Raw genomic sequence first — 47,372 nt, forward strand, 5'->3', positions numbered from 1 at the left:
CAATCGTATGATCAAACAGATCCAGCGAACGGCTTTTGGTTTTCGTAACTATCACCATTTAGTTTCACGGATCAAACTACAACAAATGCGCACCAAACCAAATAAAAAAACAGCATTAGAAGTTGCCTAACTTCTAACGCTGTAAAATTGGCTATCAACAGGATTTGACAGAGAGCCAAAAAAGTCAAACTACCAAATCGCTTTTGCGACAACGTAGTTTGACTTTTTTGTAACCTTTTATTGAAATTGATCCAAGTTAATGAAGTAATCCTGGTACCAAACTAAGAATGTATAAATGACCCAAACTTCACGTCGGCCATTTAGCTCACCAGAATGTGTTTTGTCCAAGATATTCAAAATTTTATCTTGCTCAAAAAATTCTTGAACAAAATCCTGGGTGAATAAATCCCGAACCTTCTGGTAATACTTATCCTCAGCTAACCACTGCTTAATTGGAACCGGGAAGCCCAACTTGGGTCGATCAGCCCAACTCTTCGGTAAATGCATTTCAGAGGCCTTGCGGAATGCATACTTAGTATCCTTGTTATTCAGCAGGTACTTAGTGGGAATGCTGTTGGCTAATTGAGCAACCTTAACGTCTAAAAATGGTACCCGTAATTCCAAACTGTGTGCCATCGATATTTTATCAGCCTTTTGTAAAATATCGTTATACATAAAGTGATGCAGATCAATGTACTGCATTTGTTTCACTTCATCAATATTAGCAACTTTTTTAAAGTCGTGGGTATAATTTCCTCTAATATCAAGCGTATTACGGTATTTTTCAGTCACCAAACCATTGGCCTGCTTGGCCGTAAAAATAGTTGGTTGTTCAAAATTATAAATGACCGATTGACCCACGTAATATTCGCTTGGTTTTGCCAAAGTAGTATACAAATGAACCTTGCCACGGAAGTTACTACCCTTCTTAATTCGTTGTGCCAAATGGTAACGGGTATTGCGGGGTAATTTTTTTAGACCAGAAGCAAAGACCTTAATAACCTCATTATGCGTGTGCATTCCGTAGTTCACATAACCGGCAAACATTTCGTCGGCACCTTCACCAGATAGCACAACAGTAACATCTTTGGCGGCTAATTCACATAAAAACCACAGTGGAATCAAGCTTGGATTGCCATCGGGATCATCCATGTGATATTGCATCAGCGGAAACTTATCAAAGGCTTCCTCGGCCGTTACAGTGGTTTGCTTGAATTCTAACCCTAGTTTATCGGATAACTCTTTGGCTCGGCCAGCTTCGTTGTAAGCCTCGTCAAAACCAACACTAAACACCTTTTGTGGTTTAAGGATACTGGTAACGTAGCTACTATCAACCCCTTCAGATAAGAAACTACCTACCGGAACATCAGCAATATTATGGTATTTAACTGATTCCTCAACCGACTTATTAATTTCCTTAACTGTATCTTCAAAACTTAGGTTGTTTTGCGTATAGTCCGCATCCCAGTATTGTTCAACGTCCACCTTACCGTCTTTCCAAATAAAATAATGGCCCGCAGGAAATTTAAAGACGCCCTTAAAGAAGGTTTCATCTAGGTCATTATACTGATTCATCAAGTACGGTTTTAACGCCTCTTTGTTTAATTGCTTCTTAAACTTAGGGTGCTTCATAAATGTTTTTAACTCAGATGAAAACATAAAAGTACCATCATCTAGATAAGTATAATAAAGTGGTTTAATTCCGAAAAAGTCCCGGGCGCCAAATAGTTCTTTCTTAACCGTGTCCCAAATAAAGAAAGTAAACATTCCCCGGACCTTCTTTAACACATCAGGACCCCACGCTTCATAGCCGTGAAGAAGGCTTTCAGTGTCAGTGTGCGTTTTGAAAACGTAGCCTAGACCTTCTAATTCATCACGAACTTCCTGATAGTTATAAATTTCACCGTTAAAAACAATTAATTTCGAATTATCGGCATTATAGATTGGTTGTTTACCATTAGTTAAATCAATAATTGATAGGCGCCGAAAACCTAGCGCAACATCGTCATCAACAAAAGAGCCCTTGTCGTTAGGGCCTCGATGTTTAATAACTTCTACCTGTTTATCAAGGATTGTTTGCTTATCCTCAAGATTTAAAGCGCCGCCTGCAAAGCCGATGATGCCACACATGTGCATACCCTCCATTTTTAAATCAAAAGTAGTGCTTTGACTACCTTATTCCGAGTCATAGTTATAAAAAATACGGCTAGTTAGTTCTTAATCTGTTACTAAATAAGACCAGCCGCACAATTCATCATGTTTGCTATTTTAACATAAAATGAACTAATTTTTCCAAACTTCGCTCAACTCTTAGCGTAAGTTTAAGCCTTTGGAAAATTAAGTAGCGACGGTAGCGCTTTTATTTTTAGTAACATGAAGAAATTTTAATTGACTTTTCACTTTTCCTTTTCTTTAATAGACTTAACGTGGTTTCCACGTCAATGAAATAAGGGAAGTGGCACAATGCAATTTTTGACAGGTACACAAGGTACAGATGTTCACGAACATCTTTTAAATAGCGACGGACAACGAATTGGGCACCGCATCATCGCAAAGGGACAAATTACCGGTAATGATAAGCTTCACCCGGCACCAGCCCACGGGGTTGTTATTCCGGTTAAGGGCCGAATTGAATTCAAAACGGATGGGTACAGCGAAGAGATCTACCCTGGCAAAGTCGTCGTAATGGAAAAAGGTGAGCTCCACTGTATGCGCGGCATTGAAGACAGCGAAATAATTGTCGTTTTAGATTTGCTCCGTTAGCAGCTACTTAAAAGTACTTATTAAATACTTACAGGTTTAATGAAAAAACGTTTCTTGTTAGTACGGTGAGAACGAGTTATTATCTAGCCGCTAACCGAAACGTTTTTTTATTTTCCCGCCTAATTTCCGTCTCAAGGCGTATGGTACTGCCTGCTAAATGTGGTAGGCTTTGAAGTAAGTAAAAAACTTGAGAGGAGCTTATCTATGTCAAATTCATTTAAAAAAAATCGCGTACTGCAAACGCTATTGGCCATTGTCGCCGGTATTGCTTTAATTATCTGGCCTCACCCAATCTTTAAAATTGTCATTTATCTAATTGCCCTTTATCTAATCTACCTTGGGGTTATTGCCTTATGGGCCGCGCATAAAGAATTTAAACAAGGTGGTCGTTACGGAAACCAGCGTACTTCTGGAATTGTCCTTTGCTTGGCCGCACTGTTCGTTCTAATCTTTGCACCGGGCCTGGTGAGCATGTTGCCTTTCCTATTGGGAATTATCATTCTAATTTATGGAATTAGCCACTTAGTCGGCGTGCTTAATCACCGTCATTTTGTAAACGTTAGTCGTTTTCCCGAAATTATTTACAGCACAATTATCATCATTGTCGGTGGCTTCTTACTCTTTAATCCTTTCCGTAGTGTACTCTTCGGTCTACAATCTTCGGCGTTAGCCTCGTCGTTATTGGCTGCCGTGAGTTAGTCGAAACCATTCGTAATCGCTAATTAAACAGCCATAGTACAAAAGCTAATTCAATTGATTAATTAAAATAGGAGTAAGTGGGACAAAACCATCTTTTGTCCCACTTACTCCTATTTATATTTATCGCTATTACAGCTGGAAAATTTGCAAAAATTAAACCTTTTCCTACTTTTAAATTTGACCACCGTGAATTTCGGTAATTGGCGTTGTGAAGATAAAGGCCGTCGAATCTACTGCGTGAATCTGGTTAATGACGTCCTGATAATCTTGATTTTCAACCACTAACATTAACATTTCCCGTTCAACCCCGGTATAACCACCCGTTACAGCAAAAACGGTCAGTCCCTTTTCCAGCCGTTGTAACAAACGAATTTTAATCTCTGCTAAATCCTCATTGCTCATAATGTAAACTGCTCGTTTACGATCTAAACCAGTCTCAATATAGTTCATCAGTATCGAAGTAATCACTGATGAAAACAAAGCCAGAATAAACGCTTCTGTCCCAGAAACAAAGATATTAAAGAAACAAACAATGCCATCAATTACTAAAAGACTAATCGAAGGTTTAATTTGGAAATATTTTTTTATAATAAGTGGTGGCACCGACGTTCCGCCGCTAGAGGCGTCAATCCGGTAGAGGATCGACAGGCCAATCGCAAAAATCGCGCCACCCACAATTACGGCTAGCAATCGATCATTAACCACTTTAACCTGCGGCGTTAGTGCCAAGAAAACTGGCAGCAAAAAACTTCCGGCCATAATTCTTAAGGTCGTCCCTTTGCCCAAGAATAAGTAAGAAAGAACCAGCATCACTAGATTAATAACTAAAACGACTAGCGAAACGTTCCAATTGAAGGCCGCTTCCAATAGGATAGCGATCCCAGTTGCACCACCAGCAGCAACCTGATGCGGTGCGTAAAATAAATTGATACTAATTGCGATAATTTCTAGGGCAACCAACATTAATAAAGCTTGACGAATATTTTTCATGGTAATTCTCTTCATTATTTCAACTCACTTTAATTTTGTTTGTCCACTTCCAGTATGTCAAAAATTAATTTCATTTGCAGCTAATATGGAACAGCAAAACTATTTTTGTGAATTTTGCAAAAAATGGTTCAAGCACATCTAAAAATACTGTTGCTAGACCCTACTCATATTATTTGTACAAGTACCTAAAATCTAGTTATTAGGCGAACCTGAAAGACCTAAATTACAATTGTTTACAGTATAAAAAGCTATCTGCACTTTTGTGACTAATTGCAGCGCAGAACCGGCATATTTTTTGGATACGCCCTGGTTAAATACAATTGTCTGAGGTTTCTTGAGTGACCTTGCCTAATTCAGGTTGAATCGTGACGTGATTAATAGCAAATTTGGTCATTAATTCTTGATTTAAGTTTTCTAACAATTCATTATTATTAGCTAATTCAGTTCGAACAATGTGGACAGTTAGAGCCGTATCAGTGGTTCCGATTGCCCAAATGTGTAAATCATGGATTGCCTTCACTTCAGGATGCGCCTCGATGGCCTGCCTCACTTCAGCAAGATTGATCACTGCCGGGACTGCCGCCAAAGCCAAATTGAGTGCATCCCGTAATAGGCCCCAAGTCCCAAAAAGAATTAGCAACGCAATCAGTAAACTAATTAACGGATCAAGCCACGTCCAGCCTGTAAATAACATCAGAAATCCAGCAATAACAACGCCAATTGAAACCCCAGCGTCGGCCGCCATGTGCAAGAAGGCTCCTTTAATGTTTAAATCCTTTTTTCGCCCGGACATAAATAACAACGCAGTAAACCCATTAATTAATACACCAATCGCTGCAACAATAATAACCGGCCAACCAGCAACTGCCGCTGGCTGATTAAAACGTTGAATGGCTTCCGTTGCTATCCCACCAACTGCAATTAAAAGAAAAATTGCGTTTAGTAAGGCCGCAAGAATGGATGAACTTTTATAGCCATAGGTGTAACGCTGATTAGAATTTTTACCACTTAACCAAACAGCAATCCACGAAACGGCAAGACCAAGGACGTCACTAAGATTATGCCCAGCATCAGCAATTAACGCCAACGAATTACTAGTAACGCCGTAGCCAACCTCAATAATAATAAAAAGTAAATTTAAAAAAACACCGATTTTAAATGCTTTACTGTACGTCATTTGGCCCGTTTGCATGTTTTTACACCTCAGTCATATTTATATATGTTCAATTGTTCATATATTAAATTTAGCATATTGGCTGTTACTTAGTCAACTCTTTTTCTAGAGAATAGCTCAAGGTTTTGGCGCTTAACAGCGCGTACAAAGAAGGTGTTCAGATTTCCACGGGACACTAAATAAACCCGGAAAATACTAGTAAAAGTGTTACCCAGGCACAACTTAGCAAAAAATGCTGCTCTGCCTTAAGTATTTTTTGGTCCATTGTTCTAACGCTTAAAGGCCGCCATTAATGCCGGGACAATCTGTTTTTTTCGTGACACTACATTTGGTAATTGCATTCGATTTTGCCGCAACTTTTTATTAAACGCCGTTTCAACTATCTTTATTTGGTTTCCAATCACTAATAATTCAACTTGACCAAGCAAAATATTCGTCACCATTAATATAACTAAATCATAACCAGTATCCGCCTCTCGTTGCATTGCCTGTTCAAACACGGCCTGCCGTTTAAAAATGTCCGCCTCCGCCACAACGTTAACGTTCGCGATTTTTACTGCGTGGTCCACCATTATAAAATCTTTGGCGTCGGCACCTAATAGTTGCTGAACCGATTTCGTGTCCACTTGTGTTCCAGCACGTAACATTTTTGGTCCATAAAAGGCCGGATCAACTTGAGCAATTGTGGCCAAATTGGCTAATGCTCGTCGATCAAACAAAGTTGTTGTTGGTGATTTTAATAGTAAAGTATCCGAAATGATGGCAGATAGTAATAGTCCGGCCAATTTGACGGGAATAGCAATGTTTAATTCGTTAAACAATTCCCATAAAATAGTACTGGTACACCCTACTGGCTCAGCACGATAATACAGCGGCCGATCAGTTGTGAAATTAGCAAGACAATGATGATCAACTACTACGGATATCTTAAGTTGCTCAATATCAGCAATACTTTGTTGCCGTTCATTATGATCAACCAACATTACCGTTGACACTTCACTTGCCGCCTTAGTAATTACTCGCGGCATTGTTTCACCAAAATAATCCAGAACAAAGCGCGTTTCAGCGGTTGGATCACCTAAAGCAACTGCCTCTGTATTCCTGCCTAACTGATTTTCTAAATAACTGAGTCCAATTGCAGCAACAATCGCATCGGTATCAGGGCTTTTATGTCCAAAAACAAGTTGCTTTTCCAAAAAAGTTCTTCCCCTCATTATTATTGATTACTTCATCGGTTGACTTTTGCCAAGTATAGTTAGCATTCGCCGAATGTGTGCCCGCTGATTATGATCCGTCAATACGATTAACGTATCTCCGGAATGAATACTTGTATCACCCCGCGGTATTATTTCCCGTTCACCGCGGCGAATTGCCATCAATAAAGTATTATCCGGCCACTTAATATCCCGAACTTGTTGCTCCGCAAAATGACTGTCCGTAAAAATAGGAATCTCTACTCGGTCATTTTTCCCGCTTAAAACGGTTAATTTTTTACCTAAATTCATCCGTTCTAACAGTGAGGCGTAAATCGGTGCACCCCCTAATAGGTCGACAACAACGTACGCCGTTAACGAAACAACTGCCAGCGGCATCAAATGCTGCAAGGTTCCAACCATTTCCGTAATTAATAGAATGGCCGTAAATGGCGCCTTTCCAATGCCGGCAAAATAACCTGCCATTGAAAAGATTAGTAAATTCAAAATATCATCTTTAGGCAACAAACCTAGGTGGAACATAATTGTTCCGTAAAGTGCGCCAATAATTGCCCCTAACGTTAGAATGGGTAAGAAAATCCCCCCTGGTAATCCAGAGCCATACGAAATCATCGAAAAAACGAACCGAAGAATTAGCAACCCAATTAAAATACGAATACTAGGGTTAACTTTGGCGATAGTGAGGATAACACCGTTGCCACCACCCAGTGTCCGGGGCCAAAAATAACCAATCGGAATAACCAGAATAAATGGTATCAGCCCGTTTAAATAACGTGGTAACCGAATAAAACGCGCGTACCAACTTGGTAATTTTAATAAGACAATTTGATAAAAATAACCCAGACCACCTAAAATCAAACCCAGTAAAATTAAATGCCAATACAGTCGCAATGGAAAACTGTGGGCGTAAGTGATATGTAAGACCGGCACTAATCCAAAAAAGTTAGTTGTAACAAAATTAGCACCAATCGCCCCTGCTAATGAACTCATCCACACTAAAGGAGAAAAATTATGGTAAACCTCCTCCAGAACAAACAAAGTTCCCGCAATCGGTGCATTGAAAGCTGCCGCCAATCCAGAAGCAGCACCACTTGCAATTAAAACGCGCCGCTGCATCCCGCCATCCTTAAAACGTTCGGCAACTCCTTGACCAACCGCGGCACCAAGCTGAATGGAGGGCCCCTCACGACCTAAAAACAGACCCGAACCAATACCCAAAATTCCGCCAATAAACTTACGCCAAAGAATTGACCACCAATGAACTTCTAGCTCTCCGGCTAACTGGCCTTCAACTTCCGGAATCCCTGATCCCATAATATGTGGTTGTGCCTTAATCAACCAGGCAATAAAAACGGCCATTAACATGAGGCCAGCTAATATGGCCAATAATAACAACGGTTGTTTTTGAGCCTGTAAGTACGCCCAGGTCCACGCCGCTAATGATTTTTCGATAAACAAGCGAAATAAACTAACAACAATTCCCGTTAAAACACCAACCAACAATCCCTTCAGGATAAAAACCAAGTGTGTCGTATCCACACGATGCAACTTTTTTGGTGCCACCAAAATACCCACTCACTTTCAACTTCATTTAACGAAAAAAACAGCACCGTTAGCTCTAGCCACCGGTGCCGCCACTCGTAGTTTCTTATTCATCATAACAAACTTTAGCAATTAACTTCAATACCAGTTACTGCAAAAACTAAAAGGACCACTTTTTCATCAAATTATCGTTGGTTTTCAATGGTGTACCTATTTTTCTATGCCGCCAAACATTTTTAACAAGCATATCTGCAAAAAGTAAGTCTAAATCGATATGTGAAAAATTAATTTTCTAACTCCCCTTTTACAACGATTAAACTGGCTTAATCATTGACTTCGGTAATTCATGTGGTTTAGTTTCTGGTAATTGCAGAACAAAAACTAGGTACAATAACGAACCGAAAATCCAGAACTCACCCGCCGCGGTCCAACCTAAATTGCCTAGAATAACACTCCAGATAATATTAAGAATTGTGTACACGAAGTAAGAAATTGCCCAGAACATCCCAAAAATGATCGTTAATTTTTCTGGTGACATATCAGGCATTTCGTGAGGAAGATTCATATATAGCGGATACATAATAAACATAATAAAACCTGTTGCACCAGCTGCCACATAAGCCAAACTAGGTGCCTTGGCGGCAAAAATTAACGTAGCCGCTGAGCCTAAAATCATTAACACACCAGTCCAAAAAAGAATTGGCTTACGCGCGTGATTGGTTAGGCCAATCATAGTCCCTACTACTGTGCCTAAGATACCAAAACCAGTAACCATCAATTCAATCAAAGAACCATTAACCCGAGGTGCATAAGTTGCAAATAATGAAGGCAGGCTGGTAATCGATAAAACATAAAGGAAAAGAAAACCGCCAAAACCTAAAGAATAGTGCCAAACAAAAGGATCACGAATTGCATCCCGGTAACCATAATGCACTTCTTCATGTGCACCGACATCAACATCTTGCTTTGTGTTGAAGTTAACTGCTTCTAATTGCCAAATAAGTAAATAAAGAATGCTAACAGAGGCCAAAACAGTTAATGTGATTTGCCAATCAAAACGTAAAAATTTACCCGCAAATAGAAAGGCTAGTGCAACCACAAAGGCACCAAAATTATACGAAACCGTATTAAGTGCATTAGCAATAATTTTACGATCAGTTCGGACATAACGCGCTACTACAGGGTTCATATAAACAATAATCATCGAACCACCTAAAGTCATAATCATCCGTGCAACTGTGTACCCCCAATAGTTAGGAATCCACACAGCGATAATTGAAAACATTAATAGAACCAGTGCAGTCGTAACCGCATGTTTTGGCCCTAATTTAATTAAAATAAATGCAGCCAAGAAATTAGCAAAAACTCGTGCTAATGTAATCGAATAATTTACTACTTGCATCGTTAATGGCGATACTGGACCTTTGAAAAACGCCTTAATAATTTCAGGCGTTAACGTTGACCCTGTTACCCAGTTCATTGCGAATAGAACGTAGGCTAGCCAAAGTATCACTAACATCAACATTCCCCGTGAGCTTTGTTTCTTTTGTACATTTTGTGCCATAATTGTTGGCCTCCTTTTATTGACTTATTACCCAAAAATAGATCATGAACGAATTATAAAGCGCTTTCATTATTTTAGCTAGTAATCTTACTTATATCTTCACCAAATTATCATTTAACGGATAATAAAAAAATAAATGGATTAATTTTCGTAACTTATAACAAATAAAGAGACTACAGCAAAATTAATTTTGTCGTAGTCTCTTCCTCGTTATCTTTATTTAGTTATTTAAACTCTTAATCTATCTTTTAGTAAGAGCCGTTAGCTTGCCAATAAGCCTGGGCAGCAGTCCATGAACCATAGCGTGAAGTAACGTATTGATTAGCAACACGATCCTGGTTAGCGGCAGAGTAATCACCATTTAAGTATGAAGAACTTAATTGATATTTACCAATGTACTGGCCATTAGTTGCTGAGTATGAACCACCAGATTCTTTGTTAGCAATCCATGCTTTTGCAGCATCTTCAGATGAACTAGCTGTACTTGTTTGCGTAGTTGCCTGACTTGCTGTCGTTGCCTGACTTTGGTTAGTCGTTGCCGGAGCCTGACTTGTTGTCTGTGCTTGACTTTGACTAGTTGATGCTTGGCTTGTTGGTTGTGCCTGACTTTGATTGTTTGTTGTTTGTTGAGTCTGTTGTACTGGTGCCTGTTTCTGAACTGGCGCCGCTACAGTTTGCTTCTGCTGAACAGGCTGTGCCTGCTGTACAGGAGTTGTTTGCTGTGTTGCAGCAGTTGTCTGCGTTGACGCAGTAGATTGTGTTGTACCATCAGGAATATTATATTGATGACCAGCATAGATCAAATGCGTTGTTGAGCTAATACCATTGGTTTTTTCAATGGCATCAACGGTTGAACCGTATTTTGTAGCTAGCTTGGCAACCGTGTCTCCTTGTTGTGCAGTAACTGTTGCGGCATTTGCGGCCTGAACGCCACCAACTAATAAACCAGCGGCACCAGCAGTTGTAACTAATAACATTTTGATACGTTTACTTAATAAAATAAGAATCACTCCTAAATGGGATTTGTTTGTTTTGTCTAACTCTCTTCTTAGTAGAATGCTAATTTGTTTCCATCACATTCAACGAGACCTAGTATAGCAACTCGGTGTAACAAACAAATACCTAGAGCGTTACAAAAATCAATAATTTCGCAACACTGTCATACCACTGACATATCCTGCAATATAATAAAACCGGTAAAATACAATCATCCTACTCTTACCTAAGTACGAACGTATGTACATAAAAATTACAAAATTGATTTTTTTTAGCAATTTTAGTGTTAAAAAGACGGAAAAAACTTTTTTAACTGCAAAATAAATGAAAAATTGACCGATTTTATTCTTTTAACCACCAAAAAAGGCTGGAACAAAAGTCCTAGCCTCTTATTATTTCTGAATGTTACTTTAGCACGTGCACCATCAATTTAAGTTTAGAAACAAGCTCTTCATTGACTAAATCAGCTGGTTGCTGCTGCCACCAATCTTGAAGTTCACGCTGCACCGCCGCCAAAACTTTTTGGCCGTTAGTACTTAGATTAAGTAACTTTTTCCGATGATCTGCTATATCCTGCTCACGAGTAAGGTAAGCCAATTTAATTAGTTTACGCACCATTCGCGTTATTTCATCGTCTGCCAAAAGCATTTTTTGTGCAATGGTGTGTTGATTAACTGTCGCTGTTTGACCAACCAGTAATAGTAGATTTAATTCTGGTAGCGTCAATGGTAATTTTTTTTGCCGCAAAAAAAGGCTCAACTGCCTTTCAATTTGCCGATTAATTAATAAAATAGCCGTACTGAGCTCTAAATAATTCATCTAATCCTCCGCCACCAAATTAATTTAAAATCATAATAACGTGTATTTTCAAATACTGTTTCCAGCTTAAAACGTTGTTCTAAGCGCCGCAACACAAGCCGTTGTTGTTTAAAATTAAGCTCGTCAACCAGACTATCCCAGATTTCTTGCCGCTCAACTTGTTCATGAACCGCATAATGAAAAACCCGTTGCCGGTAATCGATTTTGTTAGCGTTCAACCATTTTTCGTACGTCGCCATTAACTCCAGCTCATTAGAAGGATCACTAATTCCTTCTAATAAGTCATCCAGTAAAACGTCTTTTCGTTGAACCACACGATTGACAATCACCAATTTTCGCGCAAGTCTAGTTAAAGCAGCTAAATCATCTGCCTGCAAAAAAGGCGCCATATTTACAAAAACAACATCAGCCAGTAATTGCTGGCGCCTTAAATGGGACCAGGATTCATGCCGAAAACTAAGATTGGTTAACTTCTGTTTTGCCGCCATTTGGCTAGCATAAGCCAACATATTTTCCGAAATATCGCTTAAAATAACCCTTTTGGCACTACTGGCAAAAGGTAACGCAAAGCGCCCGGCACCAGCAGCAACATCCAAAACAATCTGATCGGTCAATTGGGTGCGCAACGTTCGAATAACATCCCGCACAATTGGCACCTGCGATTCCCGCTGGGCCGCAATATAGCTGGCCGCAAAATCATCCCAAAAAGCGGCTACCTCTTTTTCCTCATCATCCACGGTGAATTCTCCTTTACGCAAATAAATAACGGTTTAGCTATTATTAAGTAACCACTCCCGCACTAACTAAAGTCACACCACATATACTTTATTTCTTATAGTAAGAAACCTAGCTGCCACAAATCATTAATTTCAGTATAGCATCTTAAATAGCGACCTAGCGCAATAAAATGGACCAAGATAAGTAATCGCTGAAATCACTTATCTTGGTCCATCTTTTTCCAATAATCGCTATTCAGTTTTTTCCCTTCGAACGTGTAACGTCAGTGCGTTGATTGCAACGATAACCGTACTCAATGACATTAAAACGGCCCCCACCATCGGATCTAAAATAAAACCGATTGGTGCCAATATACCGGCCGCTAATGGAATCGCCAAAATATTGTAGCCGGCTCCCCACCAGAGATTCTGGGTCATTTTCCGCGTTGTTTTACGCGCCAATTCAAGAAACTCAACGACATCATTGGGATCACTTTTGACTAAAACAACGTCGGCAGAGTCAATTGCAACGTCCGTGCCTGAACCGATCGCAACCCCAATATCGGCCCGTGCCAGACTTGGCGCATCATTGATGCCGTCACCAACCATCATGACCTTACCTTTTTTCTGATAACGACGAACAAGTCGTTCTTTATCCTCAGGTAATAACTGGGCCTGATACTCGGTAATACCCAGCTGTTGGGCAACTTTTTTGGCGGTTTCTTCATTATCACCAGTCAACATCACTGGGGTAATATTTTGTTCTTTTAAACTAGTAATTAAATTCTTGGCCGCTGGTTTAATTTGATCACCTTGTGCAACGTAACCTAAAACATTTTTTCCTTTTAATAGGAAACTAACCGAATTACCGGCGGAAGCTAATTTGCTAAAAGCCTTTCGATCATAACTTACCTGCTGTTTATCTAGATACGCACCAGAAACAATTCGGTAAGTTGTTTTATCAATAACACCCTGTAAACCTACACCAGTTAATTGCTTAACGTCACTAGCTTGTTGTAGGGAAAGCTTTTTTTGCTTTGCCGCATTCAAAATACCAACGGCCAATGGGTGACTAGAACCATTCTCTAAAGCGGCAAAAAGTGCTAAAATCTCCTGGTCATTTTGTTCTGGCACCACGCTCTTAAAAGCGGCAACTTTAAAGTTACCTTCCGTAAGGGTTCCAGTTTTATCCATTAATGTGTAACGGAGTCCTTTTACCTGTTCCATAGCATCGCGGTTTCGAATCAATAAACCGTTGCTGGCCGCAATCGACGTACTTCGCGCAACAACCAGCGGAATCGCAAGTCCTAATGCGTGGGGGCAGGCAATAATAAAGACCGTTACAGCAATCGGCAGTGCCATCGTTAAGTTATCAACAAAGAGCCAAATGAAGAACGCTAAAATTCCAACAAATAAGGCAGCATAGAATAGATAGCCGGCAACGCGGTCCGCCATATTTTCTTGACTTGATTTAGATTGTTGGGCATCACTAACCAATTTCATTACTTGTGCTAAATAGCCAGAATCCCCGGTGCCAGTGACTGTCATTTCAAACGTACCAGCGCCATTTACCGAACCGCCAACAACCTTATCTTGACTTCTTTTTGTAACCTGACGTGCTTCACCAGTCACCATTGATTCGTTTACGCTAGTTTCACCACTAACTAAGTTCCCATCAGCAGGAATTTTTTCACCGGCCTTGACTTGAAGCTGGTCGCCCGCAACCAATTCGCTAATCGCAACGTCCTGAATTTTACCAGAAACCAATTTGTGCGCTGTACTTGGTAGTAATTTGGCCAAATTATCAACCGCCGAGCCTGCACTCATAACGGCGTTCATTTCAATCCAGTGCCCTAACAACATAATATCGATCAAAGTAGCGAGTTCCCAGAAAAAATTAGTAACTAGCGGGTGAACTTGAAAAATATTATTCGCAATTACGGCATAAATACTATAAATGTAAGCAACGCCAATCCCCATCGTAATCAAGGTCATCATGGCAGGTTTGTGTTCTTGCAGTTCACCTTTGGCCCCCGAGAAAAACGGCGCGCCACCATAAACGAAGAGAATTGTACCTAACACGGCCACTACCCAATCGGAACCCGGAAACGTAATTTGGAAGGGTAATTTCATTCCCATCATGTCAGACATTAGTAACATCGGAATGGTCAGTACCAGTGAAATCCAAAACTTACGGCGGAGATTTCCCATGTGCATCATGTGTCCACCGTGCATCATCATATCATCAGAGTGATCACCATTCATTGGCATCGTCATCTTATCATCAGTCATCGTTGTTTCCCCCTTAGTTGCTTTTAATAAACAAGGCCTTTTACGTTTACATTTGTAAACCATAAACATAGATTACATCGTAGGAGTAAAAGTGTCAAGCCAAACTACTTGGTTTAGGTAACTTTCGCCTTTACTTCATCGTAACAAAGGAAAATTAAACAACTCAACCTATTCGCTTTACAATACAAAAAGCCAAGTAAATCAATTGAAAATAGTTTAATCTAACTACCCTTAATTGACTTGCTTGGCCTAGTGAATTTTAAAAAATAGTAACCGGACAATTGGTAAAACCACGCTAAATCATTGACAGTGACAATCATCCAGTAAGCAATTACACGAAACCTTTTCTGGTGCCGTTTTAGCTTTTTCAGTTAATAATTTTTGCAAGTTGGCGATGTCGGTCTGACTTAAGCTTACATGCTTCGCTAAGGCAGTTAGTGTCGCTCCGGCACGCATCTGACATAAATGATCAAACAAGGAGATGGTTGCAACGTCCATTGCTTCCTGCTCCGGGATTTCAGGGAAATAGGTGAAAGCGCGGCCGTTCTTTTTGGCCGTTAAGGCCCCTTTTTTCATTAAACGCCCTAATAGTGTTTTAGTCGTAGCCGCTTTCCAGCCCATCTTTTCAGATAAGGCCTCAATTACCGTATGACTTGTCGCCGAACCCAGCGTCCAAATAACGCGCATTACTTCCCATTCGGCATCACTGATCTCCATTTGCGCTTTAACTTCCATAACTCACCCTCCCTTTCGAATAAGCATAAATCGTTAAGTAAGTTTACATCCGTAGTCTAAAAGTATCAATTATTAACTCTAGCAAAAAACTAGAATACTTTTTGAATTCTAGTTTTGCGCCATCATACTTCTAGGGTTAATAGTTATGCAATGCTCATCTGGAAAACCTTTTGGCTAATCCAAATTTTAAATCAACTTCATTATACCAGAAATAAAAAAAGGGTTGTTACTCAAATAAATGAGTAACAACCCTTAAAGTTACATAATAACTAAAATTAGTTTTTAGTAACGTTTGAAGCTTGTGGTCCACGGTCGCTTTGTTCGATATCAAAGTTAACGCTCTGGCCTTCGTCTAATGACTTGTAGCCGTCGCCTTGGATAGCTGAGAAATGTACGAATACATCTGTACCACTATCAGCTGTGATAAAACCGTAACCTTTGTCTGCGTTAAACCATTTTACTGTACCATGTTCCATAAGTGAAACCTCCAGTGCTTTTGCACAAAAATTTTGCATTTATCAAGTGAAACTAAAGAGGATTGCACTTAATGGAACCTGGCGCTCTTTAAAGTCATCATTATTAAATACATGAGTCTAGCTTAACAACTAATCCTACAAAAAGCAACTAGTTTTGACGATTATCTTTAATTAATTAAAAAGGTAGCCCACTAAATCCCACTATAATGGGAATGCGGACTACCAATAAATTAATTTTGTTTTGAACGTTGTGCTTGTTCACGCTTAAGCACAACAATAAAATTATTTAAGTAATCACTGATTGCTGATTTGGAGCGCCAATCAGGATTGCTGTGTACCTTACTTTGCAAATCTTGTTGCTTGATAAGTCACACTTCCTTTCTTATCTAACTACTGGAAGTGTTGGTGTTCCGATAAAACATGGGTTGTTGTTTTAAACCAACTTGTATAGTTAACCATAGTTACCCGATTAGTGCAAGTAAACAGCTCGTCACCCTATTTCGCTAAAAAAGCGAATTACTTACCATTTTCCAAAAAAGGACTACAATGAAGTTGTAGGAAAGAAAAAATAATTATACGGAGGTTATCACTATGGCAGAAGAAGTTACAGAACCTAAAATTCTAGATAAGAAAATGAATGAAGCATTTGACTGGAGTAAGGATACGATTCCCGTTCGTGATGCAGTTTGGAATTATTTCATGGAAAATAATAACCATGATACTGAAAAGTCATTAACAGAAATGAAACCATACGTTGATGGCCAAGATGATGCTAAAGTTAAAGACTTTGTTGAAAAGAACATAAAGAAATAGCTTGAATTGACAATGAAAAAAGACGTGGTACTAGGATTAAGATTAATTCTGGTACCACGTCTTTTTATAGTTTTCCATAAGATCTTTCTTTAGTATTTCAACCAAATGTTTTTGTGCCTTAAAAAAACAACTTCCTGCGCCTTTTCAAACACTTCCCAATCAAATTAAAATGTTGTTGTATCTGGATCGGCCGCCAAGCCGGCAACCCCACGTAAGCCGTCAATTTTTTGCATATCGGCGGCAGTGATCTCAAAATCAAACAACTTCGTATTTGCTTCAATTCGTTCGGCGTGAACGGATTTGGGCAACGGTAAAAATCCATGTTGTAATGACCACCGTAGAACCAACTGAGCAACACTCTTACCATATTTTTTCGCTAATTCCTTTAATTCGGGGACGGTAAATATCTTACCAGTACCAAGCGGACTGTACGCCTCAGATAAAATATGATGTGCATTATTATACGCAACAACCTCAGGTTCAAGATCACTTGGATTTAAGAAAATTTGGTTGACTTGGGGAACAACCGTCGCTGTCTTCAAGAGTGCATCAATATGCTTAGGTCGAAAATTGGAAACGCCGATTGCGCGTAACTTACCGGCCTTTTGCGCTTCTTCCATCGCACGCCATGAACCAGCATTATCTGCCTCCCAATTAGCACGGGATGCAATTGGATTTGGCCAGTGAATTAAATATAAATCTAAATAATCTAATCCAAGATTCTGTAACGATGTCTCAATGGCAGCCTTAGTTTTATCGTAACCATGGACATCGTTCGTTAATTTAGTCGTTACCCATAAATCTTCGCGCTTAACACCACTTTCGCGGATACCAGCACCAACGCTCTTCTCGTTACCATAAGCAAAGGCTGTATCAATGTGCCGATAACCGGCCTTAATAGCAGTTTTAACCGATTGGCGGGCAACATCACCATCTGGCGTCTGCCAAGTACCAAATCCAACAATTGGAATTTGTGTCCCGTTATTTAACGTATAAGTATCCGTTAATTTAGTTAATTGTGTCATACTCAACCTCCTATTTTTAGCTCATCCGTAAAGTATTTCAGAAACGGCCAGTAATTTTTATTTCCCCACTAAGCTTCTAAAATTACTTAGTTTCCACTTCCATTAAAGTCATTCCAATTCACCTAGTCAAGTCATTTGGTAAAAATTATTGCCAACTATACCAATGAACTTGTCGAGTTACTCGTTGTAAGACAAAAAAGAATAATGGAACGGTAAAAAACATCAAAATTCCCGTTAAAATATCGGCAGGCATTCCAACTAATGCTTGAACGGAGGCCCGCATTGGTGGCAACCCTAGATCAACACTACTTTCAATAAAATAACGAATAAAGCCAGTTACCATTTTGGTCAAGCCAGCGATAATACCGAGACTTACAACCACACCAGAAGTCAATTGATGGTGCATTAATTTAAAAGCAAGCGCAACGACACCAACTAACAAAACCACTTCTAAAACGGTTAGATAAGCGTGGTTGGCGTACCCATTCATTAAATCAAAAAGGCCGAGCCCAATTGCACCAGCCAGCATGGCATAACGCCAACCCAAAAATAGTGTTCCAAGTGCCACAAAAGTGAAACCAAGGTCTACAAACGGATGGCCTACTGGTGATGGCACGTGAAATTGAAACATTGCAAGAATATAATCAATAGCGGCAAACATTGCCGCTTGTGTGACTAAACGTAAATGATCGTGTTGCACGGACAACTCCCCCTTTTATAAAAGCAAAACAGATAACCAATTTAAAGTACCTCTAAAAATACTTGGCCAAGTAGTAAGTTCTTGGCCAGTAATCCCATCAGTTGCAGAACCTAGGAAGCACTTGAAAAAGTGGTTAGATTTTACTCCCATAAGTTACTCCTTAGTATAAACTGCCCCTTTTCTTGAACAAGTACCAATCAACCGGAAAAAAAGCAGTCCAAAAAAGTGTTGCCCAAGGGATCATTAATTCCCTTTGTGACAACACTTTTGCCGAGCAATAACTTATTGTGACATTTTCACGTCTAATTTTTTAATTCTAATGGTCGATTAGGTCGATCGGTCTCCCCTTTAACTGGGAAAACCTTATCTGGATTCAAAATGTGTTTCGGGTCAAAGGCATCCTTAATTCGATCTAATAAGGCAACGCGATCGGCACCATAAAATGCAGCAAAATACGGTTCCCGCGCATAACCAATACCGTGTTCACCGGACATCTCACCACCAATATTCTTCGCAACTTGATATAATTTTCGAATGACAATATCTACTTTAACCGCAAAATCGGCCGCCGAATAATTATCCTGACAAATATAAATATGCAAGTTACCATCACCTGCGTGCCCAAAATTAGGCATCCGAACCTGATCGGTCTCTTCTATCTGGTGCACTTGTTCCAAAACGGCCGCAATTTTACTACGGGGCACAACAATATCAACTTCATCCATTGCTGGCGTAGTCGCCTGAATTGCCGTCAGTAATTGATTTCGTGCTTCCCACACTAGTGCCGCCTGATCAGCCGTATTCATTAAGACTGGCGCCTTCGCACCAGCGTTTTTGGCAATCTCCAGTGCTCGTTCGTAATCAGCCTGAACGGCGTCTTTATTACTACCATCAAACGTCAATAATAAATAGCCGCCTCCGCTATGATCAACAAACTGCTTTTCGGCGTATTTTTCCCAATAACCTATTTCACGGCTACCAAAGAATTCAATTCCTGTTGGTATAATTCCGGCCTCTAGAAATTTGGGAACAACCTTAATTGCTGTCTCAACTGAATCAAATGGTAATAAAACATCAATCGTGATTACTGGTCGCGGAATCAAGCGTAAAACAAGCTCGGTTATTACGGCTAAAGTTCCTTCACTACCTACAATAAGGTCCTTTAAATCATATCCCGAACTATTCTTTACCGTTTTTCCGCCTAGCTGTAGACTCGTACCATCGGCCAAAATAACTTTTATTCCGCGTACATAATCGCGGGTGGTTCCGTATTTAACTGCTCGCATCCCACCAGCATTAGTGCTAGCATTGCCGCCAATAGTTGCCCACTTCATTGCTGGGGCCGGCACATAAATAAACCGTTTATCCGCCAAATATTCGTTAATATCACGAATCCGTAGGCCATTTTGAACCGTTATGGTTAAATTCTCTGGATCGTATTCAAGTACTTGGTTCATTTTTATCATATCAAGTGCAATTCCGTGTTCAATTGCAACGTTAGCACCCATCAAACCAGTTGCGTTTCCCCGAACTGTTACTGGAATTGTATGCACATTAGCGTACGCCATGATTTTTGCAACCTCATCATCATTTATTGGTTGCACCGCAACATCAGGCAAACTACGGACAGATTTCATTTGATCGTGATCATAATGAACCGTCGCTGGATAAATGACGCGATCGGCACCAACAATCTTGGTTAATGCCGCAACGTCTACTTCAGTCACTTTATTATAGGCCATGATTATGTCTCCTTTTTTGTATTCGCTTACATTAGCATTCTAGCATGACTTTTCAAAATTACCTACTAATTTTACTTGCACGCTATTTTTATTCAAAGCAACGATCAATCAGATAAAAATTTCGCATAAAAAAGCTGAAGTTAAAGTGTTACTTTAACTTCAGCCGCAATTATTATTATAAAGTTTTTAATTTACCTCGAAAATCAGCAATGCTGTCGTATCCTTTTGCCGCCATAATTCGCGTTAATTCCTGGCTTAAGCGGTTGAAAATTTTTGGCCCTTCAAAACCAAGTTGGGTCCCAACTTGAACCATACTGGCACCGCACAAGATATGTTCAAAAATGTCCATCCCATTCTGCACGCCACCAGTCCCGATGATCGCTATCCCAGGATTCAAGCGCTGAGCCAAAGCCCGAACGTTGGCCAAAGCAGTTGGCTTGATGTATGCACCACCGATTCCACCAAAACCGCCTTTCGGCTTAATTAAAACGGTTTCCGACTCTGGATCGATCATCAACCCATTACCAACGCTATTAATCGAATTAACAAAAGCAAGTGGATATTGATTTAAGATCGCCGTGATTTGATCAAAGTGCATCAAGTCAAAGTAAGGTGGTAACTTAACACCTAATGGCTTTTTAAAGAAGGCAAAAACCGCCGTCAAATAGCGCTCTACTGCATCAAAGTCATAGCCTACTTGGGGCTTGCCCGGTACATTGGGACAAGAAAGGTTTAATTCCGTTAACCCAGCAAACGCAGACTCTTGAATCTGCTTTAACATACTCAAGTCATCTTCAAGCGTGGTACCAGCGATTGACATAAAATTCGTTTGCTGGGGATGGCTCTTCTGCTCTTCCAACAAAAAGTTCAAGTAGTAGTCAAAGCCGTGATTCGGTAGCCCCATTGAATTAATACAGCCATATTGGAGGCCACGCATCCGAGGTTCTGGATTACCATCACGGGGTTGTGGCGTTGCACTCTTCGTAACTAGCGAGCCAGCTCGTGAATCCCGCAAACCAGCCAAATCAGTCACCGTTGCGCACCGAATTCCCGCTGCGTTCATCATGCAATTATCAAATTTGTACCCTGCTAAAGTTGTTTTTAAAGTTGTCATTAAAAAGTTCAGCTCCCTGTCTGATCTTATTTTTAGTTCACGTTACTTTAACGTATTTTAGGTTGTTCGTCAACTCACAAGCTCAATTAATTCCGTCTCGGATAATCAAAATCAGCAGTATGACGCGTTAATCAGAGTCCTAAAATTTATTCTGGTGCTAGGCCTTTTTCTAAAAAATGAATGACTTGTGGTGCTTCCTCGTCTGGAGAATTAACCTGCTTTGGAAAAGTTATTTGTTTAACTAAATAACCACCGATGCTTGAAATTGTATATTGAAAAATCAATTTAATTGGCCAATCCACAATTAAATTTTTTTGCTGCAGTGCTTTAACACTATGTGCATATTGATTGGTTAAGACCGCCTGCATTGCACTAACAATTTGATTACGAATCGAAGTATTATAGATAGCCTCTCCAACAAGGATCTTAATGGTGGCCAAATTATCATTAACAAAAGCAAGCCGATTAGTAACAACGTCCGAAATAAAGGCGTGCAAAGTTGTGTATTCTTTAGCCAACGTTGTTTCCGAAAATTCAGCAACCGTTTCGGCTAGTACAGTACTGGTCAGCGGTGATAAAACTGCACTTAATAGTGCATCCTTAGTCTTAAACCGTTTATAAACGGTGCCTTCCGCAACTCCGGCAGCCTGAGCTATGTCGGCGGTACTCGTATCATGGAATCCCTTTGCGGCAAATAGCTTTAAACTAGCCTGTAGAATATCTTTCTGTTTCTTCGGTAAGGTTGGATCATTATTTAAATTTTGTTGGTATAGCGCGAATGTTTTTGAAATTGCCAAGATGTAAACTCCCTTCTAAAGTGAGTCGTTATTCACTAACAAAGTTAGCGTAATTTTAGAAACTTGTCAATTTCAAAAAACAATTGACAACTGTATGAAAATGAGCAAGAATGACTTTATGAGTGAGTGAGTAGTTCCTCACTAAACAAAATTATCTAAAAAAGAAGGCCTTGTTATGTCATCTACTGCAGAACCAATAATAGTTAAGCAAGTAGCCAAAAGTTATACCAGTGGTCAACCTGTTTTGAAGAACATCAGCTTAACCCTCCACCCCGGAGAAATTCTAGGCCTAATTGGGCCATCTGGTGCTGGAAAAACAACTTTGATTAAAGCTATTTTAGGTATGGAAGCTATCGATCGCGGGGAAATTAAAATTTTTGGAACAACCATGCCGAACCGAAAGATTATGGCCCGAATTGGTTACATGGCACAAAGTGATGCTCTTTATGAAGAGCTAACTGCACGGGAAAATTTACAATTCTTTGGTCAACTAATGGCAGTTCCTAAAAACCAACTGGAACAGGCAATCCAACACGCCTCGGCAGTTGTTAATTTGGATCACGTTTTGGATCGCCGAGTTAGTGCATACTCCGGCGGGATGAAACGGCGCCTATCCGTCGCAATAGCGCTCATTCAGTCACCTGATCTCTTAATTCTGGACGAGCCAACAGTGGGAATTGATCCCGAACTTAGAGAACAAATCTGGCAGGAACTGGAAGCTCAAAAGAAGGCCGCTAAATCAATTATCATTACAACCCACGTTATGGCAGACGCGGAGCAGTGTGATTATTTAATGCTCATTAGGAACGGTTTGGCCATTACTCAAGGAACGCCAGCAGCGCTCAAAAGGCAGTTTGACGTCACAACAATTGATGATGTTTTTCTAAAGGCAGGGAGGCTTCAAGATGCGAATAATCGCGTTGGTTAATCGAATTTTAAAACAAATGCGCCGCTCACCACGGACAATTATATTAATGTTTGTTGCTCCCCTATTTATCCTCACCCTAATGTACTTGCTACTGAGCACAAACAATACAGTTAAAACGCGTGTCGGTATTTATCAAGTTAACGACACAATTGTGACTAACCTTAAAAGTAATAAATTAACGCTCAAATCATTCAATAACAAAAATAAGTTGCAGGCCAAAATGAAACAACATGATCTAGATGCCTTTATCACCGTTTCAGGCAAGAAGATCGACGTCACTTACCAAAACAGTGATCTCAGCAAAACCGCCTACGTCAAAAACACGCTACGGGCTGGTTTAATGAAAATGAACACCAAGGCGTTAATTAATGTGACCAAGGCCCAGCGTGACGTTATTACGCGACAACAACAGGCCTTACTAGTGCTCACCAAGCAGCAGCCACCAGCACAAAAAGTACCAAGTAAACCAACCAACTATCAGATTAGTAATCACTATCTGTATTCGAATGGCAGTGCAACCTTCTTTGATCAAGCACTTCCGGCACTCATTGCCTTCTTTGTCTTTTTCTTTGTTTTCTTGATTTCCGGCATTTCATTATTAAGCGAACGAACTTCAGGTACTTTGAGTCGCTTGCTAGCAACACCAATTAAGCGGAATGAGATTATTTACGGTTATTTATGCGGCTACGGTATTTTCGCCGTTATCCAAACTTTTATTATTGTCTTTTTCACCGTTTATATTCTAAAAATACAACTAGTTGGCAGTATTTGGTTAGTCCTATTAACCAATATTTTGGTCGCGTTAATCGCGTTAGCAATGGGAATCTTTGCCTCAACCTTTGCTCAGAATGAGTTTCAAATGATGCAGTTCATTCCACTTTTAGTCATTCCGCAAGTCTTCTTTTCCGGATTAATTCCAATTGACGGCATGGCCCACTGGCTCCAAGCCATTGCACATATTATGCCCCTTTACTACGCTGGCACTAGCCTTCAAAACGTCATTACAAAGGGCTACACATTCAGTGACATTGGTTTGAACCTGCTAATTTTGCTGGGCTTCGCAATTCTCTTCATCTGGCTTAATATTCGGGGTATGCGTCGTTTCCGTAAGGTCTAACCGCTAAAATTGAACCCAATGATTAAAGCATGCTATCATAAAAGTAAGCGGAAGGAGGCCCACGAATGCTAAATTTATTAACTGACGAGCAGTACACGCTCGCCGAAGAAATTATTTTTGATCGTGTCAGTATTGAATATCGCCGGCAGTTAACCGAGAAAGGTCAGTTTTTTCTTGCTGAAAGCAGCGATGAAACCCAACCCGATTCGCAGCTATTCACTGATATTACCGAGGAAATCCTGCGTAAATGTTTTAAAAAGGATGATGATGCGGCAATCGAACCAGATTACCACGATGAACAACTTCAAATTCACCACTTAATCAGCCACTTTTTGAACAGTTTCACTAACCATTTAGTTCAAGTTGACCAAGAAAACAACGCAACCAGTTACTACACCAATGATTTCACGGTTAGAACAGTCGCCGCCTACGATCGTAAATATCATCTAAATTAAAAAATAACAACTTAAATTGGCCCTAAATTCAGTCGGATTAACTGAATTTAGGGCCAATTTTAAGTTGTATTTTAAAGTGCACTCAACTTTTGTGTGATGTGCCAACCTACAACCCACTTTTACTAGTGTTTTCCCACGTAGGCCTGTAGCTTAGTAACTGCTTTTTGTAGATTTTCCATACTAGCAGCGTAACTAATTCGAACGTAGCCTTCCCCACCAGGACCAAAGGAAATTCCGGGAATTAGTGCTAACTTTTCAGTTTTGGCCAAATCACGAACAAAATCCCAGGACTTTTGCGGACAATTAGCGGGAATTTTAGCAAATAAATAAAAGGCGCCATCTGGTCGTGCCATTTTAAAGCCCAACGGTTGCAACGCAGAGATCAAATAATCACGCCGCTTCTTATACTCTACAGCCATAATGGCACTATCACTCTGGCCATGTTTAACGGCCTCTAAAGCTGCTGCCTGCACCATTGTCGTCGGCGCTGTTACCATGTACTGGTGTGCCTTAACCATCTGTTCAACAAAATTCGTTGGCGCCAGCACAAAGCCTAAGCGCCAGCCGGTCATGGCGTGTGATTTAGAAAGGCCGTTCACCATAATAACTTGATCAGGAATATAGCTGGCCAGTGATGTGTGTGGTTCAGAATAAGATAATTCGCCATAAATCTCATCACTCAGCACCCAAAGTTGGTGGGCCTTAATTACCTTGGCTAGCCCTGCTAACTCGGCTGAACTATAAGTAACGCCAGTCGGATTACTTGGATAATTTAAAACTAACGCCTTAACGGTTTTGTCGCCCTGAGCCTGAATCGCTGCTTCCAGACGCTGCGGCGTTAAAACAAAACCATCTGCACTAGTATCAATGAAAACAGGTGTAGCGTGATTGAGCTGGGTATCGGGTATATAAATTGGAAAAATTGGTGTTGGAATCAAGACAACATCATCTGGATTCAATAAGGTCTGTAATGCAGCCGCAATGCCTTCAGTTGCCCCCACCGTTGTAATCACATTTTCGCCTGAATAATTTAATTTAAATTTAGCATTATAGTATTCAGCGGCTGCCTGGCGTAATTCTGGTGTGCCTGGATTAGGCGTATAATGGGATTCATTATTTTCAATTGCCTTAATTCCAGCCTGCTTAACGTGTTCAGGCGTATTAAAATCTGGTTCACCTAAAGTTAGTTTCAACATTCCTGGAATCTGGCTAACTTCATTATCAAACTGGCGAATATCTGAAACTGCAATTGACTTGACCACTTCATTAAAATCTTCGCGCAAAATTTTCTCCCCACTTTCAAAGCTAATTCTAATTTAATTATACCTGTTCAGCAGAAATTTTTCATTTATTCCATTATTAATCGGAATGTCAGAAACTACGTAAACTTTTTGTGCAGCAGCGACAACTATTATTTGAATAAGTTAAAAAGTGTCTTCAGTTGCATAATGTAACTTTTAGTATTACAGTTAATTTGAAATCAAATTGAAGGGAAGTTTTTTTATGAGCAACGTTTTAATTTTAGGTGCCGCAGGTAAAATTGCACGTTTAGCAACCCAATTATTTTTAGATCGTACTGATGACAAGTTAACCCTTTATTTGCGTCGTGCCAACCGTTTAACGGCCACTGATGAGCAACGGGAAAAGCTGATCGACGGTGATACCATTGATGAAGCCAAATTGACTGCGGCCGTAAAAGGACAAGACGTTGTTTACGCCAACCTTGCTGGCGCCAATATTGAAGCTCAGGCCAAAAGTGTCGTTAAGGCAATGGATGCCGCTAACATTAAACGGCTAATTTGGATTTCGACACTCGGTATTTACGATGAAGTTCCGGGTAAATTCGGCCAATGGAACCACCAAATGCTTGACGGTGGTTACCTCGAAACCTACGCTGCCGCAGCCAAAGTCATCGAAGCTTCCGATCTAGATTACACAATCGTTCGCCCAGCCTGGTTAACTAATACAGACGAAATCGACTATGAATTAACTCAAAAAGGTGAGCCATTTAAAGGTACTGAGGTATCCCGGAAGAGCATTGCCGACCTTGTCGTTAAATTAACCCAAGACCCAACGCAAGAAGTTCACCACTCAATTGGCGTTAACAAAGCAAATACCGATGGTGCCAAACCTGCTTGGTATTAAAATTTAATTTAGTTAATTCAAAAAAGAGTTCAACCAAAAAGTAGATCACGGTTGAACCCTTTTTCTATACTTGTCCTTTTTAATCGGCTAAAATGATGCTTAGTATTGTTTGTTAGCCTTTAGATACTTAAATTTACCGATTGCTTTTTTCTTTTACGTTCTGGTACCAATTGATTTCTGCCTGTTGCACCTGCAATTTGTGTGTTAACAGCTCCGCGGCCAAACCAGCTGTTGGTGCCTCCTTGATTGCGACTGCTAGTACTAAACAATCGGCCTTCAACTGACTAATATGTTGCGTTAGTGCCGCTTGCAAAACAGTTGGTTCAATTTGGTCGGCAAATAGCAAACCAACCTTTGATGGTGATTGGCCCTTGTCTGGTTGTTTCAAATACTGGACGCTTAAGGCCGCAAAGGTTTGTTTACCCTGTGCTGTAATCTGGTAACTTGTTTTGCTGACAAAGGCATTTTTAGTCGGTGAGTAAGCAACAACTTCGATATCACCTGCTGCCTCTAATGCATCTACGTTGTAATAAAACGAACCCTTTGTTACTGTAATAAACGCATCGTAGTGGCGCTTCTTAACTAACTGCAATAATTCGTACGGGTAACTAATACCATTTTGGGCCAGTAGACCCAAGATTAATAACTTAATCATTTTTCACAACTCCTTAAGCCGGAAGCGTTTGGCAAAGTGTTTAGATTCCAAGGATTGGCCACAGGAATCTGCCTTTCCAAACACGACCTATGTGTAAAGTCTATGTTAAGTTTAATCAAACCTAAACACAAGCTTGAATTCGCTTCGTTGATATTAAACTGTAATCCTTTAAAAAAAACTTAGGTATGGTTAACTTTAATCCAATAACTATTGACTTTTTTCAAAAAAAGCTTATGATAATAGTCGCAGTAAGTGAGTAATCAATTGCTTACTTTCGATTGAAGGCCTAGGAGAAGGCACTCAATTCTAAGCCAATAGAAAAGAGGGAAACATTTTGAAAAATAAAGAAAAATCGGCATCAACTGAACCGAAGAAACACGAAAAGATTTTTGATTCGACTAGTTCAAATCAGCAGTCTTTATCTGAGGTTAACGGGAGTATTGACGTTCCTGAAAATGCAGGTTACTGGCGAACCTTACTCGCTTACACAGGGCCTGGTGCGCTAGTCGCCGTTGGTTATATGGATCCCGGTAACTGGATTACATCAATCGCCGGTGGTGCACAATTCAAGTACGTATTGATCAGCGTCATTTTACTTTCTAGTTTAATTGCGATGTTGTTACAGGCAATGGCCGCTCGGTTAGGCATTGTAACTGGGCGCGATCTTGCGCAATTAACCCGTGAGCGAACTTCAAAACCAGTCGGAATCATACTTTGGATCATTACTGAGTTAGCCATTATGGCGACTGATATTGCGGAGATCATTGGGTCAGCGATTGCTATCGAATTACTCTTTGGCTTTCCGCTGATCGTCGGTATTATCATCACCGGTTTTGACGTTTTAATCTTGCTATTATTAATGAAAATGGGCTTCCGCAAAATCGAAGCCATTGTTGCGACATTAGTTGCAGTTATTCTCTTTGTTTTCTTATATGAAGTTATTCTGGCTCAGCCAAACGTCCCAGAAATCTTCCGCGGCTTTATCCCGACCACCCAGATTGTAACGAATAAATCAATGTTGTATTTAGCACTTGGTATTGTTGGAGCGACAGTTATGCCCCATAACTTATACCTTGGTTCGTCAATTTCGCAAACACGGCACATTGACCGCAAAAACGAAAAACACGTTGCTAAATCAATTCGTTTCACGGTTGCTGATTCAAATATTCAGCTAACCGTCGCTTTCGTTGTTAACTGTTTGCTCTTAATCCTTGGCGCTGCTTTATTCTATGGCACACACAGTGATCTCGGACGCTTCGTTGATCTATACCACGCACTTGGTGATAAAAAAATCGTTGGTGCAATTGCCAGTCCTGTGCTCAGCATGCTATTCGCTGTTGCGCTGCTATCTTCTGGTCAAAGTTCAACGATTACTGGTACACTCTCAGGGCAAATCATTATGGAAGGCTTCATTCATTTGAAGATGCCACTTTGGGCACAACGTTTAATCACCCGGCTACTTTCAATTACGCCAGTTTTAATCTTTGCCATTTACTATCATGGTAATGAGGCCAAAATTGAAAACCTCCTGACTTTCTCGCAGGTTTTCCTTAGTGTTGCGCTACCGTTTGCGATGGTTCCCCTAGTTATGTTCACCAGTAATAAAGAACTAATGGGACCCTTCGCCAACCGCCCCTGGGTTAAATGGACCGCTTGGATAATCGCTGTTGTCCTGATTGTTCTAAACATTTATTTAATCCTTCAAACACTTGGCGTTGTGGCTTAACATTTGAAATTTGATAATAATAAGCACCACTAAAAAATGAGGTTACGGCAGAATTCACTTTTGTCGTAACCCCATTTTTTTGGCTCTTTGTCAAATGGTGTTGAAGGATAGTTTCTATCCTTTGGAGATCTCCTCGTGTGGGAGATCTTTTTTGTTTTTTTATTAGTTGCGGCGTTTAATCTGGTGTGTCGTCTGAATATCGTACTTGAAGGCATAACAAATAAGCCTACCATCGTGACGTTATTGTGGTAGATAATCTAGGCAATCAGCTGGTAGACGCGTGTGAACATATTGGCCTGATTGGAGAAGCCATAACAAGCACGTTTGAGCTCCTTGATCTTACGGTTGATGCCTTCTATCGGTCCGTTAGAGTAGGACGATTTGGCGGCATTAATTACTCCATTAAGATTCTTTCGTAGGGTATGTATGGCCGTATCTAGGGGCGTGCCGTTAGGCTGATAGTTAGTGATGATATTCTTGAGTTCATCAGCGTGACGCCCCATCAAAGCATCGTGGAGATCGATGTAGGTTTCATAAGCTGTTTTGAAGGCCGGAAACGTATCGGTTCCAATATCAATAGCGTTCTGTTCGGTCGAGTACTCATTCAGGCCGAAGAGGTAGCGGCTCTTTTGTGCGTCAGGGGTGGCCTTGTGGAATAGGCGCCATAGTGATTTCAGTACTTTATATTCCCGCGAATGCTTGTCGAGTTGCTTTAAACATTGAGTGCGAATGGTATCCATCGTCCGGCCCATTAATTGAATAATGTGGAACCGATCAATAATGAGTTCGGCGTTAGGGAATAGTTCGTGCACGAATGCCTGATAGGAGGCGTTCATGTCCATGATGACGCGTTGAACCGCGGCCCGTTCTGCGGTGCTGTACTGACTAAGAAAGAACTGTTTGATGGTTCTATTAAGGCGGTCGCTAAGTACTTTAACTGATTTGTGAGTGTCGGCGTCAATGCAAATAAACGACATGGAGCCGTGCGTGGAACGGAATTCATCAAAGCATAGATTAATCGGTAACCGGCGGCTCGCGTGTGGATGAATATTAGCCGTCAAAATACGCTGAACTGAGTTTGTCGAAATACCGGTGAGACTGGCGATAGTCTTAGCCGGGAGTGATTTACTGGCTAGCTTCAGCACATGAGTCGCTAGTCCGTGACCGATGGCGTGGTTGGTTGATACCACTGGAGTGGTGGCCGTACAAGTGCTATGGCAGTTACTACAACGCCAGCGTTGCTTGTTTAGCTCTAGAATTACGGGCCGGTCCATGGGTCCTGAAATGTGGACATGAGTGAGCTTGTGTCCGTTAGGGTGCAACGTATTGTATCCACAGCTGGGACAGCGCCTGAGTGTGTAGGTAAGCTCTGCCTGGATGACCAAATACTTTTTGCGACCCGAGCCCCGACCATTAAATTCCTCACGAGTACCGAACACCTGAATGTTTGTGTCTGTAATTCCCAGTAATTTAAGTGTATTATCTAGTTGAGACATCTATTCCTACCCCGCTTATCTTGAGTTTCGTCGCTTAAAGCATAGCACTAGGGAGGCTTAGATGCTTTTTTTGTTATCAAAAAGGGCCTAGTACTTTTGGAATGGAAATACTTTCCAACACCAAAAATTCTAGACCCATTTTTTTATTCATTTACCTGCGTTAAAACTTGATCAATGACATCAAATACTCCCGCGGAATTATTATCCAAATTAGTCACAAAACTAGCCTGTGCCTTTAACTCTGGCCGCGCATTTTTCATCGCATAGCCGTAGTGAGCATGCTGCAACATTTCCGCATCATTTAGATTATCACCAAAGGCCATCACCTGATTAGGATTCAGCTGCCAATAGTCTTCTAACAACGCCAGCGCCGTTCCTTTATTAACCACCGTCGGAATAATATCAATACTGCCAAAGCCACTTGGTGTTGCCTGAAACTCAGTCGGCAAAATCTGCTTTAAATACCGGGCGTTCGGTGCTACCTTGGCGTGTTCACTAATCAAATTTACCTTATATATTTCATCTTGAACGGCGGCCAGATCTGAAACAAATTTGATATTACTGAAGTAATACTGCATCTCCGGATCATCGCTTAGACGGTCGCCCTTTTCCATGTAGTTACCATTACGGCCAGATAAATTAATCGAACTATCCGCGAACGCAGGATCATGCGTTAAACGCTGGAGAACCATCGTTAGTTGTGGCTGTGGCAATGGTTCAGCATCGATCACTTGATTACGGTGCATAATAAGGCCACCATTTTCGGAAATAAAGGTGTTAACCGGCGATTTTTCTTTAAAAATATCTTGTAAATGGTGGTATTGATTGCCACTCGCCACGACGAAATGAATACCAAACTGTTGCATTTGCTTTAATTGTTGATTAAAACGTTCGACAGGATACTCGTTTTGATCATTTAAAAATGTGCCATCAATATCAGTTGCAATTAATTTAATCAAGAAAGCTCCTCCTAAATGTTTTAAGGATTATTTTACGTTAGCACCGTAAAATCTTAGTTACGGAGGATGTCCATTCTCCTTGCGCGAACTACGCGTACTCGAAACATGGCTCCTCCTAAATTCTCTAAGGGCTATTTTATGTTACCACCCAAACTATTTCTTTAACCAGTATTATTAAAGCGATTACAAATAAGTAAAAAATAAAAAATGCCCACCCAAAAAGATAGACATCTAACGTACTTATTTGCTTTCTTGTGCTTCCCGTTCTTTTAAGAAGTCCAAAACAGCTTTTGTGCTTTTAGCCTTTTTATCACGGTTCTTATGGTTTGTTGGGCGGCGGTTATTACCGACACCAGTATGGTTATTTTGTGCCATTCTGCAACCCTCCTCTCACAATCTTCTAAACTACCTCACTATTAGCAAGACAATAACTGCTCCTATCATATCAATTTAATTCGGCTTTGACAACTTAAAATTAAATTCTTATTTTATTTACAGTCAAAATTACGTGGAATCCGCGAGTAGGCAGTATCTAGTTAAGCCCTCTGCTGGCCATTTTCAAACACACTTTAGTCCTTTTTCTTCAAAACACCATCTTCAATTTGATAAACGGTATCAACCAAATCCAGCACACGTTCATCGTGGGTGACCATGACGGCCGCCTTATGATTTGCGTGAACTTCATCGCGTAACATCGTCACAACCTCACGACCACGTTTTGAATCCAAACTAGCAGTTGGTTCATCGGCCAAAATAAGTTGGGGATCATTCATTAGCGCCCGGGCAATTGCCACCCGCTGCCGCTCACCACCAGATAAGGCAGCTGGATATTGTTGCAATCGATTGGCTAATTCAAGGTGAGTCAGCAAGTCCTGAGCACGTTGTTCCTGCCCCTTTCGCTTTGCTAACACACTCATGTAGCGTAATTGATCCATAACCGTCAGGTAAGGAATTAGCTCTGAATTTTGGAAAATAAAACCAATTTGTTCCAAACGTATTTTGGTCCACTGTTTTTGCGATAATTGAGTAATTTCTTGCCCCGCCAGATAAACTTGACCTTCACTTGGCCGTAAAAGCGCACCGGCGATGGATAGAAAAGTACTTTTACCGGCACCACTAGGTCCTACCACTGCTGCAAATTCTCCAGGCTTAACGGCCAAGGAAACTTCCCGTAATACTTCAATCCGTGCGTCCCCATCTTGATAATACTTAACGACGTTGGTCAATTTCAATGTTTCAGTCATTCGCCAGCACCTCCAATCGCTGTATTCGGATCTACTCGGGCAACCTTAACCAGTGACACCACCGCACTTAAAACAGCAACGACAACAAAGATCAGGCTCGTCGTTAGTATAATCTGGCCGGAAATAATGAACGGCATCGCTGCTGGCATCACCTGTGCTAGGGCCGCAACAACAATATCGGCAATGATGACTGCTAAGAGTGCAACAACACCAATTTCACCGATCAAATAACGTGCCAGATAACTCGTTTTGGTTCCTAAAGCCTTTAAAACGCCAAATTCGCGGATCTTTTGAATCGTAATGACGTAGAAGAAAACGGCCAGAACAACGACGGAAATAATGTAAAGAAAGGCAATCATCATATCTAAAGAACCTTGCTCGGCCGAATATCCCGGCACGTTTTGAATAATTGCTTCTTTCGACACTAAGTTTGCTCCGGCCAATTTAGGCTTGGTGGTTGTTGTTTGTTTAACCGCCAATGCACTGACAGTTTGCGTTTCTTGCGGCATCATTTTTTGCCATTGATTGGGTGTCACGTAAACAACCGGCGTGTGGGAATAGGTCATCGCCGTGGTGAAACCAATAATTTTTAACGTCACACCACTTTGACTGTCCTTGAATTTTTGGCCCAAACGATAGCCGGAAGCCTTTAATTTATCACTAACAACCACGCCAGTAGTATTTAGGGTCTGGCCACTAACACTTTTTGGCGCGATAAAACTTCCTTGTTTAACCACAAAATAGGCCATATCCGTTTTTTTAGCGGCGTCTTTTGCCCTTTGAATCGTTCCTTGCTGAATCGTTAACGGTGTTGCCTGCTTAAATTTCTTAGCAAGCTGCTGCGCCTTAGTCTTCGTCAAAGTTGAACGACTAAAACGATTTTCTGCTCCCTTTTGTAAAACATAGCCACTTGCCGGACTTTCAGAAATTGCAGCGCCATTGTCACTAGCCAATCCAGCGGCTAGTCCAGTAATGAAAAGAACTAAAAAGACGATTAAAAAGATAATCAGACTGATTAGCCCAAATTTCAGTTTAGCGTGGCGCAAATCACGTAATGCTAAAAACATCTGCATCTACTCCTCTTTTTGTATTGATAAGATTACTATAAAGAGGAAGTATGAACTGAATATGAACAAGTGATTACAAAGCGTATTTTAATTGAGCTTACCGCTTTAAAGGTAACGAAACACAAAAAGAAGTTACTTCAGGCGTTGATTTAACGGAAATTTGACCGCCATGTATTGTGACAATTTCCTGGGCGATTGCCAGACCCAATCCGCTATGGGTCGTCCCACGAGTTTGATCGGCCCGATAAAAACGATCAAATAAATGTGCCTGAATAGCTGGCGGAATTTGTGCTCCTTAATTACTTATTTCGACTTGAAGCGTTTCTGCTTTTACTTGTTGCGTGATTGAAATAGTACTGCCCACTGGTGCGTAACGAATGGCGTTGGTTAACAAATTTTGCCAAACCTGAAACAAAAGATCGGCGTTCCCTAGCACAATGGCTTCAACTAAATGTGTGCTCACTAGTAAGTCCTTTTCGTCTAATTGAAATAAAAATGTTTGAATCACTTGGCGCAACTGTTCCGCCACTTGAATTGATTCTTTTTGCGTTAAAACTTGTTCCTGACTAACTGAAGCCAGTAAAAGCAGTTGTTTGGTTAGCGAAGATAAACGCTCAGTTTCCTGTTGAATGATTTGGAGGTACTCTGCCCGGGTGGCTGCTGGTAAATCGGATTGCTGTAATTCCTTAGCGTAACCATTTAACGCGGTTAACGGCGACTGAAGATCGTGTGAAACGTCAGCAACAAACTGATTTCGCGATGCTTCTACCTGGGCTAGTGCGGCCGTCATTTTTTTAAATGCCACAATTAGCCGCCCCAGTTCATCCCGGGAAGATACTTTAATTTCTGGCTTTTGGTAATCTCCCGCCGCAATTTTTTCCGTTGCCTTAGTTAACCGTAAGATCGGCCGCACTAGCATTCGCAGCGCAATAAAAAGTAACACTAAGGCCAGAATAACCGCTAAAACACTCAGCACCGTAAAGTAAACCCGTAATTCGCCAAATTGAACATTTGGGTCCGTTCGCAATAATAGCGCCTGCTGTCGATTCAGCCGAACACCAATCGTATCCGTAATATCACTGTCAAAAAAGCCCGTAACCAAGATTCCTTTACGAAAGGCCCGAATTCCGTGGTACGTTTGCCCGGCAAAAATGGATTGTCGTTTATTTCCCGGGAAATTTTTCTGCCGGAATTGGCGCCCGTAAAAATCAGTTTTACCATTACGGTCAATTACTGCAATCTGGTAACCACTTTTGGCAATGGTTTGTAAATACGTTTGCCGCTGTTTGATTGGTAACTGTTGGTAAAAACGACCAACCTTCTTAGTAATTGCCGTCATTTTATTATCATTGGCCGGTTGTAATCGCTGGTGATAATAGTGATTTGCACCTAAAAAAGCGAGGAAGAGACTGCTGGCAACAATGATCACGATCACTAGGACACTTTTACGGTACAACGAAGCTTTCATACCGTAACCTCCAAGCTATAGCCAACGCCCCGCATTGTTTTAATCTCGATGCCACTATTGGCTGGCAAATGACTACGGAGACGCTTGATGTGCACGTCAACCGTTCGGTCACTTCCGTCGTAATCAGTGCCCCAGATGTGCTGGATCAGAGTTTCCCGGGGAAATATTTGTTGTGGTCGTGCCGCCAATTGGTATAACAACTCGAATTCCTTCAGTGGCAAATAAAGTTCTTCCCCGGCCACTTCTAAAGAATATTGTTGCCGGCTCAAACGGATTTTGCCAATCTCAATCACATTGGCCAGTAAATTATGGTAACGGCGCAATAAAGCCTGAACCCGAAATAACAATTCCCGCTCATCAAATGGTTTGGTTAAATAATCATCACAGCCAGCCGCAAAACCCTTTTGCTTATCAAAAATATCACTTTTAGCCGTTAGCATAATCACCGGTAAATCTTTCGCACGTTTAATCGCCGCGCAGGCCGCAACGCCATCCAGCTTAGGCATCATGATATCTAAAATTACCAGAACAACATCATACTGTTCAGCCAACGTAACCGCCTGTTGGCCATCGCTGGCCTCAATTGTGTCAAAGCCTGCTGCCGCTAGCTGATTACGCACTAAACGTCGCAAATCGGTATTGTCGTCCGCAATTAAAATTTGCTGCATAAATGTCCCCCCACTCGTTACGTTAATTAAAAGCGTAACCAAAAAGTAAGTCAAGCGGACAAAAAAGAGTTGCACCATAAGTTGGCACAACTCCTTAGAAAGTGTTTGTAAAATACTTTTGCTGGTATCTATCTGACTAATTAGCGCGGATATTTAATCGTCGTCATCGTCTTCTTCATCCAGGCCAGTTCGTGCGTCGTTACCAAGATAGAATTGAAGGTCACGGATATTATGATTATTAATGCCACGCAATTTGACTAGAAAGGCGGCCAACGCCGGTCGTTCTTCTTTTTCAGCCAATTTAATTGCGCGATCGATAAATAAATTTTCCGTATCGTAGTCATGCACAGTAGCGTCGACAATGGCCGTTGCTGTGAAATATTTATTCTTGCCGGATTCTTCTAGCATACTGTACTTTTGATAATCAGCAGTTGTGGATGGTGGTACTTCCCCTTCGTCTAACAAAAGGTGACCTAATTCACTGCTTAACTGTTGGCTTTGGGCCAATAATTCAGTGAACTTAGGGACCAATGAAAAACGTTCGGGCCCTTTAACGTACCACGCGGCCTGCTGTAATTTACTAGCCTGAATAACCAAATTGGACAAAATATGGCCCGTCATGGCACCAGCAGTTGGTGTGTGGTGATCAATATCTGCTTGCTTTAATTCCTGTTCAAATTTTTCATCGATTGTTAGTTCTGCCATTGTTGTTTCCTCCAGTTATTTAGGTTGTTTAACCTTGAGGCTTTGCACTTCATAGCCCAGGCGATTTACGACTGCGGCCAAATCTTCGGCCGTTGTTTGACTTTCATCAAAATCCGTCTTTACTTTACTAGCGTTAAATAAAACTTTAACGTTCTCAACACCAGTTTGTTTCTTTAATGCCCCTTCAATTTTTTGCATACATGACGGGCAAGTTAAACCATCTAATTGCATAATTGCTTTTGCCATAGTGAAAACCTCATTTCTTCTTTATTTGATTATCTATAGTATAGAACGCCTGCTTTATAAAAAAATTGATTGAAATCAAGTTTTTGCTTTTAATTAGGCGTGGGATACTTCTGATTGTTTGGTAGCTGTTTGTTGCTTAGAGCTGCGCGGTCGGTACTGAATCAGGCGCATTGCGTTAAAAATAACCACTAAGATACTGGCTTCATGAACAAACATCCCACTAGCCATGTAAATATAACCGAAGATCAAACCAATGAGTAAGAAAACAACGGTCCCAATGGCAATGACGATGTTCTCGCGAGTATTTAAAACTGTCTTTTTGGCCAAGCCATACGCGTGCACTAGTTCGGCAAAGCTGGAACGCATTAACACAATATCGGACGTTTCAACGGCGACATCCGTGCCACCGCCCATGGCAATGCCAATATCGGCGGTTGCAATTGAAGGACTATCATTGATCCCATCACCGATGAAAGCAACTGTTCGGCCGGCAGCCTTAAACTGTTTAACAAATTTCACTTTATCCTCAGGCAATAAATTGGCGTGAACTTCATCAATTCCTAATTGCTCAGCAACGTAATTAGCAGTAATCTGATTGTCCCCTGTCAGCATAACCAAATGTTTAATCCCCATTTGCTTTAACTGCGCCAAGGCTGGCCGCACATTGTCCCGGACAACATCCGAGACACCGATAATCTGCTGAATGACCTGATCGACTGCCACAATCACTGTCGAGCTGCCTTCAGATTGTAATTGGTGTAAGTCAGCCAACTGTGAGGTGGTTAATTCAACCTGATTAGCAGTCATCATTTTTTGATTGCCGACTAACAACTGGTGATCAGAAACTGTGGCGCTAACCCCTTGTCCCTTGACTGTCGTGCTATTAGTGACGGCCAATTTATCAAAATCGATTTGTTTATTAGTTGCGTAATCAGTGATTGCCTTACCTAACGGATGATCCGAAAGACTCTCGATTTTAGCAACGAGCGCGGACACCTGCTTGGCATCGGCCGCGTAGTTCTTGACCGCAGAAACTTCAGTTGTTCCCTTAGTCAAGGTTCCCGTTTTGTCAAAGACTAATGTATCCACTTTGGCGAAGGTATCCACAACCTCGCCACCTTTAATCAAAACACCATTTTTGGCACCATTACCGATCCCAGCAACGTTAGAAACTGGCGCACCGATAACCAAAGCACCAGGGCAACCTAGAACCAAAACCGTGATTGCCAAACGAAAATCCCGGGAAATCAGACCAACGATTAAAGCAATTAAAATAACTGCTGGTGTGTAGTAAGTGGCAAACCGATCAATAAATTTCTCGGCATGAGATTTGGTGTCCTGAGCATCCTCAACTAACTCAATAATTTTAGCAAAAGTGGTGTCATCACCAACCTTAGTGGCACGAATCTGTAAGGTTCCGTTATCGAGAATTGTTCCAGAGAAAACGGCATCCTTTTCCCGTTTAGTCACTAGCTTTGACTCACCAGTAACACTGGCCTCATTTAAATAGCCAGCACCATCAACAATATCGCCATCAACTGGGACTTGCGCGCCAGTTTTAACCAAGACGACATCACCTTCGTCAACATCATCAACGTCCGTCTCAACCGTTGTCCCATCATCCTGAACCACTAAGGCAGTGGTTGGGGCCATTTCAGTCAACGATTTAATTGACTGGCGCGTTCTGGCCAAAGTTTTCTCTTCTAGAAAGCCGCCAAACAAGAAAAGAAAAGTAACAATTGCTGATTCATTGTACTCTTGAATGATGAAAGCACCGACTACCGCAATACTGACTAGTAATTCAATGCTGATCGTCTTAACGCGCAAAGATTCATACGCGCGAATGATAATTGGCACCGCCGCTATAATCGAAGCGATGATAAACGCCACCGTATACAATGTGTGCAACCCTAGCCAATTTGCAATAAAACCAATGGCAATTAAAATCGCCGTTGCAATCGTAATATTGTTCGTGTTCTTCTGAATAAAACGTTCAAACTTCATCTCAGTCACTCCTTTAATAAAATACCCTTATCGATTGAATGACTTTAGTATACTGAGGTTTTGTTCAGTTTAACTTGATCACCATCAAGTTTTGATCAAAATAATTTAAAAGCAGTTAATTTAAGCACAACAATGCCTAGATGGGAAGTTCAAACAGGTTTCCACTAAATGAGTTAGGTAAATACTAGTAAAGGTATTTGCCAAACGCGGCTAATGGGATGTAGCGCTCATATTTAATATATCGCTACTAAAAATAATGCTTAGACCGCTTGGCTACTGAATTCCACGTGGGCAGATTTGGTTAGGTTACACTGCGGCGCTGGCGTATGGAACGCGTGCGACTTGGACTTGCCGGACTTCGGCTTAGTCCAATCGACAACGGGAAACAAGTCCTGTTTAGCGAATATGCTCTAGTAATTAATACTTGCTAAAATTAGTTGTTAAGAATGAGCGACAGTGGCGCGTTGCCAAGCTAATTTTCTTTCCGATTAAACCCATTCGGAAAAGAAAATGGATCTTGTCAATCACGCAAGGTACTAAATGACCACAATTCGGTCATCAAGTACCTTCGACACGGCTGATACGCCAGCGCCTCCATTTCACCTTGGCAGTGATTGAACTCTGATTATTGATTAATTTAATTGTTTAGTTAGTACACAATTGAATAGGAACCACAGTTTTATGGTTGACAATGCACTAGTCAAGAACTCACCTACAGCCACCCAGCAACCCAAACACCTAAGTAGGCCAGCCCAACACCTAACACGGTAGATAATATTAAGTACTGCAGCAATGAATACCACTGTCCCCTTCGTTGAAAGATGACTAACTCGTTCATCAAAGTTGAAAAGGTGGTGAGCCCACCTAAAACACCAGTACTAAATAGTAGGTGATTAATTGAAGTGGCCGGATTAAAGCTTAATAATCCGATTAAGAAGCTGCCAACTAGATTAATCCCAAACGTTGCGATTGGGAAGCGAATATTTGCAACTCGTTTAACCCAATTACTGATTGTAAAGCGGATTACCGCTCCAATTGCCGCACCTAAACCAACCAACATAAATGCCATTTTCGCTTCCCCCTTTTTTAACGACGGCTAAAAAATTATGCCGCGTGAACCGAATACTTTTTGCAAATGTGATTGTGTTAAATTGATTGAAAGCTGCTAATAAAATTAGTTTAAAAGTACACCTAAGTACCTTTGCGATACGTGCTAATTTAAAAGTTTTCGTCCCAGTGCCATTCCAAAACTAGCCAATAAGAAACCACCGATTAATGAGGTCAGTAAATAGATTACACCTAGACCCAGTTGGTGCCGCGTTAGTAACGTCAATTCTTCTAAACTAAAACCGGAAAAGGTCGTAAATGCACCGACAAAGCCCGTACTCATACCAACGACAAGCCAATGGGGCAAGGGCCAGCGTTCCGCAATGTAAGTTGTGATAAAGGCCAGCAAAAAACTGCCGGTTAAATTAATTAATACCGTTGCAATTGGAAAATGCTGGTTAGGGATGATTGAGCTTAGGAAAAAGCGCAGATCACCACCGAGAAAGGCGAAAAAAGCAACCGCTAAACTATCCATTCACATCACCGCCATTAACTAAATCTACTGCCGTTGTGAACAAGACACCATCCGTAGCCAAAGGAGCCATAGCCGTTAATAGTGGCTGCAAGTCAACTTGAGCAACAATCGCCTCGACAACAATTGGTTCGTTATGACTAAACGAAAAAACTTTTGGTCGGTGGATTTCATGATCCTTGCCGTAACCGGCAATTCCCCGGGTAACGGTTGCCCAGCCGACATGGTGTTTCTGCAACAAATCAAGCACATCTTCGTAGTGATCTTTTCTAAACCACTGATTATCGGCTTTAGTAAATAATTTTACAACGTAATGTTGTCCCTCAGTTTGCATCATTTCACTCCCAATCTGCCCACTAGCCGCACTAATTTGTCCTTTGTTTGCAATAATCCGATTAACACCTGGTACAACAGTCTGATAGATTTTCGCCGGTAAAACTGACTCAATAATGAGCGGCAAATCATTAAACGGTTCATCCTCCAGAATGCTTTCATGCCGTTTATTATGTTGATCAATTCCGGTCATGCCTTTGCGCATGGTGACCCCGGCAACATGCTGCGCCCATAAGTAACGTAGCACACGGTGGGCCAACGTATGGTGTCCACTATCCATCTCTAATTCATTAAAAACGATTCGTAATAAATAGCCTGTCGCCATCTGTTCAGGCCTCCTTTATTTTTTTATATATGTAAAGACTTACTTTCCTAATGCATATTGATTAGACAACAAAAAATATTGATAACTAAAAATTATTGTTGGCGGTCATTTTTTACAAAAGTTGGGCCGCCAGTTAAGCACCATTCCTAATTGCTATTAGTCTACTCGTTATTTAGTTTTCTGAAAATAGAAAATCGAACAAAAAAAAGAAACCACGACAAAATTGCTTGTTATCGCGGTTCCTATTTCCGATCATTATTCTAGTGTGCACTAAAAGCCTGTGCTACTGGACAATTTGTTGCCACTGCTGCCAAACGGTATCTTCAGAAAAGCGTGAACTGCTGCTATAGGCCTGTTCACTGAATTTCTGTAATTTATTTGGATCCTTAAATAACTCAATAATACTATTGGCCATACTAAACATATTTCCATTTTCAATTAAAAAGCCATTTTCGCCATCTTCAATAATTTCATTGGGTCCATAATTGAAATCATAACTAACAATTGGTAAGCCATGGCTCAAGGCTTCGATCATGGCTAAAGGCTGGGCATCAATCCGACTGGCAATGACAAAGACTTGGGCGCTATCATAAATATCGTTTAAGTCCGCCGTGTAGCCCGGAATGCTAACTGCGTCAGTTAGATTAAGCTCCTTAATCAAAGCGTTAAGCTCATCAATTGTTTCACTAGGACCATAACCCCGTAGTTCCAGCGTTGCATCTGGCATACCGTTATGCACTAAATTAAACGCTCGAATAAGCTGATCAACCCGCTTTTCTGAGCCCAAGCGTCCAACAAATAAGAGCTTGTGTGATGTTCGTTTGGCCATCATAATTGGTGCCTTTGCGGCCTGTTCAGCCGGAATAACACCACCGGAAATTGCCATAATTGGCATTTGCGGCTGTTTTAAGCGCATTTCTAAATCACCACGCTGCCGGTTAGTCATCGTAATTAGACCGTCCAATTTTGCCAAGCCTTGCATGCTTAACGGAACTTGATAATAGCCATCTAATGGCGCATTCAGCTGATCTTCTGGTTCAGTTGCGTGGGCAATTGGGAAGAAGATGTATTTGCGCGCCTTAGTTGTCATCGCCAGTAGCGGTTGATTGGCAACTCCTGGTCGATCGGCGATAAAGGTGTTAGTTTCCTCAGTTTGCTGATTTAATTTATCGAGGAAGAAGGTAAATAGATCTTCAACATTAGTAAAATAGTGCGCTACGTCTTGATCAGTAATGAGCCTAATCAACGTGTTCAGTGGATTGCCCTGCGTATCCTTAACGTAATAGCGCTCCATGACGCGCTTACCAGTTGGTGTATACAGATTTTCCGCCATTAATTGGCCATCTTGCCCGTAGAGTTGTTCCGCAGACTTGAAGCCGCGCCAATCATATAAATCAGTTTGACTTAAATTCCCCGAAGCATCAAAAAAGTTAACGTAATACAATTGGCCAATCGTTCCCGGCGTAAACCAAACGTCTTCTACCAAATGATCGCCACTACGAACGTGACTTACATTGGCGCCTGGTTCAATTTGATAATCAACTGGCAAATGTAGGTCTTGAATGTGTAACGTTTTATAATCGGATTCATCAATGTGCTCAGCGTTTTGAAAATAGTCGAACATATTAACCAAATCATCGTCGGTTAGCCCAAATTGCTTAATCGTTCGGTGTTGCGAACGATCAAAATCCCGCGTAACAATTTTTGCCGGAACACCTTTAGCGTCAAATAGCTGAACCCGCTTAATTTCGGCGTGTTCCACACCTGAGTTGCGTTCAAAAATATATTGATTTAGAAAGTAATACATTTAATCAACCTCCGCGACAGTTTGTTGCTGCTGGTAAAAACGATCAGCCTCAGTAATTAAAAGTTGCCACTGAGCCATAACTGCATCTTCTGAATAACGCCGACTATTATCGTAGGCGGCCTCACTAAAGTTCATCAATTTTGCCGGATTACTTAATAAATCGAGAATGGCCTCGGCCAAACCGTCGATATCATCATTTTTAGTTAGAATTCCCGTTTTCTGATCCTGAATAATATCAGCGGGACCATACTTAATATCGTTGGCAATCAACGGCAGCCCGTGCGCCTGTGCCTCCAATAACATCAGTGAGAAACCTTCTGCCCGACTTGGTAGTAACCCAATTTGCGCACTATTATAGATCTCACTAACATTTTCTGAATAGCCCATAAATTTAACACTGTCCGTCAAGCCAGCTTCAGTCACTTGTTTGCGTAATTTTTCTTCAGTATCGCCGTTACTGTAACCCCAGAATTCCAAGGTTGCCTTAGGATAATGCTGGTGAACTTTTTCGAACACCTTAATAGCTTGATCTTGCTGTTTTTCTGGTGCTAAACGAGCAACTTCAACCAATTTTTGAGGGGTGCGCGTTTGCCAATCGACGTGGGGCTCGTTCAGTGTTTCATTGGCGACAAACCCAACTGGAATCGTAAATTCAGGAACCTTTTCACCAAAACGCGCCACCATATCAGTTGTTTGCTGTGGCGTTGCTGAAATAACCGCATTCCACTGGCCCAAATTATTAAGGGCATGTTCGTAATTGGAATTCAAAGTTGAATGTTGCATATCGCTAGGATCATTAACGTGATCATTATGCAAGTGTAATACTTTGAAGGCCTTTGTTTCCATGTGGAACAACGACCAAGCTAGCTCAACCGTTCGATCACAAATGAAAACATTGTGCCCGCCATCACTTTGATTCAACTCATCGTAGAAAAAGCGTGTTAACTCGGCCATGCCGTTGAAAGAATAGTCTTGGCCGTGATAATTTAAAACGCGCCACGAATTTTGTTCATTCCCCTGCCGATCTAGTAAATGCAATTTTTGAATGTGGGCCACACCATCGCGACCAAGGTATTGTTCGTTAGCAATCTTACCATCCCAATCAAAATATTGCTCCAAACTAATGAAGCCCCGCGTATCGTACCAAACCATTTTTACAGTTTTACCATTAGGTTCTAGATACTGAATATTTTTAAGATCAGTAAACTCTGGTTCGCGCGTTGTGATAATCATCAAGCGCTTATCCTGTTGGGTCACAACGTAATCATGACCATTTTTTTGCAACGAACAATTATCTGGCAATTTTAAATCATTCACGGTAACCTGCTGATAATCCACTTGTTCAGTGTTATTAAAAAAATCAAATAAGTTAATAAAATTAGCAGTACTAATATTCGCTTGTGCCAGTACCTGATGAAGATCCAGCGCAAATGAACGCGTGACAATTTTTGCAGCTACGTTATTTTTATTGAATAGCATTAACCGCTTAATTTCGGCGTGCTCAATACCAGATTTTTGGGCTTGCATATTATCATTTAAAAAATAATACATTTAGTCAGTCCTCCTCAGTTCTTAAGATCCCACTTAATTTTATTATACGCTCAAAGCCGGTTGTACAACAGTGGGTGGAAAGTACCTATTTAAACACAATCCATTAATTAATTCAGGCCTCTTTTAAATTAAAACGGCCGCCTTAAGTAACGTTAAAATTTGTTCTAATGGTACTTTGACTGGATCTAACTGTTTAGCCGTCACTGCATGAGCGTAAGTCAATAAAGTTGTGCTAATCATGGTTTGCAGAATTGACGCAGCCGTTTTACGGAAAACACCTGCCTTGATACCGGCCGCCAAAAAATCGGTTGGGGCATTAAAAATGGCCTGCCGCTGTTGAATTGGTACTGGCAGTGTCTGTAAGATTGGATCGGCCGCAAATTGTTGCAACAACTGAACATGTTCTGGATGTTCAATACTATATTGATAGAGCGCACGCATATAAATTCCCAGCTGTTCTTTCGGCGTTTCAACATCCGTTAATTGTTGCCGCAAATAATCGGCAAGCTGTTCCTGCGTTGTTTTAAAAACAGTTGCTAGAAGAACTTCCTTACTAGAAAAATAAATATACAAATTAGACTGAACAAGACCCGCAGCCCTAGCAACCTTGGCCGTTGTCACACTGCTCAATCCATTTTTTACAATTAAATTAGTTGCACTTTTTAAAATAGCCAAGCGTTTTTGATCGTCTTTTATTCGCATAATTTAGTCTAAACTACTCCTAGTTATTTAGTTGGCTGATCGCCAGCTGGCCACCAGAGTTTGATCAATGCCTGCGTTCCGTCATTGCCCAATTGTTTTTGATCAACTAACTGCTCGTATAGTTGCGCAGCTGTTTTGGTTGCTGGCAAATCTAATTTCATCTTTTTGGCTTCATCCAGCGCAATTCGCAAATCCTTCAAGAAGTGTTTGGCAAAAAAGCCTGGCGTATAATCGTGCTGCAAGATTCGCGGTGCGTACGTATTCATACTCCAATTGTCAGCACCACCAGCATGTAAGGTGGCCAAAACATCGGTTAGGTTAAGCCCAGCAGCCTGTGCGTAAACTAACATTTCGGTCAAGCCAGTCATCGTGCCGGCAATCATAATCTGATTGGCCATCTTGGCGTGCTGACCCAAACCAGGTCCACCAAATAAATTAACGCGTTGACTAAAAGCTTTCAGAATTGGCTGCATTTGTTCATAGGCCGCTTTCGTAGCCCCAACCATAACGGTCAAAGTGCCATTTTTGGCACCAATATCACCACCAGAAACAGGCGCATCTGCTACTTGAAACTGTTGCGCTTGTCCATCCGTCGCTAATTTTTTTGCTAAAGTTGGCGTACTTGTCGTCATATCGACTAACAACTGGTTGGCCTTGGCACCGGCAAAGATACCAGCAGCACCATAATAGACTGCCTCAACGTCGGCCGGAAAACCAACCATTGTGAAAGTCACATCACTTGACTGTGCGACGGCCTTTGGTGTGTCCGCCCAGGTTGCACCAGCCGCAAGCACCTCTGCTGCGTGTGCCTTTGTCCGATTGTAAACAACAACCTGATAACCTGCCTGCAAAAGGTTATTGATGATGCCACTACCCATAACACCAGTTCCCACAAAACCAATTTTTTCCATATTTTTGCCTTCTTTCCAGTTGTACTCCCTACTAGCTTAGTCCACTAACTGGATTTTGTGAACTTTAAAATTTTACAATGTAAAGTGCTTGCTTCTCTTCTTAGTTGGCCCATACTAGAATTGATTAGAAACAAATTTGATAAGGAGGATGCTTATGCAGATTATTGAAAAACCATTAACGGCTAAAGGGATGGCCGGTCCCTATTTGAAGGGATTATTAAAATCCCCTGATCCAGCTGCTGGTCAGACCAAACTACCAGCAATTATCATCATTCCGGGCGGCGCCTATACGCATATTCCAGTTGAACAAACCGAAACAATGGCACTGGCTTTCGCCAACCAAGGCTTCCAGAGCTTTTACCTTCGTTATTCCTTTATGGATGAAGCCCAACCGTTAATGCCCCAACCATTAATTGAACTGGCTAAGGCCGTCCAGCTACTACACCAAAACGCTGATGAATGGCAGCTTGATTCTGACAAGATTGTCATTGCTGGCTTCTCGGTTGGTGGCCATATTGTTGGGCTTTATAATGATTATTGGGATAGTGCTTGGTTAACTAAGGCAACTGGTTTTGGCGCCGATGAATTAAAAATTAACGCCGCAATCATGGGCTATCCTGTTGTCAGTCCTAAGCTCGGTTTTCCAAAGGATGCCGCAACCGTTCAAAAGTGGGCGGACGATCCAGACTTCATCGCCGCGGACGAACAAGTGACCGCCACCAACGCCCCAACTTTTGTTTGGACAACTTTGGATGATAACGTTGTTCCTTCTGCTAATTCACTCGCTTATGTAGAGGCGTTAAAGACCGCCGAAGTTTCAGTTGAAAGTCACCTTTTCCGCCACGGTCCCCATGGTCTTGCATTAGCCAACCAACAAACGGGTAATGATAGTGAGACGGTTAATCCCCACGTTGGTCATTGGTTTGAACTTGCCACTGAATGGTTGAATGATATTTTAGATTAAAAATAACAAAAAAGCGAAGTGCCTAGAAATCACGGCACTTCGCTTTAATTTATTAATTTACTTTTACAGCTGAAACTTGAAAGTATGAAGACAGACTGATCCCTTGGTATCACAGGGCATATTTTAATTAATTTAACCATTTAGCT

The 47,372-nt window shown here is 41.1% G+C and carries 46 protein-coding genes; 9 read left to right on the forward strand and 37 right to left on the reverse strand.

The features are described from left to right. Window positions 1–237 precede the first annotated feature (237 nt). Window positions 238–2,130: an asparagine synthase (glutamine-hydrolyzing) gene (gene asnB, locus EKM61_RS03140; RefSeq protein WP_068225688.1), complete on the reverse strand. Its 1,893-nt coding sequence runs from the start codon at window positions 2,128–2,130 to the stop codon at window positions 238–240. A gap of 333 nt (window positions 2,131–2,463) precedes the next feature. Between asnB and EKM61_RS03145 the strand changes: the two genes are divergently transcribed. Beyond that, window positions 2,464–2,763 (forward strand): cupin domain-containing protein, encoded by a 300-nt coding sequence (locus EKM61_RS03145; RefSeq protein ID WP_068225689.1) that lies wholly within the window; start codon window positions 2,464–2,466, stop codon window positions 2,761–2,763. 204 nt (window positions 2,764–2,967) lie between these two features. Next, the gene (locus tag EKM61_RS03150) at window positions 2,968–3,462 is read left to right on the forward strand and encodes a DUF308 domain-containing protein (RefSeq protein WP_068225690.1); all 495 of its coding nucleotides are present in this window, start codon (window positions 2,968–2,970) and stop codon (window positions 3,460–3,462) included. 171 nt (window positions 3,463–3,633) lie between these two features. Here EKM61_RS03150 and EKM61_RS03155 read toward each other — a convergent pair whose 3' ends face one another. The 11 genes from EKM61_RS03155 to EKM61_RS03205 form a co-directional block, all read right to left on the reverse strand. Beyond that, window positions 3,634–4,467 (reverse strand): YitT family protein, encoded by an 834-nt coding sequence (locus EKM61_RS03155; RefSeq protein ID WP_068225691.1) that lies wholly within the window; start codon window positions 4,465–4,467, stop codon window positions 3,634–3,636. A 295-nt stretch (window positions 4,468–4,762) separates the two neighbouring features. After that, window positions 4,763–5,644 (reverse strand): cation diffusion facilitator family transporter, encoded by an 882-nt coding sequence (locus EKM61_RS03160; protein ID WP_225359728.1) that lies wholly within the window; start codon window positions 5,642–5,644, stop codon window positions 4,763–4,765. Between the two features lie 251 nt (window positions 5,645–5,895). Beyond that, window positions 5,896–6,822 carry a manganese-dependent inorganic pyrophosphatase gene (locus tag EKM61_RS03165; protein WP_068225692.1) on the reverse strand — a complete coding sequence of 309 codons (927 nt, stop codon included), beginning with the start codon at window positions 6,820–6,822 and terminating at the stop codon, window positions 5,896–5,898. Between the two features lie 27 nt (window positions 6,823–6,849). Beyond that, window positions 6,850–8,406 (reverse strand): ClC family H(+)/Cl(-) exchange transporter, encoded by a 1,557-nt coding sequence (locus EKM61_RS03170; RefSeq protein WP_068226261.1) that lies wholly within the window; start codon window positions 8,404–8,406, stop codon window positions 6,850–6,852. A gap of 289 nt (window positions 8,407–8,695) precedes the next feature. Beyond that, on the reverse strand, window positions 8,696–9,946 hold the full coding sequence (locus EKM61_RS03175) for an MFS transporter (protein ID WP_068225693.1): 1,251 nt from the start codon (window positions 9,944–9,946) through the stop codon (window positions 8,696–8,698). A 248-nt stretch (window positions 9,947–10,194) separates the two neighbouring features. Beyond that, window positions 10,195–10,923, reverse strand: a complete 729-nt coding sequence (apf, locus tag EKM61_RS03180; protein WP_068225694.1) for an aggregation-promoting factor — start codon at window positions 10,921–10,923, stop codon at window positions 10,195–10,197. Between the two features lie 424 nt (window positions 10,924–11,347). After that, window positions 11,348–11,761, reverse strand: coding sequence for a MarR family transcriptional regulator (locus EKM61_RS03185; protein ID WP_068225695.1), 414 nt, complete (start codon window positions 11,759–11,761; stop codon window positions 11,348–11,350). Then, on the reverse strand, window positions 11,758–12,498 hold the full coding sequence (locus tag EKM61_RS03190; protein WP_068225696.1) for a class I SAM-dependent methyltransferase: 741 nt from the start codon (window positions 12,496–12,498) through the stop codon (window positions 11,758–11,760). Before EKM61_RS03190 ends, EKM61_RS03185 begins: the two co-directional genes overlap by 4 nt. A gap of 231 nt (window positions 12,499–12,729) precedes the next feature. Continuing rightward, on the reverse strand, window positions 12,730–14,769 hold the full coding sequence (locus EKM61_RS03195) for a heavy metal translocating P-type ATPase (protein WP_068225697.1): 2,040 nt from the start codon (window positions 14,767–14,769) through the stop codon (window positions 12,730–12,732). A gap of 300 nt (window positions 14,770–15,069) precedes the next feature. Then, window positions 15,070–15,504, reverse strand: coding sequence for a CopY/TcrY family copper transport repressor (locus EKM61_RS03200; protein ID WP_068225698.1), 435 nt, complete (start codon window positions 15,502–15,504; stop codon window positions 15,070–15,072). Between the two features lie 275 nt (window positions 15,505–15,779). Beyond that, window positions 15,780–15,980 (reverse strand): cold-shock protein, encoded by a 201-nt coding sequence (locus tag EKM61_RS03205; RefSeq protein WP_068225699.1) that lies wholly within the window; start codon window positions 15,978–15,980, stop codon window positions 15,780–15,782. 591 nt (window positions 15,981–16,571) lie between these two features. On the opposite strand from EKM61_RS03205, the gene EKM61_RS03210 reads away from it, so the two are divergent. Beyond that, entirely contained in the window at window positions 16,572–16,793 is a 222-nt protein-coding gene (locus EKM61_RS03210; protein WP_068225700.1) for a P8 family protein, read from the forward strand. Window positions 16,794–16,957: 164 nt separating this feature from the next. On the opposite strand, the gene EKM61_RS03215 is transcribed toward EKM61_RS03210, so the two are convergent. From EKM61_RS03215 to EKM61_RS03235, 5 genes are all read right to left on the reverse strand, one after another. Beyond that, on the reverse strand, window positions 16,958–17,818 hold the full coding sequence (locus EKM61_RS03215) for an aldo/keto reductase (RefSeq protein WP_068225701.1): 861 nt from the start codon (window positions 17,816–17,818) through the stop codon (window positions 16,958–16,960). Window positions 17,819–17,963: 145 nt separating this feature from the next. Next, entirely contained in the window at window positions 17,964–18,518 is a 555-nt protein-coding gene (locus EKM61_RS03220; RefSeq protein WP_068225702.1) for an ECF transporter S component, read from the reverse strand. 302 nt (window positions 18,519–18,820) lie between these two features. After that, window positions 18,821–20,260 carry an FAD-binding oxidoreductase gene (locus tag EKM61_RS03225; protein ID WP_068225703.1) on the reverse strand — a complete coding sequence of 480 codons (1,440 nt, stop codon included), beginning with the start codon at window positions 20,258–20,260 and terminating at the stop codon, window positions 18,821–18,823. Window positions 20,261–20,435: 175 nt separating this feature from the next. Continuing rightward, window positions 20,436–21,374 carry a dihydroorotate oxidase gene (locus tag EKM61_RS03230; RefSeq protein ID WP_068225704.1) on the reverse strand — a complete coding sequence of 313 codons (939 nt, stop codon included), beginning with the start codon at window positions 21,372–21,374 and terminating at the stop codon, window positions 20,436–20,438. Window positions 21,375–21,520: 146 nt separating this feature from the next. Next, on the reverse strand, window positions 21,521–22,171 hold the full coding sequence (locus EKM61_RS03235) for a TetR/AcrR family transcriptional regulator (protein ID WP_068225705.1): 651 nt from the start codon (window positions 22,169–22,171) through the stop codon (window positions 21,521–21,523). Window positions 22,172–22,346: 175 nt separating this feature from the next. Here EKM61_RS03235 and EKM61_RS03240 point away from each other — a divergent pair, with 175 nt between their 5' ends. The 3 genes from EKM61_RS03240 to EKM61_RS03250 all read left to right on the forward strand — a co-directional run bounded on the left by EKM61_RS03240 (window position 22,347) and on the right by EKM61_RS03250 (window position 24,671). Then, window positions 22,347–23,099, forward strand: a complete 753-nt coding sequence (locus tag EKM61_RS03240; RefSeq protein ID WP_068225706.1) for an ABC transporter ATP-binding protein — start codon at window positions 22,347–22,349, stop codon at window positions 23,097–23,099. After that, window positions 23,077–24,216 (forward strand): ABC transporter permease, encoded by a 1,140-nt coding sequence (locus EKM61_RS03245; RefSeq protein WP_068225707.1) that lies wholly within the window; start codon window positions 23,077–23,079, stop codon window positions 24,214–24,216. Before EKM61_RS03240 ends, EKM61_RS03245 begins: the two co-directional genes overlap by 23 nt. Window positions 24,217–24,281: 65 nt before the next feature. Continuing rightward, entirely contained in the window at window positions 24,282–24,671 is a 390-nt protein-coding gene (locus tag EKM61_RS03250; RefSeq protein WP_068225708.1) for a hypothetical protein, read from the forward strand. 122 nt (window positions 24,672–24,793) lie between these two features. Here EKM61_RS03250 and EKM61_RS03255 read toward each other — a convergent pair whose 3' ends face one another. After that, the gene (locus EKM61_RS03255; protein ID WP_068225709.1) at window positions 24,794–25,954 is read right to left on the reverse strand and encodes a pyridoxal phosphate-dependent aminotransferase; all 1,161 of its coding nucleotides are present in this window, start codon (window positions 25,952–25,954) and stop codon (window positions 24,794–24,796) included. Between the two features lie 220 nt (window positions 25,955–26,174). Between EKM61_RS03255 and EKM61_RS03260 the strand changes: the two genes are divergently transcribed. Continuing rightward, complete coding sequence (locus EKM61_RS03260; protein WP_068225710.1) at window positions 26,175–26,816, forward strand: SDR family oxidoreductase; 642 nt, start codon at window positions 26,175–26,177, stop codon at window positions 26,814–26,816. Window positions 26,817–26,949: 133 nt separating this feature from the next. On the opposite strand, the gene EKM61_RS03265 is transcribed toward EKM61_RS03260, so the two are convergent. Further along, window positions 26,950–27,471, reverse strand: coding sequence for a PadR family transcriptional regulator (locus EKM61_RS03265; protein WP_068225711.1), 522 nt, complete (start codon window positions 27,469–27,471; stop codon window positions 26,950–26,952). 385 nt (window positions 27,472–27,856) lie between these two features. Between EKM61_RS03265 and EKM61_RS03270 the strand changes: the two genes are divergently transcribed. Continuing rightward, the gene (locus tag EKM61_RS03270) at window positions 27,857–29,197 is read left to right on the forward strand and encodes an Nramp family divalent metal transporter (protein ID WP_404802798.1); all 1,341 of its coding nucleotides are present in this window, start codon (window positions 27,857–27,859) and stop codon (window positions 29,195–29,197) included. Between the two features lie 257 nt (window positions 29,198–29,454). Here EKM61_RS03270 and EKM61_RS03280 read toward each other — a convergent pair whose 3' ends face one another. The 18 genes from EKM61_RS03280 to EKM61_RS03360 all read right to left on the reverse strand — a co-directional run bounded on the left by EKM61_RS03280 (window position 29,455) and on the right by EKM61_RS03360 (window position 46,262). After that, window positions 29,455–30,693 carry an ISL3-like element IS1165 family transposase gene (locus EKM61_RS03280; protein WP_068377104.1) on the reverse strand — a complete coding sequence of 413 codons (1,239 nt, stop codon included), beginning with the start codon at window positions 30,691–30,693 and terminating at the stop codon, window positions 29,455–29,457. 143 nt (window positions 30,694–30,836) lie between these two features. Beyond that, window positions 30,837–31,652 (reverse strand): Cof-type HAD-IIB family hydrolase, encoded by an 816-nt coding sequence (locus tag EKM61_RS03285; RefSeq protein WP_068225712.1) that lies wholly within the window; start codon window positions 31,650–31,652, stop codon window positions 30,837–30,839. A 240-nt stretch (window positions 31,653–31,892) separates the two neighbouring features. Then, window positions 31,893–32,027, reverse strand: a complete 135-nt coding sequence (locus EKM61_RS12275; RefSeq protein ID WP_257749635.1) for a hypothetical protein — start codon at window positions 32,025–32,027, stop codon at window positions 31,893–31,895. Between the two features lie 194 nt (window positions 32,028–32,221). Continuing rightward, a complete protein-coding gene (locus EKM61_RS03290) occupies window positions 32,222–32,896 on the reverse strand; it encodes an ABC transporter ATP-binding protein (RefSeq protein WP_068225713.1) in 675 nt (224 codons plus the stop codon). Then, window positions 32,893–33,963 (reverse strand): FtsX-like permease family protein, encoded by a 1,071-nt coding sequence (locus EKM61_RS03295; RefSeq protein ID WP_068225714.1) that lies wholly within the window; start codon window positions 33,961–33,963, stop codon window positions 32,893–32,895. Before EKM61_RS03295 ends, EKM61_RS03290 begins: the two co-directional genes overlap by 4 nt. Before the next feature lie 97 nt (window positions 33,964–34,060). Further along, window positions 34,061–34,249, reverse strand: a complete 189-nt coding sequence (locus EKM61_RS12345) for a sensor histidine kinase (protein ID WP_125636154.1) — start codon at window positions 34,247–34,249, stop codon at window positions 34,061–34,063. Between the two features lie 9 nt (window positions 34,250–34,258). Further along, window positions 34,259–35,431 carry a HAMP domain-containing sensor histidine kinase gene (locus EKM61_RS03305; protein WP_125636152.1) on the reverse strand — a complete coding sequence of 391 codons (1,173 nt, stop codon included), beginning with the start codon at window positions 35,429–35,431 and terminating at the stop codon, window positions 34,259–34,261. Beyond that, complete coding sequence (locus EKM61_RS03310) at window positions 35,428–36,099, reverse strand: response regulator transcription factor (RefSeq protein WP_068225716.1); 672 nt, start codon at window positions 36,097–36,099, stop codon at window positions 35,428–35,430. Before EKM61_RS03310 ends, EKM61_RS03305 begins: the two co-directional genes overlap by 4 nt. 153 nt (window positions 36,100–36,252) lie before the next feature. Continuing rightward, window positions 36,253–36,804, reverse strand: coding sequence for a ferritin-like domain-containing protein (locus EKM61_RS03315; protein WP_068225717.1), 552 nt, complete (start codon window positions 36,802–36,804; stop codon window positions 36,253–36,255). 15 nt (window positions 36,805–36,819) lie between these two features. Beyond that, the gene (locus EKM61_RS03320; protein WP_068225718.1) at window positions 36,820–37,050 is read right to left on the reverse strand and encodes a heavy-metal-associated domain-containing protein; all 231 of its coding nucleotides are present in this window, start codon (window positions 37,048–37,050) and stop codon (window positions 36,820–36,822) included. Between the two features lie 93 nt (window positions 37,051–37,143). After that, on the reverse strand, window positions 37,144–39,054 hold the full coding sequence (locus EKM61_RS03325; RefSeq protein ID WP_068225719.1) for a heavy metal translocating P-type ATPase: 1,911 nt from the start codon (window positions 39,052–39,054) through the stop codon (window positions 37,144–37,146). Between the two features lie 712 nt (window positions 39,055–39,766). Continuing rightward, entirely contained in the window at window positions 39,767–40,123 is a 357-nt protein-coding gene (locus tag EKM61_RS03330) for a fluoride efflux transporter FluC (protein ID WP_068225720.1), read from the reverse strand. 144 nt (window positions 40,124–40,267) lie between these two features. Continuing rightward, a complete protein-coding gene (locus EKM61_RS03335; protein ID WP_068225721.1) occupies window positions 40,268–40,636 on the reverse strand; it encodes a fluoride efflux transporter FluC in 369 nt (122 codons plus the stop codon). Then, window positions 40,629–41,291, reverse strand: coding sequence for a DUF190 domain-containing protein (locus EKM61_RS03340; RefSeq protein WP_068225722.1), 663 nt, complete (start codon window positions 41,289–41,291; stop codon window positions 40,629–40,631). The genes EKM61_RS03335 and EKM61_RS03340 overlap by 8 nt, the downstream gene beginning before the upstream one ends. A gap of 283 nt (window positions 41,292–41,574) precedes the next feature. Next, on the reverse strand, window positions 41,575–43,098 hold the full coding sequence (gene asp1, locus EKM61_RS03345) for an accessory Sec system glycosyltransferase Asp1 (protein WP_068225723.1): 1,524 nt from the start codon (window positions 43,096–43,098) through the stop codon (window positions 41,575–41,577). Next, window positions 43,099–44,649, reverse strand: coding sequence for an accessory Sec system glycosyltransferase Asp1 (gene asp1 / locus EKM61_RS03350; RefSeq protein WP_068225724.1), 1,551 nt, complete (start codon window positions 44,647–44,649; stop codon window positions 43,099–43,101). A gap of 123 nt (window positions 44,650–44,772) precedes the next feature. Then, entirely contained in the window at window positions 44,773–45,351 is a 579-nt protein-coding gene (locus EKM61_RS03355) for a TetR/AcrR family transcriptional regulator (RefSeq protein WP_068225725.1), read from the reverse strand. 23 nt (window positions 45,352–45,374) lie between these two features. Next, window positions 45,375–46,262 (reverse strand): NAD(P)-dependent oxidoreductase, encoded by an 888-nt coding sequence (locus tag EKM61_RS03360; RefSeq protein ID WP_068225726.1) that lies wholly within the window; start codon window positions 46,260–46,262, stop codon window positions 45,375–45,377. Window positions 46,263–46,416: 154 nt separating this feature from the next. Between EKM61_RS03360 and EKM61_RS03365 the strand changes: the two genes are divergently transcribed. After that, a complete protein-coding gene (locus EKM61_RS03365) occupies window positions 46,417–47,226 on the forward strand; it encodes an alpha/beta hydrolase (RefSeq protein WP_068225727.1) in 810 nt (269 codons plus the stop codon). Window positions 47,227–47,372 lie beyond the last annotated feature (146 nt).

Origin of the sequence: Loigolactobacillus backii, from assembly GCF_003946275.1 — a bacterium.
GTDB lineage: Bacteria > Bacillota > Bacilli > Lactobacillales > Lactobacillaceae > Loigolactobacillus > Loigolactobacillus backii.

What these genes read in the sequence shown, in the direction of transcription:
- EKM61_RS03365 (WP_068225727.1), top strand. Translation starts at nt 46,417, where the DNA reads ATGCAGATTATTGAAAAACCATTAACGGCTAAAGGGATGGCCGGTCCC.
- EKM61_RS03335 (WP_068225721.1), bottom strand. Translation starts at nt 40,636, where the DNA reads ATGGATAGTTTAGCGGTTGCTTTTTTCGCCTTTCTCGGTGGTGATCTG.
- EKM61_RS03320 (WP_068225718.1), bottom strand. Translation starts at nt 37,050, where the DNA reads ATGGCAAAAGCAATTATGCAATTAGATGGTTTAACTTGCCCGTCATGT.
- EKM61_RS03310 (WP_068225716.1), bottom strand. Translation starts at nt 36,099, where the DNA reads ATGCAGCAAATTTTAATTGCGGACGACAATACCGATTTGCGACGTTTA.
- asnB (WP_068225688.1), bottom strand. Translation starts at nt 2,130, where the DNA reads ATGTGTGGCATCATCGGCTTTGCAGGCGGCGCTTTAAATCTTGAGGAT.
- EKM61_RS03240 (WP_068225706.1), top strand. Translation starts at nt 22,347, where the DNA reads ATGTCATCTACTGCAGAACCAATAATAGTTAAGCAAGTAGCCAAAAGT.
- EKM61_RS03360 (WP_068225726.1), bottom strand. Translation starts at nt 46,262, where the DNA reads ATGGAAAAAATTGGTTTTGTGGGAACTGGTGTTATGGGTAGTGGCATC.
- asp1 (WP_068225724.1), bottom strand. Translation starts at nt 44,649, where the DNA reads ATGTATTATTTTTTAAATGATAATATGCAAGCCCAAAAATCTGGTATT.
- EKM61_RS03355 (WP_068225725.1), bottom strand. Translation starts at nt 45,351, where the DNA reads ATGCGAATAAAAGACGATCAAAAACGCTTGGCTATTTTAAAAAGTGCA.
- EKM61_RS03325 (WP_068225719.1), bottom strand. Translation starts at nt 39,054, where the DNA reads ATGAAGTTTGAACGTTTTATTCAGAAGAACACGAACAATATTACGATT.
- EKM61_RS03295 (WP_068225714.1), bottom strand. Translation starts at nt 33,963, where the DNA reads ATGTTTTTAGCATTACGTGATTTGCGCCACGCTAAACTGAAATTTGGG.
- EKM61_RS03215 (WP_068225701.1), bottom strand. Translation starts at nt 17,818, where the DNA reads ATGACACAATTAACTAAATTAACGGATACTTATACGTTAAATAACGGG.
- EKM61_RS03260 (WP_068225710.1), top strand. Translation starts at nt 26,175, where the DNA reads ATGAGCAACGTTTTAATTTTAGGTGCCGCAGGTAAAATTGCACGTTTA.
- EKM61_RS03210 (WP_068225700.1), top strand. Translation starts at nt 16,572, where the DNA reads ATGGCAGAAGAAGTTACAGAACCTAAAATTCTAGATAAGAAAATGAAT.
- apf (WP_068225694.1), bottom strand. Translation starts at nt 10,923, where the DNA reads ATGTTATTAGTTACAACTGCTGGTGCCGCTGGTTTATTAGTTGGTGGC.
- EKM61_RS03245 (WP_068225707.1), top strand. Translation starts at nt 23,077, where the DNA reads ATGCGAATAATCGCGTTGGTTAATCGAATTTTAAAACAAATGCGCCGC.
- EKM61_RS03290 (WP_068225713.1), bottom strand. Translation starts at nt 32,896, where the DNA reads ATGACTGAAACATTGAAATTGACCAACGTCGTTAAGTATTATCAAGAT.
- EKM61_RS03195 (WP_068225697.1), bottom strand. Translation starts at nt 14,769, where the DNA reads ATGACTGATGATAAGATGACGATGCCAATGAATGGTGATCACTCTGAT.
- EKM61_RS03185 (WP_068225695.1), bottom strand. Translation starts at nt 11,761, where the DNA reads ATGAATTATTTAGAGCTCAGTACGGCTATTTTATTAATTAATCGGCAA.
- asp1 (WP_068225723.1), bottom strand. Translation starts at nt 43,098, where the DNA reads ATGTATTACTTTCTAAATCAATATATTTTTGAACGCAACTCAGGTGTG.
- EKM61_RS12275 (WP_257749635.1), bottom strand. Translation starts at nt 32,027, where the DNA reads ATGGCACAAAATAACCATACTGGTGTCGGTAATAACCGCCGCCCAACA.
- EKM61_RS03225 (WP_068225703.1), bottom strand. Translation starts at nt 20,260, where the DNA reads ATGGCCTATAATAAAGTGACTGAAGTAGACGTTGCGGCATTAACCAAG.
- EKM61_RS03265 (WP_068225711.1), bottom strand. Translation starts at nt 27,471, where the DNA reads ATGATTAAGTTATTAATCTTGGGTCTACTGGCCCAAAATGGTATTAGT.
- EKM61_RS03160 (WP_225359728.1), bottom strand. Translation starts at nt 5,644, where the DNA reads ATGCAAACGGGCCAAATGACGTACAGTAAAGCATTTAAAATCGGTGTT.
- EKM61_RS03330 (WP_068225720.1), bottom strand. Translation starts at nt 40,123, where the DNA reads ATGGCATTTATGTTGGTTGGTTTAGGTGCGGCAATTGGAGCGGTAATC.
- EKM61_RS03315 (WP_068225717.1), bottom strand. Translation starts at nt 36,804, where the DNA reads ATGGCAGAACTAACAATCGATGAAAAATTTGAACAGGAATTAAAGCAA.
- EKM61_RS03175 (WP_068225693.1), bottom strand. Translation starts at nt 9,946, where the DNA reads ATGGCACAAAATGTACAAAAGAAACAAAGCTCACGGGGAATGTTGATG.
- EKM61_RS03230 (WP_068225704.1), bottom strand. Translation starts at nt 21,374, where the DNA reads ATGACAACTTTAAAAACAACTTTAGCAGGGTACAAATTTGATAATTGC.
- EKM61_RS03340 (WP_068225722.1), bottom strand. Translation starts at nt 41,291, where the DNA reads ATGGCGACAGGCTATTTATTACGAATCGTTTTTAATGAATTAGAGATG.
- EKM61_RS03205 (WP_068225699.1), bottom strand. Translation starts at nt 15,980, where the DNA reads ATGGAACATGGTACAGTAAAATGGTTTAACGCAGACAAAGGTTACGGT.
- EKM61_RS03280 (WP_068377104.1), bottom strand. Translation starts at nt 30,693, where the DNA reads ATGTCTCAACTAGATAATACACTTAAATTACTGGGAATTACAGACACA.
- EKM61_RS03250 (WP_068225708.1), top strand. Translation starts at nt 24,282, where the DNA reads ATGCTAAATTTATTAACTGACGAGCAGTACACGCTCGCCGAAGAAATT.
- EKM61_RS03150 (WP_068225690.1), top strand. Translation starts at nt 2,968, where the DNA reads ATGTCAAATTCATTTAAAAAAAATCGCGTACTGCAAACGCTATTGGCC.
- EKM61_RS03305 (WP_125636152.1), bottom strand. Translation starts at nt 35,431, where the DNA reads ATGAAAGCTTCGTTGTACCGTAAAAGTGTCCTAGTGATCGTGATCATT.
- EKM61_RS03200 (WP_068225698.1), bottom strand. Translation starts at nt 15,504, where the DNA reads ATGGAAGTTAAAGCGCAAATGGAGATCAGTGATGCCGAATGGGAAGTA.
- EKM61_RS03155 (WP_068225691.1), bottom strand. Translation starts at nt 4,467, where the DNA reads ATGAAGAGAATTACCATGAAAAATATTCGTCAAGCTTTATTAATGTTG.
- EKM61_RS03145 (WP_068225689.1), top strand. Translation starts at nt 2,464, where the DNA reads ATGCAATTTTTGACAGGTACACAAGGTACAGATGTTCACGAACATCTT.